Below are 57,047 nucleotides of genomic sequence, written 5' to 3' on the forward strand. Positions count from 1 at the left end.
TACGGGCTGCTCGCGATGGCCGTGCTGATCGCCGTGCTCGGCGTGATCAACACCTTGGCCATGTCCGTGTTCGAACGTCGGCGCGAGATCGGGATGTTGCGCGCGATCGGCCTCGACCGCTCGCGGGTACGCACGATGGTCCGGCTCGAATCGCTGGTGATCTCGGTCTTCGGCGCGGTGCTCGGAGTGGTCGTGGGCGCGTTCCTGGCCTGGGGGATCCTGGGCACCCTGCGCTCCAGGCTGCCGGACCTGGTCCTGATCGTGCCCTGGGCCGGCGTCGCCGGATTCCTCGCCCTCGGGGTGGTCGTCGGCATCCTCGCGGCGGTCTGGCCGGCCCGTACGGCGGCCCGCGCGGACGTACTCACCGCGATCGGCAGCCAATGACCGACGTCGGCGCACTCGGGCGACGCGCCCGCGACACACTCGGGCGACGCGCCCGCGACACACTCGGGCGACGCCCGCCGGTCAGTGCACCACCGCGCGCAGCCCGTCCGGATCCGGCGCCGTCATCGCCCGGGCGATCTCGGGGTCCAGCGTCCCGGTGACGGCGCCCACCACGGTGCGATGGATCAACCCGGTCCAGGCCGAGGACCGACGCACCATCGCGTGGCCGTCCGGGAGTTCGAACCGGCAGACCCGTTCGGAGACTTCCCGGGCGGCCAGCGCGTAGCGGTGCGAGGCCTTCGGGCTCGTGGTGTGGTCGGCCGTACCGTGCACGATGACCACGTCGCGGCCGGCGAGTTGGGTGTACGGCTCGTCGTCCTCGATCCACGGCGCGAGGGCGCAGATCGTCCGCACGCTGTCGTGGTCGGCGACGCGCAACGCGGTACGGCCGCCCATCGAATGGCCGACCAGGGTGACCTCGGCGTGCGGGTAGCGGGTACGGATGCCGTCGAGCGCCCACCACGCGTCCTGGACCGGATCGTGGTCGGGCTCGTTCCACCCGCGTACCCGGTAGCGCAGCAGCCAGGTCGCGACGCCCTCCGCGCGGGTCGCCCGGTGGATGCCGCGCGCGATCGGCACCATCCGGCGATACGCCAGATTGCGGGTCGAGGCGGGCTGTTGCCCCCGCGCGCGCCCGCCGGGCAGGACCAGCACGACCGCGCGTACGTCCGTCCCGGTCGGCGGCGACCACGTACGCAGCGCGGCGAGCGGTCCGGTCGATGCGTGCGCGTCCGACATGCGGAGCCCTCCATGCCTCTACTCGGTCCCGACGACCCGAACCACCGTCACCACCCGGGGCCGAACCCCGAACCACCGTCCCAAATCCCGAACGCCCCCACGCCCCATGTCGTTCCCGCCGCCCGCTGACCCGTCACCCGTGAACTCGGCGAACAGCCGCCGCCTCCGGGCCCCGCCCACACCCGCCGAACCGGCCCGCGCACCCGTCGACGCCGCCGAGCACCACGCCGCCGCCCCGGCCCGGACAGCCGCACCGACCCGACCCCCCGGGCCGGCGCATGCGCGGCCCGCGAGTTCCCCTTGCGATACCTCCGCCCGTAGCCCGGAGCCGTCCGGGGGATCCCGGCGGACCCGCGACGCGTGCCCACCTCGCGGCAGCGGAGGGACAGCCCGGGCGTCCCCCGACCGGTCCGACGCCCCCGCCCGGCGCGGGCGCACACCCCTTGCCGCCCCCGCCCCCTCAGAACCCCCGGGTCCGCTTCGAGGCCGGTCGCATTTCGCGCCCCGTGCGCGGTGGCGGTGACGGGAGGACGAAGCGGGCCGCCTCGGAGCCGACGTTGACGCCGGCTGCCAGGGCCAGGGCCAGGGAGGCCGCGTTGACCAGGCTGCGCCAGCCGGAATCGGTGTGGCCCAGGGACAGGCCCAGCATGCCCTGGTACATCGCGCTGCCCGGCAACATCGGGCCGATCGCCGGGATCACGTACGGCAGCGCCGACGTCCCGTGCCACCGCGCGAGCAACTGGCCGAGCAGTCCGAGCAGTCCCGTGGCGACGGCGGTCGCGAGCACCGGTGCGGCGCCGGCCTCGCGCAGCACCTGGAACACCGCCCAGCCGACCGCGCCACCCGCCGCCGCGACCGGCAGCAGCACCCGGCGCACCTGGACCAGCACCGCGAAGGTCATCGACACCGCGCCCGCCGCGAGCAGTTGCACCACGCGGGGGTTGGCGTTGAGGTTGAACGTGCCCTCGACCTCGAACTGCACGCCCACCTGGTCGCCGATGTAGAGCACGATCGAGATGCCGACGATGATGCCGACGATCAGGTAGAAGACCTCCAGCAGGCGGGCCGCGGCGGTGATGTAGAAGCCGGTCAGGCCGTCCTGGACGGCGGCGACCAGGGCTCTTCCGGGCAGCAGCGCGAACAGCCCGCCGGTGACCACGGCGTACGGATTGATCCCGACGCCGACCTTGATCATCCCCACCGTGATCGCGGCGGCGGGCATCGAGGCGAGCACGAACTGGTAGAACTCCGGGACGCCCCGGTCGGCGAGCAACTGCGCCAGCCGCTCGCCGATCAACGCCGCGACGCAGGCGGCGATGGCCACGATCAGCCCGCCGCCGACCATCACGCTCGCGAAGGCCGCGATCAGGCCGGCCGACAGCAGCAACAGGTTGCGCGGGTAGGGGTGTCGGTTGCGGCGGATGTCGGCGAGCCGGTGGTACGCCTCCTCCAGGGTCAATTCGGCGCCGGTGATGTCGGAGACCAGTTGATGCGCCTCGTCGAGCCGGGTGTAGTCCACCGCGCGGCGGCGCACCACCCGCTCGCCGGTGACCGGCGGTTCGACCAGGGACGGCTGATAGGACAGGGTGATCGCGACGAAGGTCACATTGGGCTGGCAACGTTCGAGGCCGTACGCGTCGGTGATGCCCAGCATCGCCGCCTCGACGTCCTCACCGCCCTCGCCGCTGGCGAGCAGCAGTTCGCCGGTGCGCAGCGCCAGGTCCAGGACACGCGGGACCGAGGGGCCGGCCTCGGGCTTGTCCGGGGCGGGCACGATCGGGATGCTCGCGGTGTGCCCGCTGAACCGAAGCTGGGTGCGCAGGCGGTCCTGCCACGGACTGATCCCGGATCGGGGCGCCGATCGGGGCTCCGGCTCCCAGGGCGCGCGCGGGGTGGGGTGGTCGCGACCGTCCCCGTTCGTCGGGTCCTCCGGACCGTGCCGCGCATGTTGCTCCGACACCCCGTGTCGTCCCTTCCGCCGTCCGCCGATGCGGTCGTCTCGCGCCGGCGGACGCGTGATCGGTCCGCCGTGGCGATCCGCCCGAGTGGATCGCCACCCGGTGCCGCGACCGGAAACGTTAGCCGGTTCCGGGTACCGGGCACGGCGCCGCTGATCTTGGACGGGGAGACTGCCCGTACCGCGGCGCATCATGCGACACCGGAAGGCGCTCGCGGGTCGCCGGGGGCGTCACGCCTGTCCGTGCACCCCGTGCAGCAGTCGGCGCAGCGCCCCGCCCAACTCGAGCGGACCGGAGACCGGCGCCTCGAACTCGAACCGCACGTCGCAGGTACGGTCCGGCCCACCGGTGCGCAGCCGGATGCCGTGCCGGTCCAGCGACACCGGTACGACCCGGTGGTCGCAGGCGGGGGCGCCCGCCACGCTCGCCAGCCGGCACAGGTCGTTGCCGTGTGCGGCGGCCAGGTGTTGCAGCAGTTCGGCCTCGTGGCCGGCCAGCGGGTCGGGCTCGGCGTCGGCGTACTCGTCCGGCTCGACGTGCCCGGTGCCCCACAGGTCGTCGACCAGTACCTCGCCGACCTCCAGCCGCACGACGGTGCCCGCGCGCGGCGACGCGGTGGGGTCGGGGGTCGACTCGGTCAGCCGCTCGGCGGCGCGCTCGGCGTCGGCGCCGGTGGGCACGGTCAGCCAGCCCGCGATCCAGCAGTGCGCCCGGACCCGGTGCGGCACCGCGACCGGCGCGACGTCGACCAGGTGCAGCACGGCGGCCACGTCCTCGCGCGAGGTCAGCACCACCGCGGCGGTCTCGGCCGGGACGAGCAACAGCAGCGCGCCGTCCGGCTCGACCGCCCGCGCGGCGGGGATCACGTGCTCGTCCCGGTCGCCGGGCACGTCCAGGGTGGCGGAGCCCGCGTACGCGGCCAGGGTGCGGGCCCGCTCGGCGGTTCGCGGCCGTCGGGAAGAGACATCGGTGCGCCCGGCGTTGGCCTCGGTGGGAACAGACATGGCGTCCTCCAGGTGTGGCGCTCGTTTGCGACCCCCGCTGTGGGCTACCGAACGCATCGACGTTAAGGTTAGGCTTACCTAAGTGCACCGATCTTGGCAAGGCGACCCGCGTCACGGCGGCCCGAGCGAAGGCGGCCCACCCCGGGGCGCCGGCGCGACGGCGACCCGTGCGCGACCGACCCCCCGAGACGACCAGCACCGAAAAAACAGCCCCGCACGGAGGACCCGACCTTGAACCAGACCCGACCCAAGATCCGGCGCAGCCGTGCGCTCGGTGTGGCGCTCACGCCCAAGGCCGCGAAGTACCTGGAGAACCGGCCCTACCCGCCGGGCGAGCACGGTCGTGGTCGCAAGCAGTCCTCGGACTACAAGACCCGGTTGATGGAGAAGCAGCGGCTGCGCTTCCAGTACGACATCTCCGAGGTCCAGATGCGGGCCGCGTTCGACCGTGCCAACAAGCACTCCGGCAAGACCGGTGACGAACTGGTGGTCGACCTGGAGCGCCGGCTGGACGCGTTCGTGCTGCGCGCGGGCTTCGCGCGCACCGTCTACCAGGCGCGCCAGATGGTCACCCACGGCCACATCGAGGTCAACGGCGGCAAGGTGGACAAGCCGTCCTACCGGCTCAAGCCCGACGACATCGTCGGTGTCCGCGAGCGCAGCCGGAACAAGCCGCTGTTCCAAGTGGTCCAGGCCGGCGGATTCGCCGCCGCCGAGACCCCGCGCTACATCGAGGCGCGTCTGGACAAGCTGATGGCCCGGCTGGACCGGCTCCCGCAGCGTCGCGAGGTCCCGGTGATCTGCGACGAGCAGTTGGTCGTCGAGTACTACTCGCGCTGACCCGCGCACCCCCATCGGCGCCGACCCGGACACTCGGGCCGGCGCCGACGCACGCACCGCCGCGGCACCGCACCGCCACACCGCAACACCGCAGCGTCGATCCGCGCCCGCGCCGGGCGTCGATCCGCGCCGACGCCCGGGCCGCGTCCCGGCGGCGCCGGCCGCCGATCCGGCACCTGCCCACCGTCGATCGGGAAACGGCGGCAAGCCGCGACACGCGCCATACCCACCGCGCGGGTTTCCTCGGACGAGGGGACCCGCGCGGTCGCGGTAGGGTCGGGTTTTCCGAGGTGGGCGACGCGTATCCGCCTCCTCGACTGATCCCACTCATCAAGGAGCGCATGACGGTGTCGGGTGGCGAAGTCGCGCTGATGATCATCGCGGTTTTCTGGGCGATCCTGGTCGCCTTTCTCGCAGTGGCTCTGGTCAAGCTGGCGAAGGTGCTCAAGGAGGCCACGACCCTGGTCGCGGGGGTGGCGGACCGGGCGGTCCCGCTGCTCGACGAGGTGACCGAGACGGTCCGGGCGACCAACGCCCAGATGGGCCGGGTCGACCAGATCGCGGGCAACGTGCAGACCATGACCACGAACGCCACCGCGCTGTCCTCCACGGTCGCCGCCACGCTCGGCGGCCCGCTCGTGAAGACCGCCGCGTTCAGCTACGGCGTCCGCCGCGCGCTGTCCGCGCAGCAACGCGCCGAACTCGGCCGCCGGGTGCGCGTCGCGGCCAAGGCGCAGAAGGTCGCGCGGCAGCGCAGCATGCGCGGGAGGGGCTGACCGATGGCGAGGCTGTTCTGGATCGCGGTCGGCGCCGGCGCCGGCGTCTGGGCCGCGCGCAAGGTCAAGGACAAGGCGTACAAGTACACGCCCGAGGGCGTCGCCGACAACGTCACCGGTATCGGCGAGGCGATCAAGTACTTCGCGGACGAGATCCGGGCGGGAATGGCCGAACGCGAGCAGGAGCTGTACCGCGCCATCGGCGCGGACGTGGCCGCCGCGTCGCTGCCGCCCGCCCCGGTGCGCCGCGCGCTGCCCGGCGCGCGCGAACCGCACGACGATTGGCACGACGGGCGTGACCTCTACGACCCGCGTGAGCTGTACGAAGGCAAAGCAAGGTACGACCGAAGGGACGGCAGCTGATGGAATCGGCAGAGATCCGGAAGCGCTGGCTGCGCTTTTTCGAAGAGCGCGGACACACCGTCGTCCCCTCGGCCTCGCTGGTCGCGGACGACCCCACGCTGCTCCTGGTGAACGCCGGCATGGTGCCGTTCAAGCCGTACTTCCTCGGTGAGGTCAAGCCGAGCTTCAAGCGCGCCACCAGCGTGCAGAAGTGCGTGCGAACCCTGGACATCGAAGAGGTCGGCAAGACCACCCGGCACGGGTCGTTCTTCCAGATGTGCGGCAACTTCTCGTTCGGCGACTACTTCAAGGAAGGCGCGATCGCGCTCGCCTGGGAGTTGCTCACCAACTCGGTCGAGGACGGCGGCTACGGGCTGGACCCGGAGAAGTTGTGGATCACCGTCTACCTCGACGACGACGAGGCCGAGCGGATCTGGCGGGACGTGATCGGCGTGCCGGCCGAGCGCATCCAGCGCCTGGGCAAGTCGGAGAACTTCTGGTCCATGGGCGTACCGGGTCCGTGCGGCCCGTGCTCGGAGATCAACTACGACCGCGGCCCCGCCTACGGCGAGGAGGGCGGTCCGGCGGTCAACGGCGAGCGCTACCTGGAGATCTGGAACCTGGTCTTCATGCAGTACGAGCGCGGCCCGGGCACCGGCAAGGACGACTACCCGATCCTGGGCGAGCTGCCCGCGAAGAACATCGACACCGGGCTCGGCCTGGAACGCCTCGCGTGCATCCTGCAGGGCGTCGACAACCTGTACGAGATCGACACGTCGCGGATGATCCTGGACCGCGCCGCCGAACTCGCGGGCAAGACCTACGGCCAAGACCACAAGGACGACGTGTCGCTGCGCGTGGTGGCCGACCACGTGCGCACCGCCGTGATGCTCATCGGCGACGGCGTGGTGCCCGGCAACGAGGGCCGCGGCTACGTGCTGCGCCGGATGATGCGCCGGGCGATCCGCAACATGCGCCTGCTCGGCGCGCAGGGCGAGACGCTGCACGACCTGGTCGAGACCACGATCAAGGCGATGGCCCCGCAGTACCCGAACCTGATCGAGGAGGCCGAGCGGATCGACGCCGTCTCGGTGGCCGAGGAGAAGCGCTTCCTGGCCCGACTCCAGGAGGGCACCGCGCTCCTGGACGAGTCGATCGTCAAGGCGAAGAGCTCCGGCTCCGGGACGCTCCCGGGCGAAGTGGCGTTCCTGCTGCACGACACCGAGGGCTTCCCGATCGACCTGACCCTGGAGATCGCCGCCGAGCAGGGCCTGGCGGTCGACGAGGACGGGTTCCGTCGGCTGATGAACGAGCAGCGCCAACGGGCCAAGAAGGACGCCCAGGCGCGCAAGCAGGGGCTCGCCGACCTCTCCGTGTACCGCGAGGTCGCGGACGCGGCCGGCGGCACCGTGTTCACCGGCTACCTGAACACCTCCAACGAGGTGACCGTGGTCGGCCTGCTCGTGGACGGCGTGCCGGCGCCCGCCGCGCACGAGGGCGACGAGGTCGAGGTCGTGCTCGACCACACCCCCTTCTACGCCGAGGGCGGCGGCCAGCTCGCCGACACCGGCCGGATCCGGCTCGACACCGGCGCCGTGGTCGAGGTCCGCGACGTACAGACCCCGGTGGCCGGTGTCACCGTGCACCGCGGCCGGGTCCAGGTCGGCGAAGTCCTGGTCGGCGCCCAGGCGCTGGCCCAGATCGACACCAACCGGCGCAACGCGATCGCCCGCGCGCACAGCGCGACGCACCTGACCCACCAGGCGCTGCGCGACGCGCTCGGCCCGACCGCCGCGCAGGCCGGCTCGGAGAACGCGCCCGGCCGCTTCCGGTTCGACTTCGGCGCACCCGGCGCGGTACCGGGCAGCGTGCTCACCGACGTCGAGCAGAAGATCAACGAGGTGCTCGCACGCGACCTGGACGTCACCGCCGAGGTGATGTCGATGGACGAGGCGAAGAAGCAGGGCGCCGTGATGATGTTCGGCGAGAAGTACGGCGACCGGGTCCGCGTGGTCACCATGGGGGACTACTCCAAGGAACTGTGCGGCGGTACGCACGTGCACAACACCGCGCAACTGGGCCTGGTCAAGCTGCTCGGCGAGTCCTCGATCGGCGCCGGCGTGCGCCGCGTCGAGGCGCTGGTGGGCACCGACGCGTACAACTTCCTGGCGCGCGAGCACACCATCGTCAACCAGCTCACCGACGTGGTGAAGGGCCGTCCCGAGGACCTGCCCGAGCGGGTCGCCTCGATCATGGCCAAGCTGCGCGACGCGGAGAAGGAGATCGCGGCGCTGCGCGGCGCCCAGGTACTCCAGGCCGCCGCGGGCCTCGTCGAGGGCGCGCGGGACGTGCACGGTGTGGCGCTGGCCACCGCGCAGCTCCCGGACGGGACCACGCCCGACGACCTGCGCAAGCTCGCGCTGGACGTGCGCGGTCGGCTCGCGGCGCGCCCGGCCGCGGTCGCGGTCGTGTCGGTCGTGAACGGCAAGCCGATGGTCGTGGTGGCCGCCAACGAGGCCGCGCGCGAGCGTGGCGTCAAGGCCGGCGAGCTGGTCCGGGTGGCGGCGCAGACCCTCGGCGGCGGCGGTGGCGGCAAGGACGACGTGGCCCAGGGCGGCGGTTCGGACCCGGCCAAGGTGGCCGACGCGCTGGCCGCGGTCACCCGGACAGTCGCCGAACGTACATCCTGAGTCGTCCCCTACCCTCGTTCCCCCGGTGGGTGTGGAAGTCTGGAACCGGACTCCCGCACCGCCGGGGGACTTGCATGACGGGGCGTCGAGCCCCGACGGTCAATGACGCAGAGCCTTGTGACGGAGAGCCGACCTTGAGACGCGGAGTACGAATTGCGGTCGACGTGGGAGACGTTCGGATCGGCGTCGCGGCCAGCGACCCGCACGGGTTGATCGCCACTCCCGTGGAGACCGTGCCCGCCGGCAAGCGGGACGTCGCCCGAATCCTGGAGATCGTCGCCGAGTACGAGGCGATCGAGGTCGTGGTCGGGCTGCCGCGCTCGTTGTCCGGCGCGGAGGGCGCCGCCGCGGCCAAGGCGCGGTCCTTCGCCGATCGCCTGGTCGCCGCGCTCGACCCGGCGATCGGGGTGCGCCTGGTCGACGAACGACTGACCACCGTCACCGCGACGCGCGGCCTCCAGGCGTCCGGCGTCAAGGCGAAGAAGGCCCGCGGCGTCGTCGACCAGGCGGCCGCGATCGTGATCCTGCAAAACGCGCTCGACACCGAGCGTGGTTCCGGACGTCCTCCGGGCCTGGCCGTGTCACCTGCCCCGGCCGGGTCCGTCTCCGACTCTGAAAGGCCCACGGCATGAGCGATCTCGGACTGCGCATGGAGTCGGAGCCGCGCAGCCGGCGACGGGGCAAGGACGACAACTCGCGGGGCGGCCGGCGCGGCCGGGGCCGCAAGAAGAAGAACCGCAGCGGTTGTGCCGTCTCCCTGGCGCTGGTGATCGTCCTGGCCGTCATCGGCGGCGGTGGCTACTGGGCCTACGGCTTCCTGAAGGACCGTTTCGGCCCACCGCCGGACTACAGCGGCAGCGGCTCGGGTTCGCTCGTGGTGGAGATCAAGCAGGGCTGGGCCACCCCGCAGATGGCCAACGAACTCAAGCGGGTCGGGGTGACCAAGAGCGTCGAGGCGTTCACCAAGGTCGCCCGCGAGGACAAGGACCAGCGCGCGTCCAAGATCCAGCCCGGCGCGTACACGATGGCCAAGCGCATGTCCGCCAAGGCCGCCTTCGAGATCCTGGTCAACCCGAAGAACAAGCAGGACTACATCCTCAGGCCCGGCATTCGCGCCACGCAGGTCTACGAATCGTTGGCCAAGACGCTCAAGGTGCCCAAGGAAAAGGTCGAGGCCGCCGCGAAGGACCCCTCGCTCGGACTGCCCGAATACGCCAAGGGCAACATCGAGGGCTTCCTGTACCCCGCGTCCTACGTCGCGGCGCCCGGCATGGACCCGCTCGTGGTGCTCAAGGACATGGTCGCCAAGGCGGTCAAGGAGTACGACAAGCTCGGTCTGCCGGCCAAGGCCCAGGCGATGGGCAGGTCGCCCTACGACATGATCATCATCGCCAGCCTGGTCGAGGCCGAGGGCAAGACCACCGACGACAAGGGCAAGGTCGCCCAGGTCATCTACAACCGGCTCGGCAAGAACATGACGCTGGGGCTGGACTCGACGGTCAACTACTACCTCAACAAGAGCAACATCCAGCTCACCAACAAGGAACTCAACGACGCGAGCAACCCGTACAACACCCGGGTCAAGAAGGGCCTGCCGCCGGGACCGATCGGCAGCCCGAGCAAGGCCGCGCTCGACGCGGCGGTGGCGCCGCCCGCGGGCAAGTACCTCTACTTCGTCACCGTCGACCCGATCGCCGGCACCACGAAGTTCACCGACAACGACGCCGACTTCCAGACCTACAAGGCCGAGTTGTCCAAGTGGATAAAGGATCACCCGAGCCCGAGTACGAGCCCGTGACCGAGTCGACTTCGCTCCCGCGCCGGGCCGCCGTGCTCGGCTCGCCCATCCGGCACTCGCTGTCCCCGGTCCTGCACCGGGCCGCGTACGCCGAACTGGGCCTGACCCACTGGTCCTACGACGCGTTCGAGATCGACGAGGCGGCCCTGCCGGGCTTCGTCGGCGACCTCGACGCGTCCTGGGCCGGGCTGTCGTTGACCATGCCGCTCAAGCGGGCGATCCGGCCGCTGCTCGACGAGATCGGGCAGGTCGCGCGCGACGTGGACGCGGTGAACACGGTGGTGTGCACCGCGGACGGCCGGCGCGTGGGGGAGAACACCGACGTGCCGGGCCTGGTCGCGGCGCTGCGCGAACGCGGCGTGCGCCGGGTCGAGTCGGCGGCCGTGCTCGGCGCGGGCGCCACCGCGACCTCGGCGCTGGCCGCGGTGCGCGAGGTCACCGACGGGCCGGTACGGGTGTACGTGCGCGGCGAGGAGCGGGCCCGCGAGATGCGCGCGGCGGGCGAGCGGCTCGGCGTCGCGGTCGAGGTGCGCCCCTGGGCGGACGCGGCCGAGGCGCTGCGCGCGCCGCTGGTGGTGGCGACCACGCCCAAGGGCGCGGTCGACCATCTCGCGACCGAGGTGCCCGCCGGGCCCGGTGTGCTCTTCGACGTCGTCTACGACCCGTGGCCCACCGCGCTCGCGGGCGCGTGGGGCCACGCGGGCGGGCCGGTGGTGGGCGGACTGGACCTGCTCGTGCATCAGGCGGTGCTCCAGGTCGAGTTGATGACCGGCCGACCCGGGCCGTTGGCCGTGATGCGCGCGGCGGGCGAGGCGGCGCTGACGGGGCGGGGCTGACGGGGCGGCGCGGAGCACGAAGGGCCGAGTACGGGCCCACCGGGCGGGACCCACCGGCCGGATTCGTCCTCCCGGGTTCCCACGTGTCCGCGTCCCCGTGCCCGCCCGACCGCGTTGCCACGGGCCGCCTTTCGCATCCCGCATTCCTGCGATGATCGGATCGGCGCTGGGGACGACGGAACGTGACCGCCGTTGGATCCTGCGTATCGTCACAGGCGTGTTCCCCGTTCTCACTCTCGCGTGTGCGCTGCTCGGCTTCGTCGCCGGCCTCGGGTTGCCCCGTCCCATCCACCTCCTGCTCGCCCAGGGCGCCGGCCCCGGGCCGCGCTCCCCGGGCCCCGGCCCCGTCGCCGGTCCGGTCGTGGCCGCCACCGGGCGCTACGGAGCCCTGCCGATCGCCGCGCTGACCGGCCTGGTGTGCGCGCTGCTGGCCTGGCGGCTCGGGCCGGGCCTGGACCTGCTCGCGTTCCTGGTGCTGGCCGTCGCGGGCGTGACCCTGGCCATCGTGGACGTGCGCACGCTGCGGCTGCCCGATCCGGTGCTGCTGGTGACGCTCGCGACCGGGCTGACGCTGCTGGGCATGGAGTCGCTCGCGCTGGGCGACTTCACCGCGTACCGGCGGGCCCTGCTCGGCGGCCTCACCCTGGCCGGCTACCACCTGTGCCTGGCCGCGCTCTCCCGGGGGAGCCTGGGCATGGGCGACGTCAAGCTGGCCGGCGTGCTCGGCATACACCTGACCTGGCTGGGCTGGGGCGTGCTGGTCACCGGCGCGTTCCTGGCGTTCCTGCTGGCCGGGCTCACCGCCGGGCTGCTCGTCTCGGTGGGCCGGGCCCGCCGGGGCAGCCGGCTGCCGTTCGGGCCGTGGCTGCTGCTCGGCGCGCTCGGCGGGGTGTTGTGCGGCGCGGAGTTGTCCCGGCTGCATCTCGCCTGGTGAGACGACGGCGGGCGGCGAGGCCGCTGTCCGACACCTGGACGCGGCGAGGGGAGCCCGCCGCCGGCATGAAAGGATTCGGGTGGACATCCGCCGGGCGAATCGTGGACGGCCCCCGCGCCGCTTCCCGGACGTGATACGCGGCAAGCGCAAGAAGGAGCATTCGTGGGCAACCTACGCTGGCTGACCGCCGGGGAGTCGCACGGCCCCGCACTCGTGGCCACCCTGGAAGGGCTGCCCGCCGGCGTGCCCATCACGACCGAGCTGGTCGCGGACGCGCTCGCACGCCGCCGGCTGGGCTACGGGCGTGGCGCGCGGATGAAGTTCGAGCGGGACGAGGTCACCTTCCTCGGCGGCGTCCGGCACGGCCTCACCCAGGGCGGCCCGGTCGCGATCATGGTCGGCAACACCGAGTGGCCCAAGTGGGAGACGGTCATGTCGGCCGACCCGGTGGACCCCGACGTGCTCGCCGCGCAGGCCCGCAACGCGGCGCTGACCCGCCCGCGGCCCGGCCACGCCGACTTGGCCGGCATGCAGAAGTACGGCTTCGACGAGGCCCGGCCGATCCTGGAGCGGGCCAGCGCCCGCGAGACCGCGGCCCGGGTCGCGCTCGGCGCGGTCGCCAAGTCGTTCCTGGAGCAGGTGGCGGGCGTCCGCATCGTCAGCCACGTGGTCGAGTTCGGCGCGGCCAAGGCCCCCGCCGGCATGCTGCCCGGCCCCGACGACACCGCGCGCCTGGACGCCGACCCGGTCCGCTGCTTCGACCCGGACGCGTCGGCCGCGATGGTCGCCGAGGTGGACGACGCGCAGAAGGCCGGCGACACCCTCGGCGGTGTGGTCGAGGTGCTCGCCTACGGCCTGCCGCCGGGCCTGGGCAGCCACGTGCACTGGGACCGCCGGCTCGACTCGCGGCTCGCGGGCGCGCTGATGGGCATCCAGGCGATCAAGGGCGTCGAGCTCGGCGACGGCTTCGAACTGGCCCGCACGCGCGGCTCGCGGGCCCACGACGAGATCGTCAACACCCCCGACGGCGCCAAGCGCACGTCGCACCGCGCCGGCGGCGTCGAGGGCGGCATGTCCACCGGCGAGGTGCTGCGCGTGCGGGCGGCGATGAAGCCGATCGCCACCGTGCCGCGCGCGCTGTCCACCTTCGACGTGCGCACCGGCGAGCCCGCGCAGGCGCACCACCAGCGCTCCGACGTCGCGGCCGTGCCGGCCTCCGGCATCGTGGCCGAGGCGATGGTCGCGCTCGTCCTGGCCGACCTGGTCACCGAGAAGTTCGGCGGCGACTCGGTCGCCGAGACCACCCGCAACGTGCGCGGCTACCTGGACGCGCTGGAGATTCGGTAGCGCCATGGCGGACATCGGGGACACGGCGCACAGCGAGACCGCGGACGTCGAAGACGCGGGCACCGGCCCGCTGGTGGTCCTGGTCGGGCCGCCCGGCGCGGGCAAGACGACGGTGGGCCTGCTGCTCGCCCGGGCGCACGGGGTCGGCTTCCGCGACACCGACGCCGACGTCGAGGCGCGCGCGGGCAAGTCGATCCCGGACATCTTCGTCGACGAGGGCGAGCCGTACTTTCGTACGCTCGAACACCAGGCGGTCGCCGCGGCGTTGGCCGAGCACGACGGCGTGCTCGCGTTGGGCGGCGGCGCGATCATGGACGACGCGACCCGCGCGCTGCTCAAGGGACACCGGGTGGTCTTCCTCGAGGTCGCCCTCGCGGACGCGGTCAAGCGGGTCGGCCTGGACGCGCCGCGCCCGCTCCTGGTGGGCAACCCCAGGGCCCGCTGGCGCGAGCTGATGCAGGCGCGCCGACCGCTGTACCTCGAGGTCGCCGCGCTGACGGTGGACACCGCCGGGCGCACCCCCGAGGACGTCGCCGCCGAGATCCGCGGCGCCTTCGCCACCGAGCAGGCTTCCTCCGAGCAGGCCCCATCCGAGCAGACCGAGCCCGAGAAAGACGTGAATCGATGAGCGGCAACCCCTCCGAGCCGGTCCGGATCCGCGTCGGCGGCGCCTCGGAGCCGTACGACGTGCTCGTGGGCGCCGGCCTGCTCGGCGAACTCGCGGGCCTGATCGGCACGTCCGCCCGTCGCGTGGCGATCCTGCACCCGGAGGCGCTGACCGCCACCGGCGAGGCGGTCCGCGAGGACCTGGCCGCGCAGGGCTACGAGGCGATCGCCATTCAGGTGCCCAACGCCGAGGAGGCCAAGGACGTCGCGGTCGCGGCGTACTGCTGGTCGGTGCTCGGTCAGACCGGGTTCACCCGCTCCGACGTGATCGTCGGCATCGGTGGCGGCGCCACCACCGACCTCGCGGGCTTCGTCGCGGCCACCTGGCTGCGCGGCGTGCGCTGGATCGCGATGCCCACCACGCTGCTGGGCATGGTCGACGCGGCCGTCGGCGGCAAGACCGGGATCAACACCGCCGAGGGCAAGAACCTGGTCGGCGCGTTCCACCCGCCGGCCGGCGTGCTCGCCGACCTGGCCACGCTGGAATCGTTGCCGCGCAACGACTACGTCAGCGGCCTCGCCGAGGTGATCAAGGCCGGCTTCATCGCCGACCCGGTGATCCTGGACCTGATCGAGGCCGACCCCGAGGCCGCACGCGACCCGCGGGGCAAGGACACCGCCGAGCTGATCACCCGCGCCATCCGGGTCAAGGCCGACGTCGTCTCCGGCGACCTCAAGGAGGCCGGCCGGCGCGAGATCCTCAACTACGGCCACACCCTCGCGCACGCGATCGAGAAGGCCGAGCGCTACAAGTGGCGGCACGGCGCCGCGGTCAGCGTCGGCATGGTCTACGCGGCGGAGCTGGGTCGACTCGCCGGTCGCCTCGACGACGCGACCGCCGACCGGCACCGCACGGTGCTCGCCTCGGTCGGCCTGCCGTTGACCTACCGCGGCGACGCGTGGCCCAAGCTGCTGGAGACCATGCGCGTGGACAAGAAGTCGCGCGGCGACATGCTGCGCTTCATCGTGCTGGACGGTCTGGCCAAGCCGGTCGTGCTGGAGGCGCCCGACCCGAGCTTCCTGGTCGCCGCGTACGCCGAGGTGTCCGGGTGAGCGCGCGCAGGGTGCTCGTGCTCAACGGGCCCAACCTCGGCCGCCTGGGCAGCCGCGAGCCCGACGTCTACGGGGCCACCTCGTACCAGGGACTGGTCGCCGAGTGCGAGCGGCTCGGCGGCGAGCTCGGCTTCGCCGTCGAGGTCCGCGAGACCAACGACGAGGGCGAGATCATCCGCTGGATGCACGAGGCCGCCGACGGCCGCATCCCGGTGGTGATGAACCCCGGCGCGTTCACGCACTACTCCTACGGTCTGCGCGACGCGGTCGCCCAGCGCACCGCGCCGTTCATCGAGGTGCACATCTCCAACCCGTACGCGCGCGAGAGCTTCCGGCACACCAGCGTGGTGGCCGCCGTCGCCAGCGGCACGATCGCCGGCTTCGGCATCGGCTCGTACCGGCTGGCACTGCGCGCGCTGGCCGAGGAACTCCAGGACTGAGGCCGCTCGCGGGGTCGCGGGCTTGGGAGTCACCCACGTGAGTGACCCCCGAGCCCGTGCCCCGGAGCCCGTGCCCGCGAGCCCGAGGCCCCGAGCCGGCCATCCCGAGCCCGCGTCCCCGAGCCCGCGACCTCGACCGCGATCCGCGAGAGTCCCGCTCACCCCAACAGCCGCCCGATCGCCGTGGCCACCTCCCGATGCGCCAGATACGCGCCGATGTCGTGCGCACGATCGTGCGGATTGGCCACCGTGCACTCCGCCGCCAGCCCGCTCCAGTCGTCGGCCAGCGGAGACCCGATCGCGACCGGATCGGTCGGACACCACGCGTTGAACCACGGCCCGGCGATCTGCGGCAGACGCGGCCCGCCGACCCGCAGCCGCGAGTACACCGCGTCCATCCCCAGCGGAGCGCCCGCCGTGATCAACCCGGCCACCGACACCGCCGGCCCGAGCCGGGTCAGCAGGTCCATCGCGACCACCGTGCCCAGGCTGTGCGCGACCAGCACCACCGGACCGGACCCGGGCAATCCGGCGAGCACCCGCTCCAGCACCGCCTCGCGCGTGTCGTCGCGGTCCAGATACGCCGCGACATCGCGGAACGCGGTCCGGATGACCAGCCGATCCACCCCGGTGTGCGCGGCGATCCAGCCGAGCGGCTCGTACACCCTGCCCACCACGTGATCCCAGATGCTCTCGGTCACCACGATCCGACCCGGCGCCGGCATCCCGGCCCGGCGCGCGGCCTCGTCGAGCAGTTCGTCGTACAACCCCTGTGCGGACGGCGACAACGGTGCCTCGACCGGCGCCGCCGACTCCATCACCTCGACGAGCCGATCACCGTAGAAGGGGAACCAGACGTCCTCGGGATCCACGGTCGGCAGCCCCGCCATGGTCAGCCCGCTGTTCAGCCCGGCCGCCCAACTCCGCCGCAGCACCGCCGGATCGTGCCCCTGCTGACTGCGCCCGTGCAGGAACACCAGCCGCACCCGGCCGCCGAACGCACCCGGGCGCCCGGACACCCCCGACACGGTGACCGCCTCGGCACCGGACGCGGGCTCCACCGGCGAGCGCGGCGCGGGCACCGCCGTGCGCGCCGCGGGTGTCGTGCCCAGCCCCGAACCGGCGCCCAACTCGGCCAGCAGCGTTCGCACGCGGTCGTCATTCGCGGCCAGCGCGCCCAGCCGGGCCAGGATCACGCTGATCCGCACCCCCTCGTTGGCGATCCACTTGATCTGCGCCAACCCCTGCTCGGGTCGCCACGGCGCCCCCTGGAGATCGAGCACCGCGCCGCCGGCATCGTGCGCGGGCACGCCGCTGTGGTGCAGCGCGACCGCCTCCCACTGGTCGTTGAACACCGGCGATCCGGAGTTGCCCGGTTCGGTGTCGGTCTCGTAGTGGAGGAAGTCGTCGAAGCGCTGGGTGAACCGATTCGCCCGGATGGCGATCTCCTTGAGCCGCCCGTCCGGGTGACCGATCACGTTCACCGGATCGCCCACCACCAGCTTGCCCTCGGCCGCGATCAGCCCGATGTGTCCGAAGATTTGCCCGGGCGGGCGGCCGTCGCCGCCCGGGCGCATCGCGACCAGGGCGAAGTCGAGGTCCTCGTCGGTCAGGAACAGGGTGTCCGGGTCCGGCGCGAAGCGCGTGGTGTGCGCCGGCAGATCGTTGTCGACGCCCATCTCCGCGCCGAACTCGGCGAACGCGCCGCGCGCGGTGGCCAGGTCCGGGAACACGTGGTGGTTGGTCAGCAGCAGGCTCGGCGCGACCAGGAAGCCGGTGGCCTGCGGTCGCACCGGCCCGCCCGTCGAATACCAGATCCGGGCCACGCACGCGGCGGCCCGCAACCCGCGGGCAAGGAAGTTCAGGCTCTGGAGGTCGTTGGTGACACCTATGATCCGCTCGGCCAGTCGCGGTGCGCTCTCGTCCGGCGAGGTGGCCAGCAACACCTGCCCGGGCACCTCGTGCTGCTCGACCAGCCGGGCCGCGCGCAGTTGCAGCCGGTCGTCGTCGTCCGGGAAGCGGCTGCCCGCGGCGCGCCGTCGCTCGATCTCGCCGCGATCCGCTTCCGCCGCCCGGTACCGCGCACCCGCGGCCTCGATCTGACGGACCAGCCGCTCGTCCGCCGGCACGACGCGAGGTCCGTCATTTCCGCTGATTTCCACTGAAGTACACCCCCTCGCAGGCAGCGTAGGACCCGACCTCGGCCGCTGTCCGGCCTTCACGCGATTGCCCTGGTCGCAGCCCGAAGGATGCAGTCCGCCGAGTCACGCCGGGCTCCGCCTACCTCGCGGGACTACGCTGGTCCCATGCCCGAGGCCCATGCTCAACGCCGTGATCGGCTGCGTTCCCGCCTGGCCGGTGCCGGCGCCGATGTCGCCCTGATCACCAATCTCGTCAATGTGCGCTATCTGACCGGTTTCACCGGTTCCAACGGCGCGCTGCTGGTGTACGCGCCGGGAGCGGCGGGCGAGGGGTCCGCCGACTCGGGCGCCGTGCTGTGCACCGACAGTCGGTACGCGACCCAGGCGGGCGAGGAGTCGCCGGGCGTCGAGCTGCTCGTCGAGCGGGCCTGCGCGCAGGCGCTGACCAAGCGCGCCGCCGCGGCCGGCGCGGTCCGGCTGGCGATCGAGGAACAGCACGTGACGGTCGAGCTGTACCGCGCGCTGGGCGCGGTGCTCGCCGAGGAGAGCCCCGCCGCCGCGCTGGTCAAGCTCGGCCGGGTGGTCGAGGACCTGCGCCGGGTCAAGGATCCGGCGGAGATCGCCGCGCTGCGGATCGCCTGCGAGATCGGCGACCGCGCGCTCGGCGAGATGATCGAGTCGATCCTGGTCGGGCGGACCGAGCGGCACATCGCGATGGAGCTGGAGCGGCGGATGGCCGACCACGGCGCGGACGCCGTGGCGTTTCCCACCATCGTGGCCACCGGGCCGAACTCGGCGATCCCGCATCACGACCCCGGCGACCGGCGGGTCGAGGACGGCGACTTCCTCAAGATCGACTTCGGTGCCCGCTACCGCGGCTACCACGGCGACATGACCCGCACCTTCGTGATCGGTACCGAGCCGGCCGCGTGGCAGCAGGAGATCTACGGCGTGGTGTTCGCCGCCCAGAAGGCGGGTCGCGAGGCGCTGGTGCCCGGTGCCGAGGCGGTCGCGGTGGATCGGGCCGCGCGCGAGGTGATCGAGCGGGCCGGATACCTGGAGTTCTTCGAACACGGCCTCGGGCACGGCGTCGGTCTCGAGATCCACGAGGACCCGCGTCTGGGTCCGACGGCGACCGGTAAGCTGGACGCTTGCATGCCGGTCACCGTCGAACCGGGGATCTATCTCCCGGGCCGAGGCGGCGTCCGCATCGAGGACACCCTTGTGGTTCGTCCGCTCGAAGACGGCGGCCCCGAGCTACTCACCATCACGACCAAGGAATTGCTCGTCCTGTAGCGGGCTGTCTTCGCACCCGCCCCGTCCGACGCGCGATCATCCGGTCCCAGAAGCACGCAGGAGACACCACACTCGTGGCCACGACCAACGACCTGAAGAACGGCATGGTGCTCAAGCTCGACAATGGCCAGCTCTGGTCCGTCGTCGAGTTCCAGCACGTCAAGCCCGGCAAGGGCGGCGCGTTCGTTCGTACGAAGCTCAAGCATGTCCTCTCCGGCAAGGTCGTGGACAAGACCTTCAACGCCGGCACGAAGGTCGAGACGGCCACCGTGGACAAGCGCGGCATGCAGTTCTCGTACAAGGACGGCACCGACTTCGTGTTCATGGACACGGACACGTACGAGCAGTTGCCGATCTCGCCCGAGACCGTCGGCGACGCCGCCAACTACCTCCTCGAAGGCTTCGAGGCGACCGTCGCGATCTACGAGGGCGCCGCGCTCTACGTGGAGCTGCCGGCCTCGGTCGAGCTGCTCATCGAGTACACCGAGCCGGGTGTCCAGGGCGACCGGTCCACCGGTGGCACCAAGCCCGCGAAGCTGGAGACCGGCTTCGAGATCGCGGTTCCGCTCTTCATCACGACGGGCGAGAAGGTCAAGGTCGACACCCGTTCCGGTGACTACCTGGGCCGCGTGAACAGCTAGTGGCCGGTGCCCGCAGCAAGACCCGGAAGCGCGCGCTGCAGATCCTGTTCGAAGCCGACCAGCGCGGCGTCGACCCGGTGACCATCCTCGCGGACTGGGTCGGCCGGTTCCAGGCCGACAAGGCGGAGCCCCAGGTCGCCGACTACACGATGCAGTTGGTCGAGGGCGTCCAGGAGCACCGCAAGCGGATCGACGACCTGATCGGCACCTACGCCGTGGGCTGGACGCTCGACCGGATGCCCGGCGTGGACCGCAACGTCCTGCGCCTGGGCATCTACGAACTGCTCTGGGAGAGCGACGTCCCCGACGTCGTGGCCATCGACGAGGCCGTCGAACTCGCCAAGGAGTACTCCACGGACGAGTCGCCGGCCTTCGTGAACGGCCTGCTCGCGCGGATAAAGGACCTCAAGCCGACGCTGCTGCGCTAGCCGCGCCCGGTTCCGGGACTCCGGTCGAGCCGCCTGCCCCGTGTGGGGGAGGCGGCTCGTCGGCTTTTCCGGGCCCGGCCCGAGGCCGGCGCGATCGAATCATGATCGAATGCCGATAATGAAGATCATGAGATCCGACCGCAAGGGTTCCCGGCTGCGGGAGATCGGGGACGAGCCCGACTACCGCTTCACGCTCGCCAACGAGCGGACCTTCCTGGCCTGGATCCGCACCGCCCTCGCGCTGCTCGCGGGCGGTGTCGCGGTGGTCCAGTTGGTCCCGGATCTGGCCTCGCGCGGACAGCGGCTGGTGCTCGGCCTGGCCCTGATCGCGCTGGCGCTGACCCTGTCGGCCACCGCGTACCGGCGCTGGTACCGGGTCGAGCGGGCGATGCGGCTCGGGCACGCGTTGCCGTTCTCGGCGGTGCCCCTGGTGCTCTCGGTGGGCCTGGTGGTCGTGATCGTGCTGAGCGCCCTGCTCATGATCGCCTCCTGATGTCGCGCCCCGCGTCGCTGCCGGGCGCACCGCTGGATCCGGGGCTGCAACCGGAGCGGACCAGGATGGCGTGGTCGCGCACGTCGCTCGCGTTCGTCGCCAACGGGGCGTTGCTGGTGCACGCGGGCCACGTGCCGGATCGCTGGTGGTTCATGCTGCCCGGGGGCGCGGTGATGGCGGCCGGTCTCACGGTGTACGCGGTGGGGCTGCTGCGGCACCGGCAGGTGGACCGGGCCTTGCGGGCCGGCGACCCCGTGTGCGGTGGTCGGGCGATCCGCGCGACGCTGCTGACCGCGGTGTCGGTGTGCGTGCTGGCCGCGGTGGTCCTGCTCGGCAGGCCCTGAGGTCCCTTGTCCCGACCGGGGAGGCCCGGCGAGAATGCGCGGCATGACGACCGACGATCTCGGCACGCGCGGCTTCGCCCAGGGCACGGATCGGTACGAGCGGGCGCGGCCGTCCTACCCGGCCGAGGCGGTGGAACACCTGTGCGCCGCGGCCGGGATCGGGCCCGGTACCCGGGTGCTCGACCTGGCCGCCGGTACCGGCAAGTTGACCCGGCTGCTGGTCGAGCGCGGCGCGAAGGTGATCGCCGTCGAGCCGTCGGCCTCGATGCGCGAGACGTTCGCCCGGGTGGTCGAGGAAGTGCCGGTGTACGCGGGCAGCGCGGAGCGCATCCCGGCTCCGGCCGGCGCCTACGACGTGGTCACCGTCGCCCAGGCGTTCCACTGGTTCGAGCCCGAGGCCGCGCTGGGCGAGATCGCGCGCGTGTTGCGGCCCGGCGGGGCGTTGGCGATGGTGTGGAACGAGTTGGACGAGAGCGAGGTGTTCGTCGCGGGTCTGCACGAGGTGGCCGAGTGGCCCTTCCACAAGCTGCACGACTATCGCTCGGAGTTGGCCGCCGCCGAGCCGTTCGCGCCCGCCGAGCGCAGGGTGTTCCGGTGGAGCGAGGAACTGACGCACGATCAGGTGTTGGAGCGGTTCTCGACGTTCAGCTACGTGGCCGCGATGGAGGCCGAACGGAAGGCGCAACTCATGGCCCGGGTACGCGAGTTCGTCCGGGCGCACGCAGAGCCGGTGGAACTGGCCTATCTCACCGACACCTACGTCGCCCCCCGCAAGGAGTTCGAGCCGCCACTGTGAACCGACGGCGGGTGCGGACATCCGCCGCGGTCCCCTCGGCAGGCGATCCAGGACACGCCCTAGTTCTCCCGCCACCACCAGGCCTGGCTCAGGTTGTCGGGCAGTTCGCCGGACGCGCCGAGTTGGCGCATGCCCGCGCGTAGACCTTCCTTGAGCACCTCGACGCCGTCGTCGCCGACCGCCTTCGTCCACGCTCCCTGGATCCAGGACAGCTCGGCCCAGATCACCCGCAGGCACTCGCGCCCGCGTTCGGTGAGGGTGATCCGGCGCGCGCGGCGGTCGGCGGGGTCGGGCTTGCGCTCGACGTATCCGTGTCGGGCCAGGTGCGAGACCACCTCGCCGGCCGACTGCTTGGTCATGCCCAGCCGACGCCCTAGTTCGGTGGCGGTGGTGCCGCCCTCGCCGACCAGGGTCAGCGCGAAGCCGTGCGTGGGCCGGATCTCGTCGAAGCCGGCGGCCGTCATGCGGTCGGAGAACAGTTGGCTGATCCCGCGCACGGCGCCGACCAGCAACGTCACCAGTTCGGGCCCGGGGGAGGTGTCTTGCTGCACGAGGTAAGAATACCTGTCTAATTTGCCGGGCAAACCGGAACGCCGCCCCCGATGTCGATCGGGGACGGCGCGACGGTCTTGCCCACGACCATTGCCTGGGGATGACGCTCCCCGTCGATCATGCCCTACACATGCACGGCGACCGCGCCTTCCCGCTTCTCGCCCTGCCGGACGAACAGCGCGAGGACGATTCCGACCGCCATGGTGATCGCGGCGATCGTGAAGGCGAGCTGCATGCCGTCCAGGAACGTGGTGTCCGACGCGTGGCGGACCGCGTCCATCGTGCGCCCGTTCATGGTCGCCGGGTCCACCGGCGGGAAGCCCTGCGCGACCGACCCCTCGATCGCCTCGCGCCGGCCGTGCGGCAGCGTGTCGTAGGCGCCCGCCTCGGCCGGCCAGCGGTCCGGCAGCACCGAGGAGACCTTGGCCGCCACCACCGCGCCGAGCACGGCGGTGCCGAGCGCGCCGCCGACCTGCATCGCGGCCTGTTGGATGCCGGACGCGACGCCGGAGAGTTCGAGCGAGGCGTTGCCGACGATGATGTCCGTCGCGCCGACCATGATCGGGCTGAGCCCGAAGCCGAGCAGTACGAACGGCACCATCGTGGCGCCGAAGCTCGCGTCCTCGCCCAGTCGGGCGAGCAGCGCCATCGCGGTCGCGGACAGCGCGAGGCCGGCGATGATCGGAACGCGCGGGCCGAGCTTGGTGATCGCGAAGCCGCCGATCGGCGAGCCGATCATCATCACCACGGACATCGGCAACATCCGCACGCCGGTCTCCGTCGGGCTGAGCCCGTTGACGCCCTGGAGGTAGAAGGTGATGAAGAACATCGCGCCGAACATCGCGAACGCCATGAAGATCATCAGCACGATGCCGATCGAGAACGACCGGTTGCGGAACATCACCAGCGGCATCAGCGGCTCGGGCGCCCTGGTCTGCCACAGCGCGAACAGCGCGAGCAGGATCAGCGCGGCGGCCATGAAGCCCAGCGTGTACGCGCTGCCCCAGCCGTTCTCGCCGCTCTTGATCACACCCCAGACCAGGCAGAACATCGCCACCGACAGCAGCAGGACGCCGAGGTAGTCGATCCGGTTGCTCGCGCCGGCCACCCGGCTGTTGGCCAGCGCCCAGATGCCCACCACCAGGGTCAGCACGCCGATCGGCACGTTGATGTAGAAGACCGACTGCCAACTGACGTGCTCGACCAGCAGCCCGCCGACGATCGGACCGGCGGCGGTCGCGGTGGAGATCGCCGCGCCCCAGATGCCGATCGCCATGTTGAGCTTGTTGCCCGGGAAGCTGTTGCGCAGCAGGCCCAGCGCGGTGGGCTGGAGCAGTGCGCCGAACACGCCCTGGAGCACCCGGAACGCGATCAGCATCGAGACCGACTGCGAGAACGCGATGATCAGCGACGTGGCGGCGAAGCCGGCCGCGCCGATCAGGAAGATCGTCTTGTGGCCGTAGCGGTCCCCGAGCTTGCCGGCCGGGATCAGGCACACCGCGAGCGCGAGCAGGTAGCCGTTGGTGACCCATTGCAGGTCGGCGAGCGAGGCGTCCAGGTCCTTGGAGATGGCCGGGTTCGCGATGCCGACCACGGTGCCGTCCAGGGCCACCATCATCACGCCGAAGGCGACCGCCAGCAGGGTCAGCCAGGGATGCCCCTGCATGCCCCGGCGCACGGCGCTCTTCGAGATGTCCGGCGGGAGCGCGCCCGAAGTCGCCGCCGTCGAAGTCTGACTCATGCGTCCCCTACATCCATCCGTGTCCAGCGCCGCATCGAACCATCGAACGATATGGCACACAGTGCCATATAGCCAAATCACTCAAATTGCACACAGTGGCAAGTGTCATACTGTGCATAGGCGAACGAGAGGATCACCCAACGTGCGGGACACGGCCGGCACCGCGACGGGCTTGCGGGAGCGCAAGAAGGAACGCACGCGCGAGGCGTTGGTGGACGCCGCGCTGGAGCTGTTCCTGCGCAAGGGGTACGACGCCACCACGATCGACGAGATCGTGGCCGCCGTGGAGGTGTCCCGGCGCACCTTCTTCCGCTACTTCGCGGGCAAGGAGGAGGTGGCGCTGGCCCGGGCGATCGAGTTCGAGGGACTGTTCCTGGAGGCGCTCACCGCCCGCCCGGCGGAAGAGGCGCCGCTGACCGCGCTGCGGCGCGCGGGCGCCGAGGTGTTCGCCCGGGTCGCCGAGAAGGAACAGGAGGGCGCGGGGCAGGAGTTCCTGCGGATGCGCCGGATGATCGAGGCCACTCCCGTACTGCTGGCCGCGTCGCTGCGCAACGCGATGGAACTGGAACGGCGGATGGCCCGGGAGATCGCCCGGCGCGAGGGGCTGGAGTCCGAACGGGACCGGCGCCCGGCGCTGTTGGTGACCCTGTACCACTCGGTGATGCGGGTGGCGATGGACGAGTGGATCGAGGGCGAGGTGCTGGACGTCGCGCGCCTGGCCCGCGTCATCGACGAGGCCTGGGACGACATGGGCGCGCTGCTGACCGGCCGCTGGACGGCGGGCGAGATCCCGCGCGCGTGAGCGGCGACCCGACCCGACCTCATCCGACCCGACCCGCGGGTGAGCAGCGCCGACATACCGACGGGGCGGACCGGTGATCCGGTCCGCCCCGTCGGCGTTTGCGGCGCGCGAAGCCGCGCGCGGGCCTGCCGCCCGCGCACCTACCGCACGCGCTTGACCAGTAGTGCCAACAGCGCTCCGACCAGGGATATCGCGGCGGCGAAGGCGAACAGACCCTCGTAGCCGAAGTCCAGGTCGTCGACCAGGAACGGGGCCAGGAACGGCGCGGCGATCTGCGGCCCGGCGTTGGCGATGTTGATCAGGCCCATGTCCTTGCCGACGTCCTGCGGACGCGGGAGCACCTGGGTGATCAGCGCCATGTCGACGGCCATGTACATGCCGAAGAACAAGCCGTTGGCCACCTGGAAGGCGATCATGCCGTCCTCGGTGGCCCACACCAGCGGAATCATCAGGGAGAGCGCGGCGCCGGCGCCGGAGCCGATCACGAACGGCTTGACCCGCCCGACGCGGTCCACGATCGGGCCGATCACGACGGCCGCGACGATGGTCACCACGGCGTTGATCACGGTGAGGGTGCCCAGCTTGGACAGCACCTCGGCCTGCGGGATCTCGATGTACATCAACAGGATGAAGAAGTTGAACTGCAGGACGACCATGTAGCCGAGCATCACGCCCAGGCGCGAGACCAGGGCGATGAAGAAGTCGGCGTGCTCGCGCGGCGAGACCCAGAAGCCCTTGACGAACGAGACGAACTCGAACTTCTCCCGCGGCATGTCCTTGGAGGACTTGTCCGGGCTGACGATCACGAAGATCAGCGCGGCGGCCACGAGCACGGCGGCGATCAGGTAGAAGCCCTTGGCCCCGCCGTCCGCCGGATCGGCGAATGTGCCGTCGAAGCCGCCGATCCGGGCGTCGATCCCGATCATGCTCAGGTCGACGCCGGCCAGCAGCAGCGAGGCCACGATCGTGCCCACGGGGATGCCCAGGCCGATCATCGCGGAGAACCGGCCGTACTTGCCCGCGGGCACCCGGTCGGGCATGACCGCGGTCACCGCGGCCTGGTACCCGTTCATGATGAACTGGATGACGCCCCAGGTCAGGCCGACCACCGCGATCGAGTTCGCGTTGGCCTGCAGGCACAGTGCGGCCGCGCCGACGAGCGCGCAGAACAGGATGAACGGCGAGCGGCGGCCGAAGCGCGAGCGGGTGATGTCGGACAGCTTGCCGAACAGCGGGTTGCCGACCGTGGCGAACAGCGCGCCCCAGAAGATCGGCCACTTGAGCGCTTCCTGGTCGGGAACGCCCTTGATGTGGATGACCTGGGTCGGGAGCAGGTAGACCCCGACACCCAGCCACAGCATGTACAGCGCGATGTTGGCGATGGGCAGCGTCGCGTAGAGCGGCCCGATCTTGTACCCGGTGTGCTCGACACCGGGGGTGGAATCCGGCGCAGGGGACGACGAGTCGGGTGCCTCTGTGGTGGTCGAACTCATGTGGACCGTCCGATGGAGGGGACTCGAAACCCTCCCTGCACGGAGGTCTCGAATCTGCTGACGAGGTGTTGGGTTGGGAGCCTAGGTGACACGAATAAGCAGGGGAATGGGTCCACAACGTGAAATCAGTCCGACTAGATAACGATTTGATTGTTCAAGGCTTGAACAGAGCGCAATCCGCAGCGAATCGTCACTGCGAGTGATCTTGTAACGACCGACACCTGTCGGTAGCGCATTCGAGCGATTACGGCCAAGGTTGTCCCCGCTAACCAAGCGGTATCGGATCGCGCGACCCTGTGATCCGGTGGACATCGGTTGCGCGCGGGCCGGCCCCGCGTGCGGGTGCGGTAGGGGGTGTCGTCGAGATGACGAGCACGAAGTCGGTCACTTGCCGCCCGGGGGGTCACGGATGAGCGCGCCGGAGGCGGGGGCGAAGCCGCCCACCAGTTCCGATGTCGCCCGGCTCGCCGGCGTATCCAGATCCACCGTGAGCTACGTGCTCAACTCGCCACCCGGGGTCCGGGTCAGCGCGCAGACCCGGGAGCGGGTCATGCTCGCGGTGCGCGAACTGGGCTACGCGCCCAGCGCGCCCGCTCGATCGTTGCGCTCGGGCAACAGCGACGTCGTACTCTTCCCGCTGCCGCTGCAGCCGATGGGCCAACTCCTCGAGGCGTTCATCGACGAGCTGACCGAGGCGCTCAACCGGCACGAGCTGAGCCTGCTCATCCACGCCGACCGCACCTCGCGCGGGGCCGACGCGGCCCGGCAGTGGGCCGCGCTGCGCCCGCTCGCGGTGATGGCCGAGTCCAACCGGCTCACCGGCGGCGCGGTCGACGTGCTCAAGCGGGCCGGGGTCCGGGCGATCTTCGCGTGGGGCCGCGAGGAGCACCCCGACGTGCCCACCGCGATCTTCGACAACCGGGACACCGGCCGGGTCGCGGTGCGCCACCTCATCGATCGGGGCCACCGCCGGCTGGCGTGCCTGGTCCCGTCCGGGCCGCTCGCCTTCCTGGGCGAGGAGCGCTGGGCGGGCGCGCAGGCCGCGGCCGAGGAGGAAGGAGTCTCGCTGCGCCGGGTGGATGTGGGGTACGTCCGCGAGGACGTGCTGGCCATCGTGCGGCAGTGGCAGCGCGAGAGCGAGCCGCCGACCGCGGTGTTCGCGGGCAACGACGACTTCGCCCTGATGATCATCTCCGCGCTGCGCGAGTGCGGTTGGTCGGTGCCCGACGACATGGCCGTGGTCGGCGCCGACGACCTGCCGTTCTGCGACCTGGTCTGGCCGAGGCTGACCAGCGTCTCGATGCACACCCGCACGATGGGCTCCGGCGCCTCGGACGCGATCACCACCTTGATCCGAGGCCGTGACTACCGCCCGGGTGGTCGCATGGTCGTGCACCCGCGCGTGGTGGTCCGCGAATCCGGCTGAGGCCGGCGATCGTACAAAAGGTGAAGGGTCCCGAAGCCGATCGGCTTCGGGACCCTTCGGCGTTTCCGCCCGCTACGGTGACGCTCCGTCTAGCGGCTCGTCACGCGTTGTTCTGGCTGTCCACGGCCCGACGGGCCTCGGGGTTGAGCACGCCCCACCCGATGAGCTGCTCGGTCAGCACGCTCGGCGACTGGTCGTAGATCACGGCCAGCGTGCGCAGGTCGTCCTGACGGATCGACAGCACCTTGCCGTTGTAGTCGCCGCGCTGGCTCTGGATGGTGGCCGCGTAGCGCTGCAGCGGACCGGCCTGGTCGGACGGCACGGTCTGCAGCCGCTCCAGGTCCAGAACCAGCCGCGGCGGCGGCTCGGCCGCGCCGTTGGGGGTGCCGCCGGGCAGCAGCTCCTGGACCGGGACGCCGTAGAAGTCGGCGAGCTCGGCCAGGCGCTGCACGGTTACCGCACGGTCGCCGCGTTCGTACGAACCGACGACGACGGCCTTCCAGCGGCCCTGGGACTTCTCCTCGACGCCGTGCAGGGACAGGCCCTGCTGGGTCCGGATCGCGCGGAGCTTCGCCCCGAGCTGCTTGGCGTAGTCGCTGGACATCTCGCTCCCAAAACAGGTGACTGACCGTGAAGGTCCACCGGTGGTTGGCCGAACCGATGGGGTGGCTACCTCCGGGCCGGCTTTCTGTACCTCGAACTCTCCCCGAAGCTGCGAGGTTCGGCACGTCGCGACTGTCGCGTTTGGCCCGGTGGTGACTCATTGTGAGGTTACGCAGAGTAATTTGCGTCCGTCAAGCCGAACGGCCTACAAAGCCGGATTCGCGCAGGTGAGAGGTGCCTTTACACCGCTTTCGCCCCGGCTCGATCGAACGGTCCGGGCGGCCGAAAGACTGATGATGTTGGCTGATACTGTGAGGGACGTACCCCGACGTCCTTTAAAGCCCGTCCTGTGAGACGGGGAAGGAGGTCTGTTTTCCATGACAGCACCTGGCAACACCCCCGGCGGCACGTCGGCCGCCCGTCCCAAGGACCTCGACCCGGCCACCGCCCGCGCGGTCCTGGACACCTCAGATATCAACCGGGCACTGACCCGGATCGCGCACGAGATCGTCGAACGCGCCAAGGGCGCCGACGACGTCGTGCTCCTGGGCATCCCGACCCGAGGCGTGGCACTGGCCCGCCGGCTCGGCGAGCGGCTCGCCTCGATCGAGGACGGCGCGAAGGTCCCGGTCGGCGCGCTGGACATCACCATGTACCGCGACGACCTCCGGCTCGGCCCGGCCCGCGCCCTGGAGCGCACCGAGATCCCGGCCGAGGGCATCGACGGCAAGCTCGTCGTGCTGGTCGACGACGTGCTCTTCTCCGGCCGCACCATCCGCGCCGCCCTGGACGCGCTGAACGACATCGGTCGCCCGCGCGCGGTGCAACTGGCCGTCCTGGTCGACCGCGGCCACCGTGAACTCCCGATCCGCGCCGACTATGTGGGCAAGAACCTGCCCACGTCGCTGCGCGAGACCGTCAAGGTCCACCTCGCCGAGTACGACGGCCGCGACGCGGTCCTGCTCGGCACCCGCGCGGCCGACCCCGCCGCGGCCCCCACCGACGCGGAGAAGTAGCCAGTGAAGCGCCATCTGATCTCGGCCGCGGACCTCACCCGTGACGACGCCATCCTGATCCTCGACACCGCCGAAGAACTCGCGCACATCGCCGAGCGGCCGATCAAGAAGCTGCCGACGCTGCGCGGCCGCACCGTGGTCAACCTGTTCTTCGAGGACTCCACCCGCACCCGCATCTCGTTCGAGGCCGCCGCCAAGCGGCTGTCCGCGGACGTGATCAACTTCTCCGCCAAGGGCTCCTCGGTCTCCAAGGGCGAATCGCTCAAGGACACCGCGCTGACCCTGCAGGCGATGGGCGCGGACGCGGTGGTCATCCGGCACCACGCCTCCGGCGCGCCGCACCGCCTGGCCGGCTCCGGCTGGCTGCGCGGCTCGGTGGTCAACGCCGGCGACGGCACCCACGAGCACCCCACCCAGGCGCTGCTCGACGCGTTCACCATGCGGCGCAGGCTGGCCGGCGGGCGCGGCGACCTCGAAGGCCGCCGAATCACCCTTGTGGGTGACGTCCTGCACAGCCGGGTGGCCCGCTCCAACGTGCTCCTGCTGGCCACCCTGGGCGCCGAGGTCACCCTGGTCGCGCCGCCCACGCTGCTCCCGATCGGCGTGGAGAGCTGGCCCTGCACGGTCTCCTACGACCTGGACGCGCCGCTGCCCAAGAGCGACGCGGTGATGATGCTGCGCGTGCAACGCGAGCGGATGAACGCCGCGTTCTTCCCCACCGAGCGCGAGTACTCGCGCCGCTACGGCCTGGACCTGCGCCGGATGGCGATGCTCCCCGAGCACGCCATCGTGATGCACCCCGGCCCGATGAACCGCGGCATGGAGATCGCCGCCGAGGTCGCCGACTCGACCCGCTCGACCATCGTCGAGCAGGTCACCAACGGCGTCAGCGTGCGGATGGCGGTCCTGTACCTGCTCCTGGGCGGCAACGAACCGGCCCTGAGCACCCCCAGCGCCCCGAGCGCCTCGAACACCAGCACCGGCACCGGCACCGAGGAGAGCACCCAGTGAGCACGTACCTGATCAAGGACGCCAAGGTCCTCGGGGGCGACGCGTCGGACGTGCTCATCCGCGACGGCGTGATCGCCGAGATCGGCACCGGCCTGAGCGCCGACGGCGCCGTCGTGATCGAGGCCGCCGGGCAGATCCTGCTGCCGGGCCTGGTCGACCTGCACACCCACCTGCGCGAGCCCGGCCGCGAGGACGCCGAGACGGTCGCCACCGGCGCGAACGCGGCGGCGCTGGGCGGCTTCACCGCCGTGCACGCGATGGCCAACACCGACCCGGTCGCGGACACCGCCGGCACCGTCGAGCAGGTCTGGCGGCTCGGCCAGGAGACCGGTCGGTGCGACGTGCACCCGGTCGGCGCGGTCACCGTGGGCCTGGCGGGCAAGCGGCTCGCCGAGCTGGGCGCGATGGCCGACTCGGCCGCGCGCGTGCGGGTGTTCTCCGACGACGGCAAGTGCGTCGACGACGCGGTGATCATGCGCCGCGCGCTGGAGTACGTGAAGGCCTTCGACGGCGTGGTCGCCCAGCACGCGCAGGAGCCCCGGCTGACCGAGGGCGCGCAGATGAACGAGGGCACCGTCTCCGGCGAACTGGGCCTGCGCGGCTGGCCCGCGGTCGCCGAGGAGTCGATCATCGCCCGCGACGTGCTGCTCACCGCGCACGTCGGCTCGCGCCTGCACGTGTGCCACGTCTCCACGGCGGGCTCGGTGGAGATCCTGCGCTGGGCCAAGTCCAAGGGCTGGAACGTCACCGCCGAGGTCACCCCGCACCACCTCCTGCTCACCGACGAACTCGTGCGCAGCTACGACCCGGTCTACAAGGTCAACCCGCCGCTGCGCACCGCCGCCGACGTCACCGCGCTGCGCGAGGCGCTCGCCGACGGCACCATCGACGCCGTCGCCACCGACCACGCCCCGCACCCCAGCGAGGACAAGGACTGCGAGTGGGCGGTCGCCGCGATGGGCATGCTCGGCCTGGAGACGGCCCTGTCGATCGTGCAGGAGACCATGGTCGACACCGGCCTGCTCGACTGGGCCGGCGTCGCCGACCGGATGTCGGCGCGCCCCGCCGCGATCGGCCGACTGGACGGGCACGGCCGCCCGGTCGAGGTCGGCGAGCCCGCCAACCTGGTGCTGGTGGACCCGGCCGCACGGCGTACGGTCGAACCGTCCGAACTCGCCTCGCGCAGCCGTAACACCCCCTACGCCGGACTGGAACTGCCCGGCAAGGTGGTCGCCACGTTCCTGCGCGGCGTACCCACGGTGATCGACGGGAAGCTCGCGTGACCTCAGGCACGGCGCACCACGACCTGCTGCTGCTCGCCACCGAACAGAAGTCGGCGGAGGTGACGAACTGGGGCGGCCGCATCCTCTGGATCGGCATCTGCGTCGCCTTCGTGCTCGGCGTCTACCTGCTGATGTGGCGCGCCTGGAAGAAGCGCGGCAAGCGGCAGGAGGGGCTGCCCGCGCTGCCCACCGCGCCCGAGGACGGCGGAGCGCCGTTGTTGCCGCCGCTGGTCGGCCGCTACTTCGGCAGCACCACCGCCGGCGACTGGCTCGACCGCGTGGTCGCGCACGGCCTGGGCACCCGCAGCCCGGTCGAGCTGACCCTGCGCGCGGACGGCCTGGTGGTCCAGCGGCCCGCCGCGACCGACTTCTTCGTGCCCGCCGCGGCGCTCACCGGCGTGCGACACGAGAAGGGCATCGCCGGGAAGGTGCTGCCCGAAGGCGGCCTGCTGGTGATCACCTGGACGCACGGCGACACCTCGCTCGACTCCGGCTTCCGCGGCGATCACCCGGACGACCACGACGCGTGGATCGAGACCATCACCCGGCTGATCGCCGGGGAACTGCCGGCTACCGCCGGCACCGCTCCACAGAACCACCAGGAAGGATCGGTCACGTGACCGCAATGACCGGACGGGCCACGACGCCTGCGGTGCTCGTCCTCGAGGACGGGCGCACGTTCCGCGGCAGCGCCTACGGCGCGGTGGGGGAGACGTTCGGCGAGGCGGTGTTCTCCACCGGCATGTCGGGCTACCAGGAGACCCTGACCGACCCCTCGTACCACCGCCAGGTCGTCGTGATGACGGCCCCGCACGTCGGCAACACCGGCGTCAACGACGAGGACCCCGAGTCGTCCCGGATCTGGGTCTCCGGCTACGTCGTCCGCGACCCCGCCCGAGTGCCCTCCAACCACCGCTCGCGGCGTTCGCTCGACGACGAACTGGTGCGCTACGGGGTGGTCGGCATCAGCGGCGTCGACACCCGCGCGCTGACCCGCCACCTGCGCGAGCGCGGCGCGATGCGGGTCGGCATCTTCTCCGGCGACGCCGCCCGCGCGGACGAGGCCGCACTGCTGGAGCGGGTGCGCACCAGCCCCGAGATGGCCGGCGCCGACCTCGCCGAGCAGGTCAGCACCGACACGGCGTACGTGGTGCCGGCCATCGGCACCAAGCGCTTCACCGTCGCGGCGCTGGACCTGGGCATCAAGGGCATGACCCCGCACCGGATGGCCGAGCGCGGCATCGAGGTGCACGTGCTGCCCGCCACGGCCACGCTGGAGGAGGTCAACGCCGTCGCCCCCGACGGCGTGTTCTTCTCCAACGGCCCCGGCGACCCGGCCACCGCGACCCACCAGATCGAGCTGCTGCGCGCCGTCCTGGCCCAGGGCACCCCGTTCTTCGGGATCTGCTTCGGCAACCAGTTGCTCGGGCGCGCGCTGGGCTTCGGCACCTACAAGCTCAAGTACGGCCACCGCGGCATCAACCAGCCCGTGCAGGACCGCACGACCGGCAAGGTCGAGGTGACCGCGCACAACCACGGCTTCGCCGTGGACGCGCCGCTGGACACCGTCTCGGACACCCCGTACGGGCGTGCCGAGGTCAGCCACGTGTGCCTCAACGACGACGTCGTCGAGGGCCTGAGGCTGCTGGACCGACCCGCGTTCAGCGTGCAGTACCACCCGGAGGCGGCGGCCGGACCGCACGACTCCGCCTACCTGTTCGACCGTTTCGTGACGCTGATGGAGACCAAGAGTGCCTAAGCGCAGCGACCTGAAGTCCGTCCTGGTCGTCGGCTCGGGCCCGATCGTCATCGGCCAGGCCGCGGAGTTCGACTACTCCGGCACCCAGGCGTGCCGGATCCTCAAGGCCGAGGGCCTACGGGTGATCCTGGTCAACTCCAACCCGGCCACGATCATGACCGACCCGGAGATCGCCGACGCGACCTACGTCGAGCCGATCACCCCCGAGTTCGTCGAGAAGATCATCGCCAAGGAGCGCCCCGACGCGCTGCTGCCCACCCTGGGCGGGCAGACCGCGCTCAACATCGCGGTCTCGCTCAGCGAGAACGGCGTGCTGGAGAAGTACAACGTCGAGCTGATCGGCGCCAACCTCGACTCGATCCAAAAGGGCGAGGACCGCGACCTGTTCAAGGGCGTGGTCGAGCGGGTGCGGGAGAAGATCGGGCACGGCGAGTCGGCCCGCTCGGTGATCTGCCACTCGATGGACGACGTGCTCGCCGGCGTCGACACGCTCGGCGGCTACCCGGTCGTGGTCCGCCCGTCCTTCACCATGGGCGGCGCCGGCTCCGGCTTCGCGCACGACGAGGAGGACCTGCGCCGGATCGCCGGCCAGGGCCTGACCCTGTCGCCGACCACCGAGGTGCTCCTGGAAGAGTCCATCCTCGGCTGGAAGGAGTACGAGCTCGAGCTGATGCGCGACAAGCACGACAACGTCGTAGTCGTCTGCTCGATCGAGAACTTCGACCCGATGGGCGTGCACACCGGCGACTCGATCACCGTGGCGCCCGCGATGACGCTGACCGACCGCGAGTACCAGACGCTGCGCGACATCGGCATCGCGGTGATCCGCGAGGTCGGCGTGGACACCGGCGGCTGCAACATCCAGTTCGCGATCGACCCCGAGGACGGCCGGGTGATCGTGATCGAGATGAACCCGCGCGTCTCCCGCTCCTCGGCGCTGGCCTCCAAGGCGACCGGCTTCCCGATCGCCAAGATCGCCGCGCGGCTCGCGATCGGCTACACGCTCGACGAGATCCCCAACGACATCACCAAGGAGACCCCGGCCAGCTTCGAGCCCTCGCTCGACTACGTCGTGGTCAAGGTCCCGCGCTTCGCCTTCGAGAAGTTCCCGGCCGCCGACGACCGCCTCACCACCACGATGAAGTCGGTCGGCGAGGCGATGGCGATCGGCCGCAACTTCACCGAGGCGCTGAACAAGGCGCTGCGCTCGCTGGAGAAGAAGGGCTCGCAGTTCGACTTCGTCTCCGAGGTCGGGGACAAGGCGGACCTGCTCGCCGCCGCCGAGAAGCCCACCGACGGCCGGATCAACGTGGTCATGGACGCCATCCGGGCCGGCGCCACCCCCGAGGAGCTGTTCGAGGCGACCCGGATCGACCCGTGGTTCCTGGACCAGATGTACCTGATCCACGAGATCGCCGGCGAGGTCCGCGACGCGGCCGAGCTGACCCCCGAGGTGCTGCGCCTGGCCAAGCGGCACGGCCTCTCGGACGTGCAGATCGCGGCGATCCGGGGCATGCGCGAGGAGGTCGTGCGCGAGGTGCGCCAGGCGCTCGGCGTGCGTCCGGTGTACAAGACCGTGGACACCTGCGCCGCCGAGTTCGCCGCGCGCACCCCGTACCACTACTCGTCCTACGACGAGGAGAGCGAGGTCGCGCCGCGCACCAAGCCGGCCGTGATCATCCTGGGCTCCGGGCCGAACCGGATCGGGCAGGGCATCGAGTTCGACTACTCGTGCGTGCACGCCGCGTTCGCGCTGCACGACGCGGGCTACGAGACCGTGATGGTCAACTGCAACCCGGAGACCGTCTCCACCGACTACGACACCTCCGACCGGCTCTACTTCGAGCCGCTCACCCTGGAGGACGTGCTGGAGATCGTGTACGCCGAGACCCAGGCCGGACCCGTCGCCGGCGTCCTGGTCCAGCTCGGCGGACAGACCCCGCTCGGGCTGGCGCAAAAGCTCAAGGACGCGGGCGTGCCGATCGCGGGCACCTCGCCCGAGGCGATCCACCTCGCCGAGGAGCGCGGCGCCTTCGGCCGGGTGCTGGCCGAGGCCGGCCTGCTCGCGCCCAAGCACGGCACCGCGTTCTCCTTCGGCGAGGCCAGCGCGATCGCCGCCGAGATCGGCTACCCCGTGCTGGTGCGGCCCTCGTACGTGCTCGGCGGGCGCGGCATGGAGATCGTCTACGACGAGCCCTCCCTGGCCACCTACCTGGAGCAGAACGCCGGTCTGGTCAGCGACCACCCGGTGCTCGTCGACCGCTTCCTCGACGACGCGATCGAGATTGACGTGGACGCGCTCTACGACGGCGAGGACCTCTACCTCGGCGGCGTCATGGAGCACATCGAGGAGGCCGGCATCCACTCCGGCGACTCGGCCTGCGCGCTGCCGCCGATCACGCTCGGCGGGCACGACATCAAGCGGCTGCGCGCGGCCACCCTGGGCATCGCGCACGGCGTCGGGGTCCGCGGACTGATCAACATCCAGTTCGCGCTCTCCGGCGACATCCTCTACGTCCTGGAGGCCAACCCGCGCGCGTCGCGGACCGTGCCGTTCGTGTCCAAGGCGACCGCCGTGCCACTGGCCAAGGCCGCCGCGCGCGTCTCGCTCGGCGCCACGATCGCCGAACTGCGCGCCGAGGGCCTGCTCCCGGCCGAGGGCGACGGCGGCACGCTGCCGATGGACGCGCCGATCGCGGTCAAGGAGGCGGTCCTGCCCTGGAACCGCTTCCGCGACACCAAGGGCCGCGGCGTGGACACCGTGCTCAGCCCGGAGATGCGCTCCACCGGCGAGGTGATGGGCATCGACGCGGTGTTCGGCACCGCCTACGCCAAGTCCCAGGCCGGCGCGTACGGTTCGCTGCCGCTCGAGGGCCGCGCCTTCGTCTCCTTCGCCAACCGGGACAAGCGCTCGATGGTGTTCCCGGTCAAGGCCATGCACGACATGGGCTTCGAGATCCTGGCCACCGAGGGCACCGCCGAGGTGCTGCGCCGCAACGGCGTGCCCGCGACGGTCGTGCGCAAGCACAGCGAGGGCCCGGGCCCGAACGGCGAGCCGACCATCGTGCGGATGATCCACGACGGTGAGGTCGAGCTGATCGTCAACACCCCGTTCGGCACCGGCGGCCGCCTCGACGGCTACGAGATCCGCACCGCGGCGGTGACCCGGGGCATCCCGAGCATCACCACGGTGCAGGGCTTCGCCGCGGCGGTCCAGGGCATCCATTCGCTGATCGCCGGCGACATCGGGGTGCGCTCGCTCCAGGAGCACGCCGACCACATCACGTCCCACCGAAAGGGCTGACGACACCGATGGCACTTCCCCTGCAGGTGCAGGCGGAGATCGTCGGCCGCGAACCCGCGGGCGCGTACCACCGCCTGGTGCTGCGCGCCCCCGGGATCGCCGCCCGCGTCGAACCCGGCCACTTCGTCGCCGTGGCGATCGGCGGCGTGGACTCGGCGATGCTGCTGCGCCGCGCGTTCTCCATCCACCGGGCCGACCCGGGCGCGGAGACGATCGACGTGGTCTTCGCCGAGGCCGGGCGCGGCACCCGCGAGCTGGCCCGGCTGCGGGTGGGCGACAGCGTGAACGTGGTCGCGCCGCTGGGCACGCCGTTCCCGCTGCCGGCCGAGCCGGTCAGCGCGGTGATGGTGGCCGGCGGCTACGGCAGCGCGCCGATGTTCGCGCTCGCCGAGCGGATCGTGGCCGACGGCGGCTCGGTCGCCTTCGTGCTCGGCGCGGCGACCGGCGCGCGGCTGTACGGCGTGGACCAGGCGCGCGCGATCACCGAGGACGTCGTGGTCACCACCGACGACGGCTCCGAGGGTGTGCGCGGGTTCGTCACCGGCCCACTGCCCGAGGTGCTCACCGCGGTGGCGGCGGACGTCGTGTACGCGTGCGGGCCGATGGGCATGCTGCGCGCGGTCACCGAGGTGGCGACCGCGCACGACGCGCGCGTGTTCACCGCGGTCGAGGAATCGATGGCGTGCGGCGTCGGGGTATGCATGACATGCGTGCTCCCGGTGGTCGGCGACGACGGCGTCAGCCGGTTCGTCCGCTCGTGTGTGGACGGGCCGTGCTTCGACGGCACCAAGGTGCGCTGGGACGACGCCGGCACGATTCCGGCGGACATCGAGGGCGCAGCGGCGATGGGAGCGCACTGATGACCGACGTGTACGGCGGTTACGCCGACAACGAGGACGCGAGCGACTTCGACGAGCCGCCGCCGTCCACGATCATGCTGCCCGGCGGCGGGATCGACCTGGCCACCCGGCTCGGCTCGACGCTGCTGCCGAACCCGGTGACCACGGCCTCGGGCTGCGCCGGCTACGGCAAGGAATTGGCCAAGTTCTTCGAGCCGGCCGCGATCGGCGCGGTGGTCACCAAGACGATCATGCCGTACCCGCGTTCGGGTCGGGCCACCCCGCGGATGGCCGAGACGCCGTCCGGGATGCTCAACTCGATCGGCCTCCAGGGCCCGGGCATCGACGCCTTCGTCGAGCGCGACCTGCCCTGGCTGGCGGCCCGCGGCGGGCGCACCATCGTGTCCATCGCGGGCGGCCACGTGGACGACTTCGTGGCGCTGGCCGAGCGGCTCAAGGGCGCGCCCGGCGTGGTCGGCATCGAGGCCAACATCTCGTGTCCGAACGTGGCCAACCGGGGCCAGGTGTTCGCGTGCAACCCGGCCACGTCCTACGACGTGATCCGCGCGGTGCGCGACGCGGCGGACCCGCTGGTGCCGGTGCTGGCCAAGCTGTCGCCGGATGTGACCTCGATCGTGGACATCGCCCGGGCGTGCGTGGAGGCGGGCGCGGACGGCCTGTCGATGATCAACACGCTGCTGGGCATGGTGATCGACACCGACACGATGAAGCCGGTCCTGGCCGGTGTCACCGGCGGGCTCTCCGGCCCGGCGGTACGACCGGTCGCGGTGCGCTGCGTGTACCAGGTGCACGCGGCGATGCTGGACGGGCAGATGGCGCAGGTGCCGATCGTCGGCATGGGCGGCATCCGCACCGGCCTGGACGCGCTGGAGTTCATCCTCGCGGGCGCGGCGGCGGTGTCGGTGGGCACGGTGATCTTCAACGACCCGTCCGCGCCGGTGCGGATCCTGGACGAACTGCGGGCGGCGCTGATCGCCCGCGGCTTCGGCTCGCTGGAGGCGGCGATCGGGTACGCGCATCGTTAGCGGCTTGTGCTGAGGGCGATGCCGGTACGGACGGGGTTCGTGCCGGCATCGCCATGTCCGGGCCCGGATCCGGACGAATATTCGATGTCGACGAGAGTGGGATTTCGATGAGCAACCTCGCACCCGTGGCGGTGGCCCTGGACGCGCCCGACCTCGACCGCGCGCTCGCGTGGGCGAAGGCCGCGGGACCGCACGTGAGTACGGTCAAGGTCGGCCTGGAGGTGTTCCTGCGGGACGGCGCGGACGCTGTCCTGGGCGCACGGGAGGCCAGCGGCGGGCGGGACGTGTTCCTGGACCTGAAGCTGCACGACATCCCGAACACCGTGGCGGGCGCGGTGCGTTCGGTCGCGCGGCTGGCGCCGAGGTATCTGACCGTGCACGCGAGCGGCGGGACGGCGATGATCCGGGCCGCGGCGGACGCGGCTCCGGAGGTGAACATCGTCGCGGTGACGGTGCTGACCTCGATGGCCGAGGAGGACTTGACGGCGATCGGTCTGGCGGGCCCCTCGATCGAGGCGGCCCGGCGGCTGGCCGGGCTCGCGGTCGCGGCCGGGGCGCGCGCGATCGTGTGTTCGCCGCGCGAGGTCGCGGCGGTGCGGGCCGAGGTGGGCCCGGGCATCGTGCTGATCACCCCGGGGGTGCGGCCGGCGGGCGCGGCGCTCGGCGACCAGAGCCGGGTGGCCACGCCCGAGCAGGCGTTGGCCGACGGCGCGGACCTGCTGGTGATCGGGCGGCCGATCACGGGTGCGGCGGATGTCGGCGAGGCGGCGCGGGAGATCGGCGCGGCGCTGGCGACGCGCTGATCGCGGCGGCGCGCGGGTGGGACCGGGCCCGATCGCCGGCCCTCGCCCGCGCGCGTGCGTCGGCTCGCGGATGCCGCTGTGGCGTGCGTGTGGCCCCGGACCGGGCGCCCGGCACCCGGGAGCGCCGGGAGTGCCGGACGCGGCCCAGGGGCGCTCCGAAGGCGCTCTCGGGCCGTTGCGGCGGTTCGGCGTGCTCGCGGAGCGGCCGCTCGTACGTGCGGACCGTTCCGGGCGGGGCCGATCGCGCCGTTGCCGCCCGGCCCGGCGCTCGCCTTCGCCGTCTCGGCCCGTCGTCTCGACCCGTGCCGATCCGACCCGACGCTCGCCCCGGGGCGCAAGGGCGCCGGGAGGGGGTACGGAGGCGCCGTCGGGTCCGGCGACCGCCCCGCAGGCGCCCGACGCTCCGTCAGGTTCGGGTTTTGTCGCAGGTAGCCGGGCTTTTCCCATCGATTCGGGCGACGCGGACCGATTCGCCGACTAGGCTCCCTCGTGAGCCGGCCCGGTGGAGTGTCGCGCGTTGCCGCGAACGCTCTGACCAGCTAGGTTCCACTGTTTGTTGGTGGCCGTCCGAGCCGGGCGGCCTTGAGGATCGCAACGAAGTCCGAGGTGACACGGCGTGGCTCTCCCACCCCTGACCCCCGAAGAACGCGCGGATGCGCTCGCTAAAGCCGCTGCGGCTCGGCGGGAGCGCGCCGAGGTGAAGAACCGGCTCAAGAACTCCGGTGCTTCGCTCAGCGACGTCATCAAGGAGGGCAAGGACAATCCGGTCGTGGGCAAGATGAAGGTATCGGCCCTCCTGGAGTCCCTCCCCGGCGTCGGCAAGGTGCGCGCCAAGCAGCTCATGGAGAAGCTGAACATCTCCGAGACCCGGCGCGTCCGCGGTCTCGGCACGAATCAGATCGCAGCACTCGAACGGGAATTCGGTGGCTCCGCGTCCTGAACCGGGCGCCGGCTCCGATCCCCGTAACGTGCACGGCACCCGTCGACTCATCGTGCTCTCCGGCCCCTCCGGGGTCGGCAAGAGCACGGTGGTCGCTGACCTGCGCCGCCGTCACCCCGAGGTTTGGCTGTCTGTGTCCGCGACCACACGAAAGCCCCGTCCAGGGGAGACCGACGGTGTGGAGTACCACTTCACCGACGGCGATCAGTTCGACAAACTGATCGCTTCCGATGAACTGCTCGAATGGGCCGAATTCGCCGGGAACCGATATGGAACCCCGCGACTGCCCGTGCTCGAACGGCTTGACGCCGACGTTCCCACCCTGCTCGAAATCGACCTGCAGGGCGCTCGGCAGGTACGGCAGGCGATGCCCGAGGCACGCCTGGTGTTCCTCGCCCCGCCCTCGTGGGACGAACTGGTCCGCCGTCTGGTGGGCCGGGGGACCGAGTCCCCGGAAGTCATCGAGCGGCGCCTGGCCGCCGCGAAGGTCGAGTTGGCCGCGGAATCCGAATTCGACATGACGCTGGTCAACACGTCCGTCGAAGACGTCGTACGCGAACTGCTAGCCTTGATGAACGTATCTTGATCGTCCGGGCTGCCCGATAGCCACCAGGCAGCCCGACTTTCACCCACAGCTTTCACAGCTTTTCGAAGGGCCCCCGCCTTGTCAGCTTCTTCCACCGCACCCGAGGGCATCATCAACCCGCCCATCGACGAGCTCTTGGAGGCGACCGACTCCAAGTACAGCCTCGTCATCTACGCGGCGAAGCGTGCTCGGCAGATCAATGCCTACTACTCGCAGCTCGGCGAGGGCCTGCTGGAATACGTGGGTCCGCTCGTGGACACGCACGTGCACGAGAAGCCGCTGTCGATCGCGCTTCGCGAGATCAACTCGGGCATGCTGACCGCCGAGCCCATCGAGGGCTGAGCGAGTCACGCGACTCGAACGCGCTGTATCGCTGGACTGCTGGACACGAAGGGCCCGACGGCGTGCCGTCGGGCCCTTCGTGCGTCTTGATCCTTGATCGCGTATGGCGTACTTGTGCTTCGGGCGCCGACACGCGCGACACGCAGGTGATCCGGAGGGTGGGCGACGAGGGTGGACCGGATCGAGAGCGGTGCGCACGCGCCGAAGGCGGGCGCACGACGACCGCTGCCCGTGGACACGCTGCTGGACGCGCCGTTGGCCCGCGCCGGTGAGCGGGCCCGGGAACTGCGCGAGGCGGGCTTCGACGGGGTGTTCACCTTCGAGGGCCCCACCGACGTGTTCCTGCCGCTGGTGCCCGCCGCCGCGGCGGACGTGGACATCATGACCAACATCGCGGTGGCCTTCCCGCGCAGCCCCACCCATCTCGCGCACACCGCCTACGACCTGCACCTGGCCTCGCACGGCCGGTTCCGGCTCGGCCTGGGCACCCAGATCCAGGCGCACATCGAACGCCGGTACGGCGCGAAGTGGTCGCGCCCGGTGGCCCGGATGGCCGAGACGCTGCGCGCGGTCCGTGCGGTGCTCACGTGCTGGCAGCGGGAGACGCCGCTGGACTTCCACGGCGAGTTCTTCGACCTCACGCTGATGCCGCCGACGCTGCGACCGGGGCCGAACCCGTACGGGCTGCCGCCGCTGCTCGCGGGCGGGGTGGGCCGGCGGATGATCACCATGGTCGCCGAGCACGCGGACGGGCTGCTCGTACACCCGCTCAACACCGACCTGTTCGTGCGCGGCCCGGTCACCGACGCGGTCACCGACGGCCTGGTGTTGTCCCAGCGCGCCAGGGAGCGGTTCTCGGTGATGCTCGACGTGATCGTCGCGGCCGGGCGGACCGAGGAGGAGATGCGCGCCGCGATCAAGGGGGCCCGGGCGATGGTCGCGTTCTACGCCTCCACGCCCGCCTACCGGCCGGTGCTCGACGTGGAGGGTTACGGGCCGCTGCAGGCCGAACTGCACGCGCTGATCCGGGCCGGCCGCTGGTCGGACATCCCGCACGCGGTCGACGACACACTGCTGGGTCGCGTGGTGGCGATCGGCGATCCCAAGGACGTCGCGGCCCAACTGGCCTCGCGTGCCCACGGGGTCGCCGACCGCCTCGGGTTCTACCTGCCCTATCGGGCCGACCCGGCGTGCGTGTCCGAGGTGCTGGACGAACTGCGGGCGCTCACCTGAGCCGACCCCGTCGGCGGCCTACCCCAGTCGTCCCACCGCGCGGCGCAGGCGCTTGAGGTCGCGCAGCCGGCGCTCGTAGCCGGCGCCGATCACGATCAGCAGGATGCCCGCGGTGCCGAGCACGGCCCAGCGCGGCACCGCGTCGTACACCGGCGCCAGGTGCGGCAGCAGGTGCACCAGGCCGACGGTGGCCAGCACCGCCGCGCCCAGGAACAGCGGTGCCTGGAGCCGGAATCGCGCGCCGACCAGGAGCGTGGCGATCGCCGCCGCGCCGAGCAGGCTCGGCCGGATCGGCTCGTCCCGGCTCAGCGCGAGCGGCAGCGAGGGCAGCAGCAGCACCGCGAGCGGCGCGCCGTAGGCGGCCCACGAGGTGGTCTTCGGGTCGGCACGCCGGCGCAGGAAGCCCTCGGTCAGCAGGGCCAGGCCCAGCGGGATCGTGTACGCCTCCGGGTGGGTGACCCCGAGCAGCGCCAGCCGCAACCAGTAGGCGGCGAACAGCAGCGACACGGCGGTCGGTCGGGCCGCGGCGCGCAACGGTCCGTCCGGGGTGGTCGCGGCGGCCGCGCCGGCGGTGGCCAGGGCGAGCCAGATCTGCTCGGGGGCCACCACGAGGGTCGCGACGGCGGCCACGAGCACACAGCACGCGGCGACGAGCGCGGTCGCGAGGCCGGCGGCGGCGTCGCGGCGGGGGAATCGGGCGGCGGCGACGTACAGGAGGGCGGCGGTGCCGACCGCGGCCAGGACGGACACGGTGGGCGCGGCGCCGAGGCGGTGCAGTGTGGCCGGCACCGTCGCGGTGAACAGCGCGACGCCGGCGGGCGCCCAGATCGGGCGTGCCTCGCCGTGCCCGCGGACCGCGCTGTGCAGGGTGCCGGCGGTGACGACGGCGAGCGCGACCGGCAGCAGGCCGTGTGCCTGCGTGATCGACAGGCCCGCCGCGATCACGGCGACTGCCTCGATCGCGAGCGCGGCCCCGGGCAGATCGTGCAGACGGGTGGCCACCACGAGCAGGATCGCCGCCGCGCACGCGCCGGCCACCGCCTGACCGGGCACCCCGACGTCGAGCCGGTGCAGCGTGGCCGCCGTCGTGGCGTACAGCAGGACGGCGGTCGCGGGCGCCCACGCGGGCCGCAGCACCGTGCGACCGAACAGCGCGCCGCACAGGGTGGCCCCCGCCGCGATCGCGAACGGGACGGGCGAGGTCGTGCGGCCGGCCAGGAGGGCGACGAGCAGGGCCGCGCCCGCCGTGCCCTCGATCCCCAGGGCGACGGCGGGCCGACCGGCGGGCACGGTGGCGAGCGGGAAGAGCAGGGCGGCGGCGATCACGGCGGCGTGCGCGGTGCCGGGCCGATCGGCGCCGAACGCGTGTGCGCCGGCCGCGATCGCGGCGACCCAGCACACGCAGGCCGCGCCGGCCCAGCCCGGCCGGGTGCTCGGCAGGTCGCGGAACGCGCCGGCCAGGCACGTCGGCAGGGCCGCGGCCAGGCCCACCGCGAACGGGACCGGGGCGGGCGCCGCGGCGAGGAGGCCGATCGCCCAGCCGGCGCCGCCGACCAGGGTCAGCGCACGGGTGGTCGTGGACGTCGGGCGCGGCGCCATCGCGATCAGCGTGACCAGCGCGCACAACAGGGCGGGGACGAGGCCGGTCGTGGCCGGCGCGGCGCCCGCGTGGTGTGCCGCCATCGCGGCGTCGGTACCGGCCACGGCGAGTGCGAGGCCGGCGGCGATCGGTCGGACGAGGGGGCGGAGGAGCGCGGGGTCGAAGGTGAGGCGAGGCGGGTGGTCGGCGCCGGGATGGTCGGCGGCGGGTCGGTCGCCGTCGGGGCGATCCCGGGGCGGGGCGAACGGGTCGGTGGTCGAGTCCTCGGCGGCGGGCGATCGGTGCTTGTTCCGGTGATTGGTGGTCGCTTGGTCGGATGCCCGGTGGTCGGATGTCGCGTCGGTGTTCGCCTCGGCCTTTGCCTCGGTGTTCGCGTCGGTGTTCGCCTCGGGGTTGGCCTCGGCGTTCGCCTCGGTGGTCGCCCGGTTCGGCTCCGGCGAGGGACGTCCCGGTGACAGGACGGCGGTGAGCGTGAGGCCGGCCGCGCCCAGGGCCCAGACCGTGATCGAGGTCAGCGGGTGCGCCGTCGCCCACGTGAGGGCCACGACACCGTGCGCGAGGCCGACGAGGGGCAGCCACGGGCGTACCCGCCCGGTCAGGGCCCACCCGGCGGCGGCCACCAGGTGCCAGCCGAGCGCCGCCCACAACGGCAGATCCAGGGCCGGCGGCAGGACCACGAGCAACCCCTCGACGGCGACCGCGCCGGCCACCAGGGCCGGCGTACGTCCGGGCCGACCGCGCAGCAGGGTCACCGCGGTCAGCGCCACCAGCAGTGCCAGGGGCAGCATTACCGGCGGCGCCAGGCCGAAGTCCCAAGCACCGTCCGGCAGGACCGCGTTTCGCCCGCCCGCGCCGGCCGAGTCCAGGCTCCACGCGCGGCCGGGCCAGGACAGCGGGCCCACCAGCGCCACCACCGGCGCCGCGATCACCCAGAACGCGGGCGCCGCCGTCAGCGGCGCGAGCACCGCGAGCGGCCCGGCCCGGAACGCGCGCGGCACCGCGAACAGCGGCGCCATCGCGAGCAGGACCACGATCAGCAGGCCCACGCCCGTCCACGCGATCGGCAGGTCCGAGTCGTCGGTGGGCCGGGTGGCCGACAGCAGGGCCACGGCCGCGAGCGAGCCGGCCATCGCGCATCCGGACGCCAGGTGGCGCACCGCGGGGGAGCCACGCAGCGCGAACGCGATCCCGCCGGCGATCGCGGCGAGCCCCAGCATGGTGGCCGCCGCCGCGCCGCTCGGACCCTCGACGAAGGTCAGCACGACCGCCGTCAGCCAGTAGCTCAGCACGCCGACCTCGGTGACGATCCGCAGCCCGCGCGCGGCCCGGGCGTAGACCCGGCTCAGCAGCGCGACGTCGACCGCGGCCTGGACCCCGAGCCCGACGGCCAGCGGCAACAGCGACGAGCGGCCCACCCCGAACCACGCGATCACCAACGGCAGCGGACCCTGGAGCAGCACCGCCGCCGAGATCCGCAACGCGCGCAGCGGCGCCACCATCGAGCCCAGCGCCGCCGCACCACCGACCGCGAGCATGGTGCCGGCGAAGGCCGGCACCGCGCTCCCGTCGCGCAGCCCGGCCAGGTCCGCGGCCCAGGCCGCGTAGCCGTCGAGCAGGCCCATCGCGACGGTGAGCGCGGCCATCGCCTCGGCGGTCGCGGGCAGTTCGCGCCGCTCGGCGACCGCGGTGCCGGCCGCGGCCAGCACCAGGGCCAGCGCCATCACCAGGGCCCGGCCGCCGGTGCCGGTGCGATTCCAGGTGACCGCGACGAACACGAGCGCGGCCAGCACCACCAGCAGCACCCCCGCGCCCAGCACGATCCGGGCCACCCGGCGCCGCCCGACCTCGGCCATCTCGCGCAGGCGGGCCGCGGGCGGCTGGGTGGGGACGGGCGGGTACACCGGTGCGGGCGGCTGCGGCTGCGGCTGCGTCGGAGGCGGCACCGGCACCGGCGCCGCCTCCGACGCCGGTGTCGGCGGCGGTGTCGCCGCGGGCACCAGGGGCGGGCGCGTGACCGCCCGGTGCGCCTCGGCGCGCATCCCCTGAAGCAGTGCTTCGCGCTGCCGCAGAAGTTGCGCCGCCGACACGCCGAGCCGCCACAACCGGTCAGCCTCCGGCCCGCTCAGCCGGATCGCACACCGGTGGCAGCGCTCGGTGCGCGGAATCCCCAACGCCCCCGCACAGCCGGGACACCGCGTCGCGTCGTCCAACAGCCGCTCGTTCAACATCGACGTCATCTCCCCCGATGGAATCCTCGCCACGATGCTGGCAGCGGCAGCGGGGCGGGACATCCGTACGCGTACTCAGATTCCGGCCCGCCGTGCGGGTGCCCCGCGGAAGGCGGTGTGCGAGGGCCGCCCGCGACGGCCCGTCGGCAATCGCCGCCCGTGCGACACGAGATCGAGCCGTTTGGGGCGGTGTCGTAGGCTCGCCGTGCCGGTCGGAACCCGGGTCGGCCGCGACGGAGGACCAGGAGCAGCGATGAGTACCGGATCTCGACCCCGCGTCGTCCTCGGCGTCGCCGGCGGCATCGCCGCGTACAAGGCGTGTGAACTGCTGCGCAGACTGACCGAGTCCGGGCACGAGGTCCGGGTGGTGCCGACCGCGTCCGCGCTCAACTTCGTCGGTGCGGCCACCTGGTCGGCGCTGTCCGGGCAGCCGGTGGCCACCGGGGTGTGGGACGCGGTGCACGAGGTGCCGCACGTACGGATCGGCCAGAACGCGGACCTCGTCGTGGTCGCGCCGGCGACCGCCGACATGCTCGCCAAGGCCGCGCACGGGCTCGCCGACGACCTGCTCACCAACACGCTGCTCACCGCGCGATGTCCGGTGGTGTTCGCGCCCGCGATGCACACCGAGATGTGGGAGCACCCGGCCACGGTGGAGAACGTCGCGACGCTGCGCCGGCGCGGCGCGATCGTGATCGAGCCGGCGGTGGGCCGGCTGACCGGCAAGGACACCGGCAAGGGCCGACTGCCCGACCCGGAACAGATCTTCCAGGTGGTCCGGCGGGCCCTCGCACGCGGGGCGACCGCGCCCGATCTGGCCGGCCGGCACGTCGTGGTCACCGCCGGCGGCACTCGTGAGCCGCTGGACCCGGTCCGCTTCCTGGGCAACCGCTCGTCCGGCAAGCAGGGCTACGCGCTGGCCCGCACCGCGATCGCCCGCGGTGCCCGGGTCACCCTGATCGAGGCCAACACCGGCCTGCCGGATCCGGCCGGGGCCGACGTGGTGCACGTGGGCACCGCCCTCGACCTGCGCGAGGCGGTGGTCAAGGCGGCGGCGGACGCGGACTGCGTGGTGATGGCCGCGGCGGTCGCCGACTTCCGGCCCGCGAACCGGGTGGGCGGCAAGATCAAGAAGACCGACGCGGAGCCGGACCCGATCACGCTGGTCAAGAACCCGGACATCCTCGCCGAACTGGCGCACGACCGGCTCCGGGCCGGTCAGGTCGTGGTCGGCTTCGCGGCGGAGACCGACGACGTACTCGCCAACGGCCGGGCCAAGCTCGCCCGAAAGGGCTGTGACCTGCTCGTGGTCAACCAGGTGGGCGAGGAGTTGACGTTCGGCACGGATGTCAACGAGGCGATCGTGCTGGCCGCCGACGGTGCCGAGACGCCGGTTCCGCACGGCCCGAAGGAGGACCTCGCGGACGTGGTCTGGGACCTGGTCGTGCCCCGTTTCGGCTAGTTCGTCGGCCGAATCGAACGCCCGATCGCCCCAAGTTCACACAAAGTGAGCAACGCCACGCCGTCCATTGCGTGGGACACCCAGTCCCCCGTCGGGGGTCGGGGGGATAAACTCGGGCCCAGTATTCGGTGGACCCGCCCGTCCCGACCTGTCCGGACGGTCCGGGTCCACCTGCCAGCCAGCAGCCGCTGCAACCCCAGGGAGCGATGTGTCCCGCCGTCTGTTCACCTCTGAGTCCGTGACCGAAGGTCACCCGGACAAGATCGCCGACCAGATCAGCGATTCCATCCTGGACGCGCTCCTCAAGGAAGACCCCAAGAGTCGGGTCGCCGTCGAGACGCTGATCACCACCGGTCAGGTGCACGTGGCCGGCGAGGTCACGACGCAGGGCTACGCCGACATCCCCACGATCGTGCGCGAGCGCGTCCTGGAGATCGGCTACGACAGCTCGAAGAAGGGCTTCGACGGCGCCTCGTGCGGCGTCTCGGTGTCCATCGGCGCGCAGTCGGCGGACATCGCCCAGGGCGTCGACACGGCGTACGAGAATCGGGTCGACGGCGACGAGGACGAGCTGGACCGCCAGGGCGCGGGCGACCAGGGCCTGATGTTCGGCTACGCGTGCGACGACACCCCCGAGCTGATGCCGCTGCCGATCACGCTCGCCCACCGGCTGGCCAAGCGACTCGCCGACGTGCGCAAGAACGGGACCATCCCCTACCTGCGCCCGGACGGCAAGACCCAGGTCACCATCGAGTACGACGGCGACCGCCCGGTCCGCCTGGACACGGTCGTGGTCTCGTCGCAGCACGCGTCCGACATCGACCTGGACTCGCTGCTCGCGCCGGACATCCGCGAGTACGTGGTGGAGCCGGAGCTGGCCGGTCTGGGCATCGAGACCGAGGGCTACCGGTTGCTGGTCAACCCGACCGGCCGGTTCGAGATCGGCGGCCCGATGGGCGACGCCGGACTCACCGGTCGCAAGATCATCATCGACACCTACGGCGGCATGGCCCGGCACGGTGGCGGCGCGTTCTCGGGCAAGGACCCGTCGAAGGTGGACCGCTCGGCCGCGTACGCGATGCGCTGGGTGGCCAAGAACGTGGTGGCCGCCGGCCTCGCCCGCCGTTGCGAGGTGCAGGTCGCGTACGCGATCGGCAAGGCCGCGCCGGTCGGCCTGTTCGTGGAGACGTTCGGCACCGAGTCGGTCCCGGTGGCGACCATCCAGGCCGCCGTGAACACCGTGTTCGACCTGCGGCCCGCCGCGATCATCCGCGACCTGGACCTGCTTCGGCCGATCTACGCCCAGACCGCCGCGTACGGCCACTTCGGCCGCGACCTGCCGGACTTCACCTGGGAGCGGACCGACCGCGTGGACGCCCTCAAGGCGGCCGCGGGCGCCTGAGCCTTTCGCCGATCGCTTTTCGCTGTCTCGTTTTGCCGCCGGCCGCGGCGCGGACCCTTCGGGGCGCGCGCCGCGGCCGGCGGCGTTTCTTCCGGGGTCGATGGTGACCGGTCCGCGATCGCCGGCGACCGGGGCGGCCGACATCGAGGGGCCGCGCGGGACGCCGGGGCGGGCCGGGCCGGGTTCAGGCGGCCTGGGCGGCCATGCGCAGGCGGGTGACCAGGTCGGCGCGGTCGCCGCCGGCGGTCATCGCCGGGTGCGCGTGCAGCGCCTCGACGGCGTCGCGAGCCTGGGCCCACAGCCGGGCATGCTCCTCTTCGGTGAGCTGCCCCGCGTGTCGGGCGATGGCCTCGTAGGCGGCGTCTCGGGCCCGCTGCAACTCGATCAGGTCCGCCGGGATGGGCTGTTCGGACATACCCCAGAGCTTACGAGAGACCACGTAAACACAGGGTTAGCTCCAAATTGCGGCGGACCCCACGCGATGTCTGTTTCAGATGGCCTCGTGATCACGGCCGGGCTGATGTTGCTGGTGGCGCGGTATGCGGTACTCGGTCACCGGTGGCATGCAGAAGATGGTCAGGTCGCACGCGACGCCGACCGCCTGGGTGGGGGTGTGGCCCAGGTGCAGCGCGGCTCGCGCGTACTCCCAGCCGGAGCCGATCGCGCCGTAGTCGTAGTAGAAGACGTCGAAGTCGTTGCTCGTCTCGAACAGTTTGCCGTCGAACGCGAACATGAACTCCGACTTGGGCTCGAAGCTGGACAGCTTGCGCTTGCCCCATTCGACGAACTCGGCGTAGAACTCCAGAATGTCGCGTTCCTCGGCCGACGCGGGTGTGTGCGTGTCCAGGAACAGGCGCATCAGGTTGATGTCGCGCAGCAGTCCGGCGCCGCCGAAGATCAGGCTCTCGCCGATCTTGTACAGCTTGGTGCCCTCGGTCTTGGCCTGACCCCAGGTCACCTGGGAGTCGGCGGCGACCACGATCGACTCGTCGATGATTTTTCCGGCGACGACACTCATCAACGCCCCCCGTACGTACGGCTGATGCGGATCCGGACGTGCCGATTCAGGATCGCAGAGGGGCGGGCTTCGGCGCAGGCGTTCGAGGTGGCGCGCGACGGCTCGCGCCGGACGCGAGCGGGCCGGCCCCGCCGGACGGGCGCGGTCGTACGGCCCGCCCGGCGGTCGCGGTGGTGCCGGCGGCGGGTCAGAGGCGGACGACGACCTGGTCCAGCGGCTTGCGGTGGATGTCCGGGACGCGTGCGTGCTCGGCCGGGTAGCCGACCGGGATGACGTAGGCGGCGCGCTCCTCCTGGGGGCGATCGCACACCTCGTTGAGGAAGCGCATCGGGCTCGGCGTATGGGTCAGCGTGGCGAGGCCGGCCTGGTGCAGCGACGCGAGCAGGAGGCCGACGGCGATCCCGACCGATTCCTTCGTGTAGTAGGGGCGCGGCGAGTCCGGTCCCTTGTGCACCTCGAACACGACGATCACGACCGGCGCCTCCTCCAGGAAGGGCTTGTGCCAGTCGGTGCCGATCGGCGCGAGGGCCTGGAGCCATTCGGCGGACGCGCGGTGTTCGTAGAACTCGCGCTCCTCCTGCTCGGCGGCCTCGCGCAGGTGGCGCTTGCGCTCGGGGTCGGTGAGCACGACGAAGCGCCAGGGCTGCACGTTGGCGCCGCTGGGCGCGGTGCCCGCGGTGCGGATCGCCCAGTCGACCACGTTGTCCGGGATCGGCCGGGAGGAGAAGTCGCGGACGGTGCGGCGTTGGGCCATCACGTCGTGGAAGGCTCGGCTGCGGGCTTCCGCCTCGTGGGCGGGGACGCCGCGGTGCCGGTGCGGAACCGTGGGGTATGTGGGTTCGTCGACCATGGCGCACAGCACAGCACGGCGCGGGGGCCGGACGGAAGGCCCGCTCTTGGTCGACCGCGGTCCGCTTACCCGAGTGGGTCACCCCGCAGGCCGAGTCGCCCCGATTCGGGTCGACTGGTGGGGCCCGGGCTCCCGTTCGAGGTCCGGCCTCCCGTCTCGGAAGGACGTTCGCGATGAGCGATCAGCGGTTGCCCGCGCCCGTGGAGCGGCTGGTCGCCGCCGCGAACGCGGGTGACGCGGAAGCGTTCCTGGACGCGTTCGCCGCCGACGCGTCGGTGAACGACTGGGGCCGGGTCTTCACCGGGCGGGACGCGATCGCACGGTGGAGCGACGCCGAGTTCGTCGGAGTACGGGTGACCCTCTCCGTCACCGCGGTCCGCGAGGACGGGGACGAGACCGTGGTGACCGCGGACGTCGGGGGCGACGGGTTCGACGGCCTGTCGAACTTCGCGTTTCGCGTGGCGGGCGACGTCGTGCGCGAGATGAGGATCAGCGGGTGAGTGGTACGGGCGGCGTCCGCCGGTGCCGGTGCCGGTGCCGGTGCCGGTGCCGATGCCGAAGCCGAAGCCGGTGCCTGTGCATACGCGTGTGCGCGCGTGCGCGTGTGCGCGTGTGCGCGCGTGCCAGTCTCCGGGCCCGGTTGCCGGGCGGTGTCGGCTCGGCGTCAGCGGTTGAGCAGGGACTGTTCGGTTTCGGTGCGTTGCGGTTCGCTGAGCGAGGTCGTCGGCGCGGGAGCGCTGGTCCGGGTGACCCGGAACTGCCGGCCGGTGCTCGCGACGGTCACCACGGAGCCGGCCCAGGCTTCGGTCACCCGTCGGGCCAGGTCCGCCTCGGCCACTCCGGCGCGGGCCAAATCCTCGCGCAATCCGCGGGCCGCGGACTCCCGAGTCCCGGTGTGCAGCGTCTGCCATGCGTCGCGGTTCGTCTCGCGTGTCTGCGCCTCGTGCATTCCGTTTGCTCCCTCCCCGGCCCCAGGACCGGGCTTTCCGTCCCTGACCCCCTGGACCACCCTGCGCCGGCGATCAAAGATCGTCCAAATCCATCAGGAAAAATCAGCCTCAGGCATGAGACGGGTGGAGGTGTCTACGTCGTTGGAACGAGCGGTTGGGTGGGCTGTGGGTCCGGTGGCGGGGAACCGCCTCCAACCGGTCGAAAGCGCCGCGGGCGGGAGTCGGCCGAGGCGCCTGGGCTCGGCAGTCGGCCGAGATGCCTCGGCTCAGCAGTCGGCGCCCACCGGGACGCGCACCTTCGTCTGCAACCCGCGCGAGCGCACGACCAGGGTGAGGCAGCCGGGCCGGTCCACGTAGTAGCCGCCGGGGAAGGCCGTCCAGGAGTTCGCGGTGGAGCCGGTCGTGCAACCCGGGACCCGGACGGCGACGGCGGACGACTGGCCGTTGCCCCATCCGATGGACGCGCCGTTGCCGCGTGCGGGCAGCACCTCGATGTCGACGACGGCGCCGTCGCGGACCATCAGGCCGGACTTGGCGAACAGGGGGTGCAGGTACTCGGTGCCCGTGGACTTGGTGGTCTGGAGCCTGCGGCCGGTCTCCAGGGCGACGTCGCCGAGGACGACGGTCGACCCGTCGGCGGGCTCCGGGCGGTCGCCGATGGTGTGCAGGCAGTTGATGGTCAGGGACGGCTCGGGGCGGACCTCGGCGACCTCGGTGGGCTCCGGGGCGCGGCCGACCCGGTCGGGTCCGTCGGCCCTGTCGTCGGGTCCGTCGTCGCCGTCGGAGCCGCATCCGGTGGCGGTGAGCACAAGGCAGGTCAGGACCGCGGCGACGCGTAAGCGATATTCCGGCACCCGGACATGCTGCCAGGCGGGGCCGCTCCCGGGCAGCCCCGAATGAACCGGCCGACGCTGGGCAAGGTCACTCGGGTCGCGGGGGACGGGGCCGAGCCCTGGACGCACGGCACGAGCACTTCAGCGGAAGGTGGCAGGCGATGAGCGACGACACTCCGGATCCGACCGAAGACTCCCCGGACACGCCGGGCGACGACGGCGTACTCGGCCCCGAGGACACGCTGTCGACCGACGACCTGTCGTACGACCCGCTGGACACCGGGATCCTGCCGCCGGACCGCTGGTCGGCGGCGGAGCGCTACGGCAACACTCCCGAGGAGGAGCGGCGCGGCGAGTCGCTCGACCAGCTCCTGGCCGAGGAGGAACCGGACGTCTCCATCGACGACGTCGTCTCGGACGAATGGGAGGGCAGCCCCGACCCCAGGGCGGGGCGGCTGGTCGCCGAGGACGAGGGCGCCCACGAGGACACCGAATCGGAGGCGGTCGCCCACGACGTCGGCATCGACGGCGGCGCGGCGGGTGCGGAGGAGGCGGCGATGCACATCATCCCGGAGGAAGAGGTTCCGTAGGCGGGAGAGGTCCCGTGGACGGAAGACGTGTCGTGGACGGGAGAGGTCCCGTGGACGCAAGCGCGGGTCGGCCCGCCCCGCGTCCTCGCGCTCGCCCCCGTGCCTGCGCTCGCCCCCGCGTTCGCGCCCGTGTCGTGTCGTGGGGGCGGGGTCAGTCGGTGGTGGGGGGAATGGGGGTCAGGAGGGTTTCGGGGGTGGGCTCGGGGCCGGTCAGGGGGCGGCCGTCGAGGAGGTCGAGGGTCGCGGACAGGCTCGCGGCGGCGGCTCGTGCCGCGCCGGCGGCGAGTGGGTCGCCGGTGTGCGCGGCGAAATCGGCGAGTTCGCGGTCGGCTTCGGGGCGGTCGGCGATCAGGGTGTGGCGCAGGTCGGCCAGCGGGCCGGCGATCCAGGACTCCGCCTCCGACTCGGTCTCGGCGACCCGGCGCATGGCGTCCACCCAGCGGCTCACCGTCCCGAGCGACTCGCGGGCGTACTCCAGCAGTCGGCGTCGGGCCGGCCCCTCCAGGCGGTGGCCCTTGCCGTTGCGGAACTCCTCGTCGATCGCGGAGAGCCGGCTCTCCAACTCGTGGTGCTTGGTGAGCCGGCGCAGCGCCTCGGCGACCTCGTCCAGGTCGCGCCGTTCGTTGCCGGCCGCCAGCCGCAGCAGTCGGCCCAGCAGGCCGTCCTCGGGTCGCCACCACAGTTGGGCGATCGAGGTGGCGCGCGGGAAGCGCAGGTGGCGCGGGTGCAGCAGGGCCTCGGCGGCGTCCGCCGCGCACGTGGCGGCGCCGGCCTCCGCCTCGGCGAGGGCTTCCAGCGCGCCGAGGTTGCGGGCGCCGCCGAGCAGGCCCTGTGCGGAGCCGGTGGCGATGTGGCGGGCCAGCGTGGCCACGGCGGGCAGGTCGCCCAGCCCGGCGGCGGCCTCCTGGAGCAGGCCGTACGTGCTGTGTCCGCACAGTACGGCCGCGCGCGCGGCCGCGGCCACGGTCAGCAGTTGGGTCGCACGGTCGTGGCCGGGTACGCGCAGGGCCATCTCGTCGAGTTCGTCGCGCAGGGACAGCGCGAGGGCGCCGGTGTCCGAGCGCGCGCCGTTGGCGTAGGCGAGGGCGCGCAGCGCGGATACGCGCTCCGGAGCGTCGGCGGACATGGCCCGCACCGCCGAGGCGTAGTCGCCCCGGCCGATCAACTCGCCGATCAGTGTCGCGGAGTCGGGGTCGGGTCGGGGGGCGGGCGGGTGGCTGGACTCGACGGGTGCCGTGCCGACGGTCTTGGTCCCGGCGTCGCCATCGTCGCCGTTGTCGGCCCGGCCGTCCGCATTGGCAGCCGCGGCCGTGGCCTTCGCTCCCGCCCGCGCCGACGGTTCGTCGGCGTCGACCGGCGGAGCCTCGGGGGTCGGGGCGGGTTCGGCGTCGGTGTCGCTCGTGCCGTCGGGTGCCGCCGCCTGCTCCTCGGTGGTCGGCGGGTGCGTCGCGGCGTTCGGGGCAGCCGTGGTCGGTGTCTCGTCCCAGGACAGCCGACCACGCAGCGCGGCGTTGACGATGGTCGGGTCGGGCAGGTGCGGGCGGACCGTCTCGGCCAGTGCGTCCACGCCCTCGTCCCGGTCGGCCGCGATCGCGTCGATCAGCGCGCCGAGGTCGGCCAGGGCCAGTACCCGGCGCCGGTCGGCCGGCTCCCAGTTCTCGTGACGCGTACTCAGGTCGGTTGCCAGCTCCCGAAGTTCGGTGATCGCCGCGCCGTGCGACGACGGGCCGACGAGGTCCCGGAAGCGGGCCACACCGGCGAGTTCGCGGGCGTGTACGGCGGCCTCGTGCGCGGTGATCGCCGCGGCCAGCCCCGGTCGGTCCTCGGGCAGCGTGTCCGGCTCGGCCCCGACCAACGCGCCGACCGCCTCGCGGGCCTCCGCGACGGCCGGGCCGACCAGCGCGAGCATGGTCAGGTCGGCCTCCTCGGGCGCGCGGCCGGCCGCGACCGAGGCGGTCACCGAGTCGGCGGCGGCCCGGGCCCGGCCGAGCGCGTCGTCGAGCGAGCGCAGCGGCGACGGGGGTTCGCTCGCGCCGCACATCCGGTCCCGGCAGAACGCCTCGAACCGCCGACACGCGGTCACCACGTCGGCGATCACGTCGGCGGGCCACCCGGGCAGCGCGAGATCGGCCTCGGTCAGCGTCAGTCGCAGCAGCGCGGCGGCCTGGCAACTGAACCCCCAGTCGGCGATCGCGGTGAGCCGGATCAGATCGGGGGTCAACGTCGTGGTCTTCAGGCTTTCCAGGATCTCGCCGTCCAACGCCTCCGAGTCGGTGTCCAGGGTCGCGGGCAGCAGCACGCGCAGCACCGGCAGGGTGACCACCTGGGCGGTGTAGCCGCGTACGCTCGCGGTCTGTTTGCGCAGCCGCTTGAGCGCGTGTTCGGCGATCGCGGGAGTGGGGCGGCGCGCGGGCGGTACCCGCAGCGCGCGCAGCGTGTCGGTCCGGGTGGGGTTCGGCAACCGCCACAGGGCGTCGGCGAGGACGTCCGGGGCGATTGCCGCCAGACAGTCCACGAGTGGATCGCCGAGGCGGGCGAGTTGCACCGCGACCGCCGACTTCTCCCGGGCTATCTCCTGTTGATCGTGATCCGGATGATCCAGGAAGGGTTGCAGTTCGCCCGACGAGGTCGCCCACCACAACCAGTCGACACTGCGGGATCGTGGCTGACGCACCATGTTGGCCTCCCGAGGGAGAGGGGGCTGGTCTCTGGTTATACCGCCGCCGGCCCGAGATACGGATGGTTCTGCCGGAAACGCAAGGAATGAGCGCGGGTCGATCGACGCTCCGTATACCACCATGAGGTATATGGGAATTCGATGGCGGGCGAGGCTTGTCCGCCGCCGTCTACCGCAAGATGCGGTAGAACCCGGCCTGGGCGCGGCGGGCTGCAACCTCGACACCGTGCCGCCGGCCGCGGGTGCCCTGGGGGGTGTGGTCCTGCCGATGAGGTCGGCGCGATCCTGATGAGCCTCTCCACGGTCGTGGTCGCCCGCAACGCCCAACTCCCGCGCCGCCTCGACCTCCGACCCGGCGCGCGGGAGGCGTGATCAACCGGGCGGCGCCGCGCTTCCGGCCTGTCGGCGAACTCCTGGTCAGGCCTGCCGTCTTCACGCGCCGAGAGGGCGATCCCCCACCGGTCGCGCACCACCGATACAGCCGTCCGCAGCCGTCCGGAACCCCACCGCGTGGGCAGCCGCCACGCGTCGTACGCCGCCGGCGTGGGCGACGAGGGTGTGGAGTGGGCCGCGACGCGGGCGTGGCGCGCTGCTCGACACCTTCGACGCACCTTCGCGCACGCGCTGATCGCTCCGAGGGGTCGGTTTCCGGA

At 72.2% G+C, this 57,047-nt stretch carries 53 protein-coding genes (1 of these 53 running past the window's edge); 38 read left to right on the top strand and 15 right to left on the bottom strand.

The window, feature by feature from the left end:
* A protein-coding gene (locus ACWCPW_RS24545; RefSeq protein WP_449763755.1) for an ABC transporter permease crosses the window boundary here: on the top strand, positions 1 to 384 show its final stretch. Its footprint begins 2,169 nt before the window's first position; the window shows 384 of its 2,553 coding nt (coding positions 2,170-2,553); its start codon lies beyond the left edge, outside the window; it ends in the stop codon at positions 382 to 384.
* An 81-nt stretch (positions 385 to 465) separates the two neighbouring features.
* On the opposite strand, the gene ACWCPW_RS24550 is transcribed toward ACWCPW_RS24545, so the two are convergent.
* The 3 genes from ACWCPW_RS24550 to ACWCPW_RS24560 all read right to left on the bottom strand — a co-directional run bounded on the left by ACWCPW_RS24550 (position 466) and on the right by ACWCPW_RS24560 (position 4,144).
* A complete protein-coding gene (locus ACWCPW_RS24550; protein WP_449763756.1) occupies positions 466 to 1,182 on the bottom strand; it encodes an alpha/beta hydrolase in 717 nt (238 codons plus the stop codon).
* A 460-nt stretch (positions 1,183 to 1,642) separates the two neighbouring features.
* A complete protein-coding gene (locus tag ACWCPW_RS24555) occupies positions 1,643 to 3,142 on the bottom strand; it encodes a threonine/serine ThrE exporter family protein (RefSeq protein WP_449763757.1) in 1,500 nt (499 codons plus the stop codon).
* Positions 3,143 to 3,370: 228 nt separating this feature from the next.
* Positions 3,371 to 4,144, bottom strand: coding sequence for a DUF2470 domain-containing protein (locus tag ACWCPW_RS24560; RefSeq protein ID WP_449763758.1), 774 nt, complete (start codon positions 4,142 to 4,144; stop codon positions 3,371 to 3,373).
* Between the two features lie 231 nt (positions 4,145 to 4,375).
* Here ACWCPW_RS24560 and rpsD point away from each other — a divergent pair, with 231 nt between their 5' ends.
* The 12 genes from rpsD (at position 4,376) to aroQ (ending at position 15,866) form a co-directional block, all read left to right on the top strand.
* Positions 4,376 to 4,984 carry a 30S ribosomal protein S4 gene (gene rpsD, locus ACWCPW_RS24565; RefSeq protein ID WP_395871921.1) on the top strand — a complete coding sequence of 203 codons (609 nt, stop codon included), beginning with the start codon at positions 4,376 to 4,378 and terminating at the stop codon, positions 4,982 to 4,984.
* A gap of 341 nt (positions 4,985 to 5,325) precedes the next feature.
* Complete coding sequence (locus tag ACWCPW_RS24570) at positions 5,326 to 5,760, top strand: DUF948 domain-containing protein (protein ID WP_391587549.1); 435 nt, start codon at positions 5,326 to 5,328, stop codon at positions 5,758 to 5,760.
* A gap of 3 nt (positions 5,761 to 5,763) precedes the next feature.
* Positions 5,764 to 6,123 (top strand): DUF6167 family protein, encoded by a 360-nt coding sequence (locus tag ACWCPW_RS24575; RefSeq protein WP_406299399.1) that lies wholly within the window; start codon positions 5,764 to 5,766, stop codon positions 6,121 to 6,123.
* Positions 6,123 to 8,792 (top strand): alanine--tRNA ligase, encoded by a 2,670-nt coding sequence (gene alaS / locus ACWCPW_RS24580; protein ID WP_449763759.1) that lies wholly within the window; start codon positions 6,123 to 6,125, stop codon positions 8,790 to 8,792. Before ACWCPW_RS24575 ends, alaS begins: the two co-directional genes overlap by 1 nt.
* Positions 8,793 to 8,866: 74 nt before the next feature.
* Complete coding sequence (ruvX, locus tag ACWCPW_RS24585; RefSeq protein WP_395871915.1) at positions 8,867 to 9,424, top strand: Holliday junction resolvase RuvX; 558 nt, start codon at positions 8,867 to 8,869, stop codon at positions 9,422 to 9,424.
* Complete coding sequence (mltG, locus tag ACWCPW_RS24590; RefSeq protein ID WP_449763760.1) at positions 9,421 to 10,590, top strand: endolytic transglycosylase MltG; 1,170 nt, start codon at positions 9,421 to 9,423, stop codon at positions 10,588 to 10,590. The genes ruvX and mltG overlap by 4 nt, the downstream gene beginning before the upstream one ends.
* A complete protein-coding gene (locus ACWCPW_RS24595) occupies positions 10,587 to 11,426 on the top strand; it encodes a shikimate dehydrogenase (protein ID WP_449763761.1) in 840 nt (279 codons plus the stop codon). The genes mltG and ACWCPW_RS24595 overlap by 4 nt, the downstream gene beginning before the upstream one ends.
* A gap of 217 nt (positions 11,427 to 11,643) precedes the next feature.
* Positions 11,644 to 12,360, top strand: coding sequence for a prepilin peptidase (locus tag ACWCPW_RS24600; RefSeq protein ID WP_449763762.1), 717 nt, complete (start codon positions 11,644 to 11,646; stop codon positions 12,358 to 12,360).
* A 162-nt stretch (positions 12,361 to 12,522) separates the two neighbouring features.
* A complete protein-coding gene (gene aroC, locus ACWCPW_RS24605; protein ID WP_406299405.1) occupies positions 12,523 to 13,707 on the top strand; it encodes a chorismate synthase in 1,185 nt (394 codons plus the stop codon).
* 4 nt (positions 13,708 to 13,711) lie between these two features.
* Positions 13,712 to 14,335: a shikimate kinase gene (locus tag ACWCPW_RS24610; RefSeq protein WP_449763763.1), complete on the top strand. Its 624-nt coding sequence runs from the start codon at positions 13,712 to 13,714 to the stop codon at positions 14,333 to 14,335.
* A complete protein-coding gene (gene aroB / locus ACWCPW_RS24615; RefSeq protein ID WP_449763764.1) occupies positions 14,332 to 15,426 on the top strand; it encodes a 3-dehydroquinate synthase in 1,095 nt (364 codons plus the stop codon). Before ACWCPW_RS24610 ends, aroB begins: the two co-directional genes overlap by 4 nt.
* Positions 15,423 to 15,866: a type II 3-dehydroquinate dehydratase gene (gene aroQ, locus ACWCPW_RS24620; protein WP_449763765.1), complete on the top strand. Its 444-nt coding sequence runs from the start codon at positions 15,423 to 15,425 to the stop codon at positions 15,864 to 15,866. The genes aroB and aroQ overlap by 4 nt, the downstream gene beginning before the upstream one ends.
* 158 nt (positions 15,867 to 16,024) lie before the next feature.
* Here the strand turns inward: aroQ and ACWCPW_RS24625 are convergent, their stop codons facing one another.
* Positions 16,025 to 17,995 carry a trypsin-like peptidase domain-containing protein gene (locus ACWCPW_RS24625; RefSeq protein ID WP_449763766.1) on the bottom strand — a complete coding sequence of 657 codons (1,971 nt, stop codon included), beginning with the start codon at positions 17,993 to 17,995 and terminating at the stop codon, positions 16,025 to 16,027.
* 177 nt (positions 17,996 to 18,172) lie between these two features.
* On the opposite strand from ACWCPW_RS24625, the gene ACWCPW_RS24630 reads away from it, so the two are divergent.
* The 6 genes from ACWCPW_RS24630 to ACWCPW_RS24655 all read left to right on the top strand — a co-directional run bounded on the left by ACWCPW_RS24630 (position 18,173) and on the right by ACWCPW_RS24655 (position 22,005).
* Positions 18,173 to 19,303: an aminopeptidase P family protein gene (locus tag ACWCPW_RS24630; protein WP_449763767.1), complete on the top strand. Its 1,131-nt coding sequence runs from the start codon at positions 18,173 to 18,175 to the stop codon at positions 19,301 to 19,303.
* Between the two features lie 74 nt (positions 19,304 to 19,377).
* Complete coding sequence (gene efp / locus ACWCPW_RS24635) at positions 19,378 to 19,944, top strand: elongation factor P (RefSeq protein ID WP_395871895.1); 567 nt, start codon at positions 19,378 to 19,380, stop codon at positions 19,942 to 19,944.
* Positions 19,944 to 20,372, top strand: a complete 429-nt coding sequence (gene nusB, locus ACWCPW_RS24640; RefSeq protein ID WP_360323203.1) for a transcription antitermination factor NusB — start codon at positions 19,944 to 19,946, stop codon at positions 20,370 to 20,372. Before efp ends, nusB begins: the two co-directional genes overlap by 1 nt.
* A gap of 118 nt (positions 20,373 to 20,490) precedes the next feature.
* Entirely contained in the window at positions 20,491 to 20,865 is a 375-nt protein-coding gene (locus ACWCPW_RS24645) for a YidH family protein (RefSeq protein ID WP_449763768.1), read from the top strand.
* Entirely contained in the window at positions 20,865 to 21,209 is a 345-nt protein-coding gene (locus tag ACWCPW_RS24650; protein WP_449763769.1) for a YidH family protein, read from the top strand. Before ACWCPW_RS24645 ends, ACWCPW_RS24650 begins: the two co-directional genes overlap by 1 nt.
* Before the next feature lie 43 nt (positions 21,210 to 21,252).
* On the top strand, positions 21,253 to 22,005 hold the full coding sequence (locus tag ACWCPW_RS24655) for a class I SAM-dependent methyltransferase (protein WP_449763770.1): 753 nt from the start codon (positions 21,253 to 21,255) through the stop codon (positions 22,003 to 22,005).
* A 59-nt stretch (positions 22,006 to 22,064) separates the two neighbouring features.
* Here ACWCPW_RS24655 and ACWCPW_RS24660 read toward each other — a convergent pair whose 3' ends face one another.
* On the bottom strand, positions 22,065 to 22,556 hold the full coding sequence (locus tag ACWCPW_RS24660) for a MarR family winged helix-turn-helix transcriptional regulator (RefSeq protein ID WP_449763771.1): 492 nt from the start codon (positions 22,554 to 22,556) through the stop codon (positions 22,065 to 22,067).
* Between the two features lie 125 nt (positions 22,557 to 22,681).
* Complete coding sequence (locus ACWCPW_RS24665) at positions 22,682 to 24,223, bottom strand: MFS transporter (RefSeq protein ID WP_449763803.1); 1,542 nt, start codon at positions 24,221 to 24,223, stop codon at positions 22,682 to 22,684.
* A gap of 217 nt (positions 24,224 to 24,440) precedes the next feature.
* Here ACWCPW_RS24665 and ACWCPW_RS24670 point away from each other — a divergent pair, with 217 nt between their 5' ends.
* Positions 24,441 to 25,100 carry a TetR family transcriptional regulator gene (locus tag ACWCPW_RS24670; RefSeq protein WP_449763772.1) on the top strand — a complete coding sequence of 220 codons (660 nt, stop codon included), beginning with the start codon at positions 24,441 to 24,443 and terminating at the stop codon, positions 25,098 to 25,100.
* A gap of 140 nt (positions 25,101 to 25,240) precedes the next feature.
* On the opposite strand, the gene ACWCPW_RS24675 is transcribed toward ACWCPW_RS24670, so the two are convergent.
* A complete protein-coding gene (locus ACWCPW_RS24675; RefSeq protein WP_449763773.1) occupies positions 25,241 to 26,593 on the bottom strand; it encodes an MFS transporter in 1,353 nt (450 codons plus the stop codon).
* A gap of 409 nt (positions 26,594 to 27,002) precedes the next feature.
* Between ACWCPW_RS24675 and ACWCPW_RS24680 the strand changes: the two genes are divergently transcribed.
* Positions 27,003 to 28,019 (top strand): LacI family DNA-binding transcriptional regulator, encoded by a 1,017-nt coding sequence (locus ACWCPW_RS24680; RefSeq protein WP_449763774.1) that lies wholly within the window; start codon positions 27,003 to 27,005, stop codon positions 28,017 to 28,019.
* A gap of 100 nt (positions 28,020 to 28,119) precedes the next feature.
* Here ACWCPW_RS24680 and bldD read toward each other — a convergent pair whose 3' ends face one another.
* Positions 28,120 to 28,623: a transcriptional regulator BldD gene (gene bldD / locus ACWCPW_RS24685; RefSeq protein WP_161356183.1), complete on the bottom strand. Its 504-nt coding sequence runs from the start codon at positions 28,621 to 28,623 to the stop codon at positions 28,120 to 28,122.
* Positions 28,624 to 28,999: 376 nt separating this feature from the next.
* Between bldD and pyrR the strand changes: the two genes are divergently transcribed.
* From pyrR to ACWCPW_RS24750, 13 genes are all read left to right on the top strand, one after another.
* Positions 29,000 to 29,638, top strand: coding sequence for a bifunctional pyr operon transcriptional regulator/uracil phosphoribosyltransferase PyrR (pyrR, locus tag ACWCPW_RS24690; RefSeq protein ID WP_395871878.1), 639 nt, complete (start codon positions 29,000 to 29,002; stop codon positions 29,636 to 29,638).
* A 3-nt stretch (positions 29,639 to 29,641) separates the two neighbouring features.
* Positions 29,642 to 30,649: an aspartate carbamoyltransferase catalytic subunit gene (locus ACWCPW_RS24695; protein ID WP_449763775.1), complete on the top strand. Its 1,008-nt coding sequence runs from the start codon at positions 29,642 to 29,644 to the stop codon at positions 30,647 to 30,649.
* Positions 30,646 to 31,932 carry a dihydroorotase gene (locus ACWCPW_RS24700; protein WP_449763776.1) on the top strand — a complete coding sequence of 429 codons (1,287 nt, stop codon included), beginning with the start codon at positions 30,646 to 30,648 and terminating at the stop codon, positions 31,930 to 31,932. The genes ACWCPW_RS24695 and ACWCPW_RS24700 overlap by 4 nt, the downstream gene beginning before the upstream one ends.
* Entirely contained in the window at positions 31,929 to 32,552 is a 624-nt protein-coding gene (locus ACWCPW_RS24705; RefSeq protein WP_449763777.1) for a PH-like domain-containing protein, read from the top strand. The genes ACWCPW_RS24700 and ACWCPW_RS24705 overlap by 4 nt, the downstream gene beginning before the upstream one ends.
* A gap of 5 nt (positions 32,553 to 32,557) precedes the next feature.
* Positions 32,558 to 33,691, top strand: a complete 1,134-nt coding sequence (carA, locus tag ACWCPW_RS24710; protein WP_449763804.1) for a glutamine-hydrolyzing carbamoyl-phosphate synthase small subunit — start codon at positions 32,558 to 32,560, stop codon at positions 33,689 to 33,691.
* On the top strand, positions 33,684 to 36,995 hold the full coding sequence (gene carB, locus ACWCPW_RS24715) for a carbamoyl-phosphate synthase large subunit (RefSeq protein WP_449763778.1): 3,312 nt from the start codon (positions 33,684 to 33,686) through the stop codon (positions 36,993 to 36,995). Before carA ends, carB begins: the two co-directional genes overlap by 8 nt.
* An 8-nt stretch (positions 36,996 to 37,003) precedes the next feature.
* Positions 37,004 to 37,855 carry a dihydroorotate dehydrogenase electron transfer subunit gene (locus ACWCPW_RS24720; protein ID WP_449763779.1) on the top strand — a complete coding sequence of 284 codons (852 nt, stop codon included), beginning with the start codon at positions 37,004 to 37,006 and terminating at the stop codon, positions 37,853 to 37,855.
* Positions 37,855 to 38,880, top strand: a complete 1,026-nt coding sequence (locus tag ACWCPW_RS24725) for a dihydroorotate dehydrogenase (protein ID WP_406299419.1) — start codon at positions 37,855 to 37,857, stop codon at positions 38,878 to 38,880. The genes ACWCPW_RS24720 and ACWCPW_RS24725 overlap by 1 nt, the downstream gene beginning before the upstream one ends.
* Positions 38,881 to 38,987: 107 nt before the next feature.
* Positions 38,988 to 39,683: an orotidine-5'-phosphate decarboxylase gene (gene pyrF, locus ACWCPW_RS24730; RefSeq protein ID WP_449763780.1), complete on the top strand. Its 696-nt coding sequence runs from the start codon at positions 38,988 to 38,990 to the stop codon at positions 39,681 to 39,683.
* Between the two features lie 616 nt (positions 39,684 to 40,299).
* Positions 40,300 to 40,623: an integration host factor, actinobacterial type gene (gene mihF / locus ACWCPW_RS24735; RefSeq protein ID WP_026218483.1), complete on the top strand. Its 324-nt coding sequence runs from the start codon at positions 40,300 to 40,302 to the stop codon at positions 40,621 to 40,623.
* A 28-nt stretch (positions 40,624 to 40,651) separates the two neighbouring features.
* Entirely contained in the window at positions 40,652 to 41,209 is a 558-nt protein-coding gene (gene gmk / locus ACWCPW_RS24740) for a guanylate kinase (RefSeq protein WP_395871862.1), read from the top strand.
* Between the two features lie 78 nt (positions 41,210 to 41,287).
* Positions 41,288 to 41,551, top strand: a complete 264-nt coding sequence (rpoZ, locus tag ACWCPW_RS24745; protein WP_020551792.1) for a DNA-directed RNA polymerase subunit omega — start codon at positions 41,288 to 41,290, stop codon at positions 41,549 to 41,551.
* Between the two features lie 171 nt (positions 41,552 to 41,722).
* The gene (locus ACWCPW_RS24750) at positions 41,723 to 42,784 is read left to right on the top strand and encodes a TIGR03617 family F420-dependent LLM class oxidoreductase (RefSeq protein ID WP_449763781.1); all 1,062 of its coding nucleotides are present in this window, start codon (positions 41,723 to 41,725) and stop codon (positions 42,782 to 42,784) included.
* 18 nt (positions 42,785 to 42,802) lie between these two features.
* On the opposite strand, the gene ACWCPW_RS24755 is transcribed toward ACWCPW_RS24750, so the two are convergent.
* Entirely contained in the window at positions 42,803 to 46,621 is a 3,819-nt protein-coding gene (locus ACWCPW_RS24755; protein WP_449763782.1) for a DUF2157 domain-containing protein, read from the bottom strand.
* Between the two features lie 244 nt (positions 46,622 to 46,865).
* Between ACWCPW_RS24755 and coaBC the strand changes: the two genes are divergently transcribed.
* A complete protein-coding gene (coaBC, locus tag ACWCPW_RS24760; RefSeq protein WP_449763783.1) occupies positions 46,866 to 48,074 on the top strand; it encodes a bifunctional phosphopantothenoylcysteine decarboxylase/phosphopantothenate--cysteine ligase CoaBC in 1,209 nt (402 codons plus the stop codon).
* 208 nt (positions 48,075 to 48,282) lie between these two features.
* On the top strand, positions 48,283 to 49,476 hold the full coding sequence (metK, locus tag ACWCPW_RS24765) for a methionine adenosyltransferase (RefSeq protein WP_449763784.1): 1,194 nt from the start codon (positions 48,283 to 48,285) through the stop codon (positions 49,474 to 49,476).
* Positions 49,477 to 49,660: 184 nt separating this feature from the next.
* On the opposite strand, the gene ACWCPW_RS24770 is transcribed toward metK, so the two are convergent.
* The 3 genes from ACWCPW_RS24770 to ACWCPW_RS24780 all read right to left on the bottom strand — a co-directional run bounded on the left by ACWCPW_RS24770 (position 49,661) and on the right by ACWCPW_RS24780 (position 51,344).
* On the bottom strand, positions 49,661 to 49,891 hold the full coding sequence (locus ACWCPW_RS24770; protein ID WP_449763785.1) for a hypothetical protein: 231 nt from the start codon (positions 49,889 to 49,891) through the stop codon (positions 49,661 to 49,663).
* A 75-nt stretch (positions 49,892 to 49,966) separates the two neighbouring features.
* A complete protein-coding gene (locus ACWCPW_RS24775) occupies positions 49,967 to 50,494 on the bottom strand; it encodes a hypothetical protein (protein ID WP_449763786.1) in 528 nt (175 codons plus the stop codon).
* Between the two features lie 187 nt (positions 50,495 to 50,681).
* Positions 50,682 to 51,344 (bottom strand): nitroreductase family protein, encoded by a 663-nt coding sequence (locus ACWCPW_RS24780; RefSeq protein WP_449763787.1) that lies wholly within the window; start codon positions 51,342 to 51,344, stop codon positions 50,682 to 50,684.
* A 173-nt stretch (positions 51,345 to 51,517) separates the two neighbouring features.
* Here ACWCPW_RS24780 and ACWCPW_RS24785 point away from each other — a divergent pair, with 173 nt between their 5' ends.
* A complete protein-coding gene (locus ACWCPW_RS24785; RefSeq protein ID WP_449763788.1) occupies positions 51,518 to 51,844 on the top strand; it encodes a nuclear transport factor 2 family protein in 327 nt (108 codons plus the stop codon).
* A 164-nt stretch (positions 51,845 to 52,008) separates the two neighbouring features.
* On the opposite strand, the gene ACWCPW_RS24790 is transcribed toward ACWCPW_RS24785, so the two are convergent.
* Both ACWCPW_RS24790 and ACWCPW_RS24795 read right to left on the bottom strand, forming a co-directional pair.
* Positions 52,009 to 52,293 (bottom strand): hypothetical protein, encoded by a 285-nt coding sequence (locus tag ACWCPW_RS24790; RefSeq protein ID WP_449763789.1) that lies wholly within the window; start codon positions 52,291 to 52,293, stop codon positions 52,009 to 52,011.
* 267 nt (positions 52,294 to 52,560) lie between these two features.
* Positions 52,561 to 53,148, bottom strand: a complete 588-nt coding sequence (locus ACWCPW_RS24795; protein WP_449763790.1) for a hypothetical protein — start codon at positions 53,146 to 53,148, stop codon at positions 52,561 to 52,563.
* A 140-nt stretch (positions 53,149 to 53,288) separates the two neighbouring features.
* Between ACWCPW_RS24795 and ACWCPW_RS24800 the strand changes: the two genes are divergently transcribed.
* Entirely contained in the window at positions 53,289 to 53,717 is a 429-nt protein-coding gene (locus ACWCPW_RS24800) for a DUF5709 domain-containing protein (protein ID WP_449763791.1), read from the top strand.
* Between the two features lie 151 nt (positions 53,718 to 53,868).
* On the opposite strand, the gene ACWCPW_RS24805 is transcribed toward ACWCPW_RS24800, so the two are convergent.
* A complete protein-coding gene (locus ACWCPW_RS24805; RefSeq protein WP_449763792.1) occupies positions 53,869 to 56,394 on the bottom strand; it encodes a hypothetical protein in 2,526 nt (841 codons plus the stop codon).
* Positions 56,395 to 57,047 lie beyond the last annotated feature (653 nt).

The sequence above is a fragment of the Embleya sp. NPDC001921 genome, from assembly GCF_053594475.1.

Excerpts from the sequence above, each read along its gene's own strand:
- ACWCPW_RS24550 (WP_449763756.1), bottom strand. The coding sequence starts at position 1,182 with ATGTCGGACGCGCACGCATCGACCGGACCGCTCGCCGCGCTGCGTACG.
- ACWCPW_RS24560 (WP_449763758.1), bottom strand. The coding sequence starts at position 4,144 with ATGTCTGTTCCCACCGAGGCCAACGCCGGGCGCACCGATGTCTCTTCC.
- ACWCPW_RS24570 (WP_391587549.1), top strand. The coding sequence starts at position 5,326 with ATGACGGTGTCGGGTGGCGAAGTCGCGCTGATGATCATCGCGGTTTTC.
- ACWCPW_RS24575 (WP_406299399.1), top strand. The coding sequence starts at position 5,764 with ATGGCGAGGCTGTTCTGGATCGCGGTCGGCGCCGGCGCCGGCGTCTGG.
- alaS (WP_449763759.1), top strand. The coding sequence starts at position 6,123 with ATGGAATCGGCAGAGATCCGGAAGCGCTGGCTGCGCTTTTTCGAAGAG.
- ruvX (WP_395871915.1), top strand. The coding sequence starts at position 8,867 with ATGACGGGGCGTCGAGCCCCGACGGTCAATGACGCAGAGCCTTGTGAC.
- mltG (WP_449763760.1), top strand. The coding sequence starts at position 9,421 with ATGAGCGATCTCGGACTGCGCATGGAGTCGGAGCCGCGCAGCCGGCGA.
- ACWCPW_RS24610 (WP_449763763.1), top strand. The coding sequence starts at position 13,712 with ATGGCGGACATCGGGGACACGGCGCACAGCGAGACCGCGGACGTCGAA.
- aroB (WP_449763764.1), top strand. The coding sequence starts at position 14,332 with ATGAGCGGCAACCCCTCCGAGCCGGTCCGGATCCGCGTCGGCGGCGCC.
- ACWCPW_RS24630 (WP_449763767.1), top strand. The coding sequence starts at position 18,173 with ATGCCCGAGGCCCATGCTCAACGCCGTGATCGGCTGCGTTCCCGCCTG.
- ACWCPW_RS24645 (WP_449763768.1), top strand. The coding sequence starts at position 20,491 with ATGAAGATCATGAGATCCGACCGCAAGGGTTCCCGGCTGCGGGAGATC.
- ACWCPW_RS24650 (WP_449763769.1), top strand. The coding sequence starts at position 20,865 with ATGTCGCGCCCCGCGTCGCTGCCGGGCGCACCGCTGGATCCGGGGCTG.
- ACWCPW_RS24655 (WP_449763770.1), top strand. The coding sequence starts at position 21,253 with ATGACGACCGACGATCTCGGCACGCGCGGCTTCGCCCAGGGCACGGAT.
- ACWCPW_RS24665 (WP_449763803.1), bottom strand. The coding sequence starts at position 24,223 with ATGCAGGGGCATCCCTGGCTGACCCTGCTGGCGGTCGCCTTCGGCGTG.
- ACWCPW_RS24675 (WP_449763773.1), bottom strand. The coding sequence starts at position 26,593 with ATGAGTTCGACCACCACAGAGGCACCCGACTCGTCGTCCCCTGCGCCG.
- ACWCPW_RS24680 (WP_449763774.1), top strand. The coding sequence starts at position 27,003 with ATGAGCGCGCCGGAGGCGGGGGCGAAGCCGCCCACCAGTTCCGATGTC.
- bldD (WP_161356183.1), bottom strand. The coding sequence starts at position 28,623 with ATGTCCAGCGACTACGCCAAGCAGCTCGGGGCGAAGCTCCGCGCGATC.
- pyrR (WP_395871878.1), top strand. The coding sequence starts at position 29,000 with ATGACAGCACCTGGCAACACCCCCGGCGGCACGTCGGCCGCCCGTCCC.
- carA (WP_449763804.1), top strand. The coding sequence starts at position 32,558 with ATGACCGGACGGGCCACGACGCCTGCGGTGCTCGTCCTCGAGGACGGG.
- ACWCPW_RS24720 (WP_449763779.1), top strand. The coding sequence starts at position 37,004 with ATGGCACTTCCCCTGCAGGTGCAGGCGGAGATCGTCGGCCGCGAACCC.
- ACWCPW_RS24725 (WP_406299419.1), top strand. The coding sequence starts at position 37,855 with ATGACCGACGTGTACGGCGGTTACGCCGACAACGAGGACGCGAGCGAC.
- pyrF (WP_449763780.1), top strand. The coding sequence starts at position 38,988 with ATGAGCAACCTCGCACCCGTGGCGGTGGCCCTGGACGCGCCCGACCTC.
- ACWCPW_RS24755 (WP_449763782.1), bottom strand. The coding sequence starts at position 46,621 with ATGACGTCGATGTTGAACGAGCGGCTGTTGGACGACGCGACGCGGTGT.
- coaBC (WP_449763783.1), top strand. The coding sequence starts at position 46,866 with ATGAGTACCGGATCTCGACCCCGCGTCGTCCTCGGCGTCGCCGGCGGC.
- ACWCPW_RS24770 (WP_449763785.1), bottom strand. The coding sequence starts at position 49,891 with ATGTCCGAACAGCCCATCCCGGCGGACCTGATCGAGTTGCAGCGGGCC.
- ACWCPW_RS24775 (WP_449763786.1), bottom strand. The coding sequence starts at position 50,494 with ATGAGTGTCGTCGCCGGAAAAATCATCGACGAGTCGATCGTGGTCGCC.
- ACWCPW_RS24780 (WP_449763787.1), bottom strand. The coding sequence starts at position 51,344 with ATGGTCGACGAACCCACATACCCCACGGTTCCGCACCGGCACCGCGGC.
- ACWCPW_RS24785 (WP_449763788.1), top strand. The coding sequence starts at position 51,518 with ATGAGCGATCAGCGGTTGCCCGCGCCCGTGGAGCGGCTGGTCGCCGCC.
- ACWCPW_RS24790 (WP_449763789.1), bottom strand. The coding sequence starts at position 52,293 with ATGCACGAGGCGCAGACACGCGAGACGAACCGCGACGCATGGCAGACG.
- ACWCPW_RS24800 (WP_449763791.1), top strand. The coding sequence starts at position 53,289 with ATGAGCGACGACACTCCGGATCCGACCGAAGACTCCCCGGACACGCCG.
- ACWCPW_RS24805 (WP_449763792.1), bottom strand. The coding sequence starts at position 56,394 with ATGGTGCGTCAGCCACGATCCCGCAGTGTCGACTGGTTGTGGTGGGCG.